Below are 57,025 nucleotides of genomic sequence, written 5' to 3'. Positions count from 1 at the left end.
ATACCCTCGGCGTCTCGCGCGGGACGGTCAAGTCGACCGCCAGCCGGGCCCTGGACGCCCTCGGCAGACAACTGGAGGAGATACCGCGACGAACGACCGTCCCTCTCAGCCGTGCTCGCGTCCATCCCACCCCCGACACCTTGCCGAGAACCGGCGGTGAGCGGCAGCCAGATCGACCACGAGGCGATCGAGGACCGGCTGCGCGAGGCTCTCACCGCCCGGGCACACACCATCGACCTGGGACGCCTGCGGCCCGCTCGCCTTCCGGCCGGTTCCACGCGGTGGCGTCCTCCCCTGCGAAGGACCGCCGTCGCGTTGCTGGGTCTGGCCGCGGTCGCCGCGTGCGCCGTGTTCGCCGTCACGAACGACTCCTCCGACAGCCCGGTCCGGCCGGCCGTCACGCCCCCGCATTCAGTGAGCCCTTCCACGTTCCCGGCACCGGCATCCCCCGCCGGATCGGCTCCGCCTCCTCCGGGGACCACCAGCGGGGACGCACCCGACCCGGCTTCCCCGGCCGTCACGACCGGACCATGACGGGATTTCTCCGCGTACGGTCACGGGCCGGGGAAGGACCCGGCCCGTGGCCGCCGAGCGGCTTCAGGGTGCGATGCCGACACCCTCGATGCGGCTCCACGCCTTTTCCTGGGCGGCGGACATGGTGGGCCAGTGGAGACCACCGGGCCGGGAGCGGACCTGGGTGGCGAACGGGGCGGGGCGGAATGCCGGATCGTAGAAGCAGCCGCCGCCGTAGGTGGAGTCGAACGCGCCGCAGGAACGCGCGATCGAACCGGGCGTGGGTTTCCGGCCGGTGCGCGTCCATGTGGCAAGGGCGGCCAGGGAGTTGGCGTACTCGGCGTCGCTGAGCTCGCTGTGGTCGCTCTCCCTCGTGAAGGTCTGGACGAGGTTCTCAGCGCGGCCGGCGGCCTGGACCGTGGCGCGATAGGCGGCCTCGTGCTCGACGAAGACCTGTGGGTCGTCGATCGCGTGCAGCGTGAGGACCGGGAGTGCGATCCGTCCGGTGAGGTCGCTGTCGTAGGAGAGGTCGCGGCGCGCGCCGGGGTCGGACGAGAAGCGCTCCACACCGGCGTTGAGCGCCTTGTCGTCGTGCGAACCGTCGTAGCGCACCCCGCGGTTGCCGAACGGGTTACGGCCGTCGAGCCGGTCGGACACGATGTCCCGGACGAGGAAGGCCGCGTACTGCATGTTCGTGGCCAGGGACCGTTCCGGGATGCGGGTGACGGCCAGGATGTCGTCGAGGTTGCGCTGCTGCTTGGCGGTCCGGGCGGCCGGGTCGGAGTCGATGCCGGTGCACTCCTGGAGTCGGCCGTGGACCTCCTCGGGAGTCATCGGGGAGTCCGCGGGCAGTCCTTGCCACAGGGGGTACTGCGGCTCGGTGGGGCGGGGCAGGTTGCGGCAGTAGTACTGGTAGACCGCGCGCAGGTCCACACGTGTGTCGTAGCCGCGCGAGCCGCCGGCCAGGAAACCGTTGGTCAGCAGGACTCCGTCGTAAGCGCCGCGCCTGCCGCCGTAGGTCTCGGCGACCTTGGCGGCCACATTGCCGCCCCAGGACTGGCCGTGCAGATACGTGTGGTCCGGGCGGCCGAACCGGCCGACGAACAGCCGGCGTACGTTGTCCGTGTCGGCGGCGGCCATCCGGACCCCGTAACCGCCGCGCCGGTACGAGGAGCCCGCCCAGGCGTAGCCCTCGTCGACCATCACCGCCCAGCGTTCCAGGTCCTCCGTGGTGGTGGACTCGTCGTAGGAGAAGTCGGGGCCGCCGTGGGCGTGGACGACGAGCGAGCCGTTCCAGTGCTCGGGGACGGCCATCGTGTAGTAGGCGCCGTTGGTGTCCCGGCCGGTGTAGCAGTCCGCCTTCTGCGCCAGCCGCCCCGGGCAGGCGGCGGGAGTGGGGCGCGCGGTGTCGGCAGGGGCGGCGGGCGCGCTGCCGAGCGTGCCCACGACCGCGGCCGCGAGCAGTGCCGCCAGCACGGCCGGACGGCGGGCGCGGTGCCGAGGACACGGACCGGGTTCGGGCACGGCAGGTGTGGTCAAGGAACTGCTCCTTCAGGTGCTCGGGGGACATGTGAAGGACCGTGTCCCGCAGGTGAGTTCGAGGGGGGCCGCCGGGCCGGGGTGCGAGCCGGCACCGGCCGTGACCGTCATGGCGCCCGGGTGTCAGGTGGTGGGCAGGGGGAGAACAGCCAGCGGCACGTGGTGCTGACCGGAGTGGACGTCGCGGTCGCGCAGCGACGCCTGGCTGACGGGACGCGGGAAGGAGATCTTGACGACGTTGAGCGACGGGATGCGGAACATCAGTACGTCGGCCTCGTCGAGTCCGTAGAGCCGGGCGACCGTGCCCTCGTTGAGGTATGTCTCGTCGGCGGCGATGCGATAGCCGTCCGCGTCCCGCAGGAACAGCTCCATGGTGACCCAGAACGGCCCGGCGTTCTTGGACCGGACCTCGTGCGCCAGGTCGCCCAGGGTGGTGGGGGCGGTCTCAGCCATGGTGGGCGGGCTCCTCGATCTCGGTACGGAACATGTCGGTGGGGGCGCGGGTGTCGACGACGTGGTTGAGCACGAACTCGTACGCCGGGCCGCGCTCGACCTCGGCCGGTGAGGTGGCGAACGCGAGGCTCGGCAGGTAGTCCATGTCGGCCGTCGGCAGATGGAGCATCAGGGGGTTGGCGATCTTCGCGACGGCGGTCGCGGTGCTCTGGTCCGGCGCGTTGACGAGGAGCATGACTCCCACCTCGCGGGGTGGTCCCGCCGCCGGTTCGAGATCGCCGAGGATGGCGTTGTGCCCGTACAGGCGCAGGTCGAAGGCGTACTTGTCCTCGCCGAGGCCGATCGTCTGCGCCACCCGCTGCCGGATCATCGTCCGCATGAGGTCGGCCCAGTCGTCGATCTTCGCGAGGATGTGCGGGTCGCGGATCGCGCTGAACGACATGGTCTCGTAGCCGGTGATCCGGGCGCCTTCCAGCTTGATGGTGTGCTGGTCGGCGACATGGAACCGCGAGCCCTCGACCCGTACCGTGCGGTCGTCCAGGGCGGTGTAGACGGCCTCGCGGACGTCCAGGGTGCCGTCCGGCTCGCGCATCTGGAACGGGTCCACCGTCTCGTAGAGCATGTGGGCGGCGACCAGGATCGGTGTGCAGGCGGCCGTCGGGTCGAGCGGCTCGATGGTGAAGCCGTCGGCGTCGACGGTGGCCAGGACCCCACCGGAGCGGGGATTGCTGGTGCACTGCCCGCCGCACTCGATGATCTTGGCGGCGTGCCAGGCGGGCCCGGCCGGCATTCCCTTCATCAGCGGATACGCGGCGGCGATGGCGGTGTCCGTGGCCCGGCCGGCGAGCACGACCTGCGCACCGGCCTCCAGCGCGGCGACGATCGGCTCGTGTCCCATCGCGCCCACGATGTGAGCGCAGCTCTGCAACGTCTCCGGCTCCAGTTCGCCGAGCGGGGGCAGGGCATGGATCCGGCCCTCGTCCAGTCGCTCCAGGAGCTCGCCGGCCGACTGCTCGCTGTAGATGCGCGCGACCCGCAGCCGCAGTCCCTCCGCCGCCAGGATGTCGGCGACGATGCCGGCGACCCAGTCGACACCGGAGTCGGTGCCGCTGGTGCCGCAGGAGCCGACGATCAGTGGGATGCCCGCGCTTGCCGCCGCTTTGAGCAGGACCCGCAGGTCCCGGGCGACCGCCGCGCGGGTGGTCTTGGGCTGCGACGCGCCGAGGTAGTAGGGGCCGGAGTCGGTGCTGCCCGCGTCGACGGAGATGACGTCGGCTCCGAGCGCCAGACCGCGTTCGATCGTGGCCTCGGGAAAGCCCGCTCCGAGCATGCCGGTCGGTGCCAGGACCTTGACCTGGTCGACCCGTTCGTTGTCCATGTTCCTCTTTCTTGTCGGTACCGGGCAGGTGGCGGGCGGGTGTCACCCGTCGGCCCGGGCGGTGGGGGTGTGCGGCAGCAGGTGGGCGTTCACCGCGAAGCGGGGGCGGCCCGCGAGGGCGGCCACCACCTCGGCCGCACCTTCGAGGCCGGCGGCGGCACGGGCTTCGGCGGTCTGGCCCGCCAGGTGGGAGAAGACGACGATTCCGTCGACGCCCCGCAGGGGGCTGTCGCCCGGGAGCGGCTCCTCGCTCACCACGTCGAGCGCCGCCGCGGCGATCTGGCCGGTGCGCACGGCGTGGGCGAGGGCGTGTTCGTCGACGACGGCCCCGCGCGCGGTGTTGACCAGCACCGCGGTCGGTTTCATCCGCCGGAAGGCGGAGGCGTCCAGGAGACCGCGTGTGCGGTCGGTCAGGGCGGTGTGCACCGAGACGTAGTCGGATGCCGCCAGCAGCTCGGGGAGCGCGACGAACCGCACCGACGGGTCCGAGCGTTGGTCCTCGGGCACACCCGTAGTGCAGAGCACGTCCATGCCGAAGGCCCGCGCCAGCGGTACCACGGCGCGCGCTGCCGCCCCGTACCCGATCAGGCCCAGCGTGGATCCCCGCAGCTCGTGACCGTCCTCCCTCGGCCACCGTCCGGCGGCGACGCCCGCCGCGCTCTGCACCAGGCGCCGCGCGGCCGCCAGCAGCAGAGCGAGGGTGTACTCGGCCACGGCGTTCGCGTTGATCCCCGGCAGGTTGCTCACCGTGATGCCGAGCCGGCCCGCCGCGCCGACGTCGATCGAGTCGTAGCCGACGCCGGTGCGCACGACGACGCGCAGACGGGGAGCCTCGGAGAGGACCTGGGCGGTCAGCGGATCATGGCCGACGAGCGCCGCGTCGATCCCGTCGAGGGCGGCGACGAGCTGCTCGGGACCTCCTCGGCCGACCAGCGGGGCGTGCACCGTCGTGTGGCCGTGTGCCCGGAGATAGTGATCGACTTCGTCGTCGGGCCGCAGATAGTCCGTGGTGATCAGGATGCGGGGCACGGTTCCTCGTCTCTGGCCGCGTCAGACGCTGGGTGCGCGCCGCGCGGCGGGGATGGGCGGTTACTTGGCGAGGGTCAGGCCGGTGCGCCGCTGGAGCACGCTGATCCTGGCCACGACGATGATCGACAGCGCGGCGACGAGGGCGATGTCGACGAGCATCAGGGGCCAGCCGGTGATGTCGACCATGCCGCCGACCACCGCCGGGCCCAGGAAGCCGCCACCGGCCCAGCCGACGGTGTACATACCGGCGTAGGTTCCGAAGACCCGCGCCGAGGGTGCGAGGTTCCACAGCACGACCACCGCGTTGACCAGGAAGCAGGTCGCGCCGGCCGCCGCGAGGCACAGGGCCACGGTGGTCCCCGTGGAAGTCTGGACGATCGTCCCCAGCAGCATGGCGCCGGCGAAGACCGACATGCCCACGGCCATGACCCGGAGCCGTCCGTACCGTTCGGCGAAGACGGCTGCCGGGTAAGCGGCCAGGATGAAGGCGATGCCGCTGGGCAGGGTGAGCCCGCCGGCGGCTCCCCGTGACATGTCCAGGGCTTCCATCCCGTACGGCGTGATCAGCGACCGGGACGCGGCCCACGCGCTGCTGAAGAGGAGGATCGCGAGGAGCAGCAGCAGCCGGCTGCGGTCGGTGTCCCTGAGGATCTCGACGAAGGTGTCCCGGACCCGTGGTTCGGTGCGCTCGGCACCGTGCTCCTCATCGCCTTCGGCCACCGCCGCCCGGTAGGCCGGGGACCGGTTGTCGCGCACGGTGGACGCGAGCACCCCGATCGAGATCAGCATGATGATCGCGGGAATCGCGAACGCCAGGCTCAGATGGTTGTCGACCAGGAAGATGCTGATGAGCGCGGCGACGATGGCCGTGATGCTGGAGGCGATCTTGACCACCGCGTTGGCCCGGCTCCGCCGCTCGGGTGCGATGAAGTCGGGTACGAGGGCCTCGGCGATCGGCTTGAAGGTGTTGGCGACGAGCGCGTACGAGAACAGCACCACGATCAGCAGCGGCAGGGATCCCGCGCTGTGCGGGATGAGGATGAAGAGGGTGGCCGCGATCGGCATCCCCACCACCAGGTAGGGCATCCGCCGGCCCCAGGAGGTCCGCGTCCGGTCGGACCGGTTGCCGATCCACGGCTGGATGAAGATGCCGAGCAGGTTGTCCATGCCCATCAGCAGGCCCACCACGGCCGTGCTGGTGAGATGCTCTCGCAGGAGCGGCGGAACCTGGGATTCGTAGAAGTTCCAGGTCGACTCCTGTGCGAAGACCGCGAGAGCGACCAGGAACGTGATGCGCCGGGTTCGTGTGCGCTGCCCTACTGACACCGTCGTCATAGGGGTCGTCCCTTCACGCCGCCACCATATCGGGCAGCTACTGGATGGTTTGTCGGTGTTGGCGTGGGGGGAGGCCGTGCCCCGGACCGGTCGCCGAAGGGTTCAGGCCCGGTCGATCTCGACCACGAGGGTCAGGTCGTCGGTCACCCGGATCCGGCAGTCCGGCCCGAAGGAACAGGACGATTCACGCTCCTCGAAGATCGCCGGACCTGCCAGCTCGGTGCCCGGCGTGAGCGCGTAGCGGTCCCACACGGTGGTCTCGAGCGGCCCGTGTCCCGGGAACCAGACCGAACGGACACCGCGGCGCGCCTCGCCCCCTCCCGCACGGCCGCCCTCCGTCGACAGCTCGTGACCGGGCAGCCGCATGGAGAGCCGCCAGTTCACGACCTCCACGGCCCCTTCGAGGGAGCGGCCGAACACGGCCCGGTACGTCGACTCGAAGGAGCTCCGGATGCGTTCGAGACCGTGCGGACCGAAGTCCTGCTCGGGCATGCCGACCTCGATCTCGAAGCCCTGGCCGAGGTAGCGCATGTCGGCCGAGCGGTGCACCCGGACCAGTTCCGGGTCGCCCGGCTGAAGCGTTTCGATGGCCCTGGCCCTCATCTCGTCGTACAGCGCGGCCACCCGGTCCCAGTCGACATCGGCGAGGGGCGAGGGCAGACTGCGGACCTCGTCGACCGTGGGAGCGGCGGCCAGGAGCCCGCAGGCGGACATCACTCCGGCCCGCATCGGCACGATCACCCTGGGGATCTTCAGCGACTTCGCCAGCCCGTAGGCATGGGCGGGTCCCGCTCCGCCGAAGGCCAGCAGGGCGAAGTCGGCGGGGTCCTTGCCCTGTTCGGACAGGTGCATGCGGGCGGCGGCGGCCATGCTTTCGGTGACCACCTCGACGATCCCGGCGGCGGCGTCGACCGTGTCGAGTCCCAGCGGACCCGCCACCTCACGCGTGAGCGCCTTGTGGGCCTCGCGGGGGCGCAGCCTCATCTCCCCGCCGAGGAAGTTGTCCGCGTCGAGACAGCCGAGGATCAGATCGGCGTCCGTCACGGTGGGCCGCTCGCCTCCCCGCCCGTAGGCGACAGGACCGGGCACCGAACCGGCGCTGCGCGGTCCCACCTTGAGCAGCCCGAGCGCGTCGGGTGCCGCGATCGAGCCGCCTCCCGAACCGATCTCGATCATGTCGACGACGGTCAGGCGCACGGGAAGTCCCGAGCCGGGCTTGAACTTGTCGACGCGCCCCGCCTCGAAGTCGTGCTTGAGCCTGGGCCTGCCACCCTGGACCACGGCGATCTTCGCCGTGGTCCCGCCCATGTCGAAGGAGACGACGTCCTGCTCCCCCAGCGTCCGGGCGACCGCGGCGGCGGCGATGGCACCGGCCGCGGGCCCCGACTCCAGCAGTCGTACGGGGAACCGCTTGGCGTCCTCAAGAGTCGTGACACCGCCACCGGAGAGCATGATGCGCAGGGGCGCGTCGATGCCCAGGGCGGTCAGGTCGTCGCGCAGGTCGTCGAGGTAGCGCGCCATCAAGGGCTGCACGTACGCGTTCAGGCAGGCGGTGCCGGCCCGCTCGTACTCGCCGATGACCGGGGCGACGGCGCTGGAGAGCGTGACGGGCAGGTCGGGGTGGGCGCGCGCGACGAGGTCCCGCACCCGGTGCTCGTGCCCGGCGTCGCGGTAGGAGTGCATGAGGGCCACGGCCAGGGCTTCGATGCCCTGGTCCACCAGTTCCCGCACAGCCCCGAGGACGGCACGCTCGTCGAGCGGTTCGAGTTCATCGCCATTGGCGGCGATCCTGCCGGGCACCCCGCGGCGCAGAGGACGCGGCACCAGCGGCCGGGCGGGCCGGGCGTGCAGGTCGGTGGTGTCGAACCTCGTCTCCCGTCCCATTTCCAGGGAGTCGCTGAACCCGCTGGTGGTGAGCAGGCCGACGACCGCTCCGGTGCGTTCCAGCAGGGTGTTCGTCACCAGCGTGGTGCCGTGCACGATGCCGGCGACGTCCGCGGGGGCCGTGGACGTCTCCTCCAGCAGGCGGGCGATCCCCGCGGTGATGGCTTCGTTGGGGGCATGGGGTGTGGTGGGCAGCTTCCCCGGCCGGACCAGTTGCCGGCCCGGGTCGTGCAGCAGCAGGTCGGTGAACGTTCCGCCGACGTCGACGCCGATCCTGACCGTGCGGTTCATCGGCCCGCCTCCTCGTGTGCGCTGCCGACCGCCGTCGGCGCCGTGTGCGGGTTCTGCCGACCGGCCGGGAGGGTGTAGCCGGCGATCTCGTCGGCGAACAGGAGTTCGGGCTCGCGCTCCTCGGGGCGGCCGAACCCGCCGCCGCCGGCGAAGGAGATGACGACCGACGAGCCGGGGGCCAGCCGTGAGATCGACTTCAGGGGGACACGCTCGCCGGAGTCCAGCACGACCTGTGCGGTGGCGCCGGGTTCCCCGCCGGCCAGTCCGAGCGCCGGGTGCCGTTCGCGGTCTCCGAGCAGCACCATCTGCACCGGTCGGCTCGTCGGGTTGCGGACCTCGATGGTCTGGCCCAGGCCTCCGCGGCGACGGCCCCGCCCGCCCGATCCGGCACGCAGCTCCTTGCGGAGGAAGTGCAGCGGCGACGCGGCTTCCAGGGCCTCGATGCCGCCGCCTCCCGAATTGGTCGGGAAGGCGGTGGCGGACAGCCCGTCCGACTCCTGGGACGCGCCCATGCCCGCGTTGGCGAACAGCATCAGGCTGAACGGCCGGCCGGAGTCGTCGACCCCGGCGAAGCGGACCCGCAGGGCGGGGGCACCGCCGCTGTCGGCGATGACGCGGTCGGGCAGCACCGGGGCCAGTGCCTGGTACACCGCACAGGACAGGAGGTGCCCGGTGAGGTGCCGTGCCACGACGGGCGCGGGAAATCTCGGGTTGACGATCGTGCCCTCCGGGGCGGTGACCCGGAGGGACCGGTAGGAGCCCCAGTTGGTCCGCGTGGACGGGTCCAGCAGGATCTTCAGCGGATACATGGAGTAGGCGCGGGTGTAGTTCAGCGTCGAGTTCGTCGCGAAGGGCACCTGGGGGGAGCTGCCGGTGTAGTCGATCTCCACCTCCTCGCCGCGCACGGTCACCGCGCACTCGATGTGCGTGGGGTGGCCTTCGACGCCGTCCGCGTCCAGGGCGGCGCGGTAGACGCCGTCGGGCAGGTCGCGGACGCCCGCCCGCATCGCCTCGTCGGTCACCGCGTGGACCTGGGCCGCGAACGCCTCGAAGTGCGGCTCGCGGAAGTCGTCGAGGAACTCCCGGGCACGTCGGCGGCACACGGCGTGGGCCGCGGCCTGCGCCTCCAGGTCGCCCCACACCTGGTCCGCCAGTCGTACGTTCGCCAGCAGCAGGTCCTTGACCCCCTGCTCGACGCGTCCGGCCCGGAACAGCCGCAGCGGCGGGATCAGGATCCCCTCGGACAGGAGCTCGGTCGCGCCCATCGAGGGGGTGCCGCCGATGTCCGGAGAGTGCGCCACGGTGCCCGCGAACGCGACGAGCCGTCCTCGGTGGAAGACCGGCGAGATCATGGCGATGTCGGGCAGGTGCCCGGTGGCGATCCACGGGTCGTTGGTGATGACGCTGTCGCCGTCCTGCCACTCGTCCGCGGGGAACCGTTCGAGGACCAGCGCGGTCAGCGAGCTCATCAGGGCGGCGAAGGCGGGGATGCCGGCGCGTGACTCGGCCATGGTGCGGCCCGCGCGGTCCATCAGGACGACGGTGTAGTCGTTCGACTCCCGGATGATCGTGGAGAACGCCGTGCGCAGCATCGTGGAGGCCGCCTCGTCGGTGGCGGCGGCGAGCCGGTCCCAGCGCACTTCGAGGCCGACCGGATCGGAGACGGGTCTGGTCATGACGCCGCGACCCCCTCTTCGACCGCGCGGCCGGCGGCGTCTCCGGTCGGCGCTCCGCCGCCGCGCCCGGCGAGTGGACCCGCGGTGATCCGGGCCGCGACGGCCTTGCCGAGCCCGACGGTGGTCCCCGTGCCCCCGAGGTCGGGGGTGACCACATCGGGCTGCTCGTCCAGAACGCTCTCGATCGCGGCCACCACGTGCGCGGCCGCCTCGTGCTCGCCGAGGTGGGTGAGCATCATGGCGCCGCTCCAGATCTGCCCGACGGGGTTGGCGACACCGAGGCCGGCGATGTCCGGCGCCGAGCCGTGCACCGGCTCGAAGAGGCTGGGGAAGGAGCGGTCGGGGTTGATGTTCGCGCTGGGGGCGATGCCGATCGTCCCGGTGCAGGCCGGGCCGAGGTCGGAGAGGATGTCGCCGAACAGGTTGCTGGCGACGACCACGTCGTACCGGTCGGGCTGGAGGACGAACTTCGCGGTCAGGATGTCGATGTGGTCCTTGTCCGCGGTCACGTCGGGGTACCGGGCGGCCATCTCGGTCGCGCGCTCGTCCCAGTAGGGCATGGAGATCGAGATCCCGTTGCTCTTCGTCGCCCACGTCAGGTGCTTGCCCGGCCGGGACGAGGCGAGTTCGAAGGCATAGCGCAGGACACGGTCGACGCCGGTGCGTGTCATGACCGTCTCCTGCACCACCGTCTCGCGGTCGGTGCCCTCGAAGATCCGGCCGCCGATGCTGGAGTACTCGCCCTCGGTGTTCTCCCGCACCACGTAGAAGTCGATGTCGCCCGGCCGGTGGTCACGCAGCGGACTGCGCACACCGCGCAGCAGCCGGACGGGACGCAGATTGACGTACTGGTCGAAGCCCCGACGCAACTGGAGCAGGCTGCCCCACAACGAGACATGGTCCGGGACCACCTCAGGCCATCCGACCGCGCCGAAGAAGATCGCGTCGAACGCTCCGAGGACGTCCCGCCAGTTCTCGGGCAGCATCGTGCCGTGTTTCATCCAGTAGTCGGCGCTGGCGAAGTCGAACTCGGTGACGTCGAGTGCGAACCCGTGCGTCTCGGCAGCGGCCCGCAGGCACCTCAGCCCCTCCGGGACGACCTCGCGGCCGATCCCGTCGCCCGGAATCGCTGCGATGCGATAGCTGTGCGGCACGAATTCACTCCCAGTCCACGGATTGGTGCGCGAGTCCGGTGACGAGCGCTCTGCTCTGCGGCAGGCCGGTCACGGCGCGGCTGGGTCCTACCTTGGCCAGCGGTGAGAGTCGTTACAAGGGCGTTAATGGCAAGGTACGTTTTCCCCCATGGAAAGCCCCCGGCGTTCTGGTCGCCCCTCGTCCAAGAGCCGTTCAGCCGTGGACGACCTGCAGTTCTTCCACGTGGTCGCGTCGAGCGAGACGCTGACCGCCGCGTCGCGAGAGCTCGGCTGCTCCTTGCCCGTGGTCAGCAAACGCCTCAGCGCGCTGGAGCGCCGCCTGGATGTCCGGCTCGTGCAGCGCGGTGCCCGCCGACTCGTGCTCACCTCGGAGGGCGAGCTCTACGCGGCGCGCGTCGAGGCGATCCTGGACCAGGTGCGCGAGCTGGAGGACACGATCACCGACACGGCCGGGGGGCTGCGCGGGTCCGTGGTCGTCGAGGCCACGCTCGGTCTCGGTCGCGCGCACATCGCGCCGCTGCTCGGCGAGTTCGCCGCGGCCCACCCGGACCTGCACGTCCGATTGCAGACGTCCGCGCTGCCGCTGCGGCCCCACCGGCGTGAGTTCGACGTGGCCGTCCATGTGGGCATGCCGCCCGACTCCTCGCTGCGCATGCGGCGGCTCGCCAGGAACCGGCGCGTGCCCTGCGCGGCGCCTTCCTACCTCGCCGAGCACGGCACTCCGGACACCATCGAGGATCTGGCCCGGCACAACTGCATCGTGCTGCGGGAGAACGAGAGCGACTTCGCGCTCTGGCGCTTCGGGGACGCGGACCGCCCCCGGCACGTGCGGGTGCACGGCAGCCTGTCCAGCAACGACGGTGACGTGGTGACCGGCTGGGCCTTGGAGGGCCGTGGTGTGATCATGCGGTCGGAGTGGCACGTCAGGCCGCATCTGGAGCGCGGCGAGCTCGTCCGGGTCCTGCCGCACCTCTCGACACCGGCCGCCGACATCTACGCCCTCCTGGAGGAGGACGGGCACGTCCCGCGACGCGTGAGCGCCCTCATCGACCACCTCGCCGCGCGGCTCCCAGCGCGACTGGATCACGCCGCGGATGAGTCGGCGCTCACCCTCAGCACCGGCCGGCTCCCGTCCGGTCCTCGCAGCGTCTGACGGCACCGGAGCCGAACCGTCAGAAAACCCTCAAGTTCCGCGTTCGGCGGTCGTCAAGTCCCCTCAGAAGGATGTGGCGGGTCGTCTTCCGCACAGTGAGGGAATCTTTGATGGCTACGCTCTTGTACCGGCTGGGCGCGTTCGGCGCCCGCCGTTGGCGCACGATGTTGATCGGGTGGCTCCTGGGCCTCCTCGCGGTGGTGGGCCTGGGGGTTTCCTTCGCCGGCTCCTTCGCCGACAGCAGCTCCATTCCCGGCTCTCCGGCCCAGACGGCGCTGACGAAGATGGAACGGCACTTCCCCGAGCCGGATGCGCAGTCGGCGCGGATCGTGTTCCAGGCGCCGGCCGGCCACAAGGTGACCGAGCCGGATCTGCGGGACTCCCTGAAAGCCACGCTGGAGGCCACGGGCCGAGTCCCGGGAGTGAGCGAGGTCAGTGACCCGGCGCGCGATGACACCGTCTCCGAGGACGGGCGCACCGCGGTGGCCGAGGTCACGTTCACCACCAAGGAGGCCGACGACGTGCCGGAGGGCACGCTGGACGCGGTGAGGGCCGCCGGGGCGTCGGCGGAGCGGGCAGGCCTGCGGACCATCTACGGCGGTGAGCCGTACGAGACCTCGCACCCGCCCGTGGGGCCCGGTGAACTGCTCGGTCTGGGCGTGGCCCTGGTCATCCTGGTGATCACGTTCGGGTCGCTCCTGGCCGCCGGTCTGCCCCTGCTCACCGCGGTTCTGGGCATCGTCGCAACGGTGGCCGCCATGATGGGTCTGGCCACGGTGTTCGACGTCTCCGACAACGCGCCCACCCTCGCGATCATGCTCGGGCTGGCCGTCGGCATCGACTACGCCCTGTTCATCGTCTCCCGCCATCGCACCCAGCTGGGTGCCGGTGTGCCGGTCGGGGAGTCCGTCGCGCGGGCCACCGCCACCGCGGGCAGTGCCGTCGTGTTCGCCGGAGCCACCGTCCTCATCGCGCTCGCCGGTCTGTCGGTGGCCGGCGTGCCGATGCTCACCTCGATGGGACTGGCCTCGGCCGGAGCGGTCGCGCTCGCCGTGCTCACCGCACTGACCCTGCTGCCCGCCCTGATGGGGATGGCCGGCCACCGGCTCACGCCCCGGCCACCCCGGGCAGCTGTCCGGCGCCGCCGGTTCCTGCCCCTGATCGGTCGTAGGCGCGCCATGAGGTCGGCGGAGCACAGCGGCCGGACAGCCACGATGGGCGTGCGCTGGACCGAGGGCGTGCTGCGCCACCCCGTGCGCAACCTCATCCTGGGCACCGCTGTGCTGATCGCCCTGGCCGTCCCCGGCATGGAACTGAAGCTGGCGCTCACCGACGAGGGTTCCGGCGACACGAGCAGTTCCAGCCGCCAGGCCTACGACGTGATCGGTGACGCCTTCGGTCCCGGCGCCAACGGCCCCCTCGTCGTCCTCGTCGAGAACGACGACCCCGCCACCGTCACATCCACGGCCGCCGCCGTCGAGGACGAACTCGGGAAGGTCGACGGGATCGCGGACGTCAGCGGTGTCGACCTGGCCGAGGACGCCACGGCGGCAAGGATCCAGATCATCCCGGAGAGCGGACCTCGGTCCGAGGAGACCAGCGGCCTCGTGGCCCGGCTGCGCACCCAGATGCAGCCCCTGGCGCAGTCCAGCGGCTCCTATGTGGCCGTCACCGGAATGACCGCGGTCAGCATCGACGTCTCCGACAAGCTCAGCGGCGCGCTCGTGCCGTTCGTGATCGTCGTCGTCGGCCTCTCCCTGCTCCTGCTGATGATCGCCTTCCGGTCGATCGCCGTCCCGGTCAAGGCGACCATCGGGTTCCTGCTGTCCGTGGGCGCCGCCTTCGGCGCCACCGTCGCGGTCTTCCAGTGGGGCTGGCTGGCCGGAGCGCTGGGCGTACCCAGCGAGGGCCCGGTGGCCAGCTTCGTGCCCATCGTCGTGATGTCCGTGCTCTTCGGGCTGGCCATGGACTACGAGGTGTTCCTCGTCTCCGCCATGCGCGAGGACTACAACCGCCACCACCACGCCCGCACGGCCATCCTCAACGGAGCCCGCAACTCCGCCCGTGTGGTAACTTCTGCGGCGCTCATCATGATCTCGGTGTTCGTCAGCTTCCTGTTCTCCCACGACGCCGACATCATGCCGATCGCCTTCGCCCTGGCCTTCGGAGTCATGGTGGACGCCTTCCTGGTCCGCATGACCCTCGTGCCGGCGGTGCTGGCGCTCCTCGGGGACCGGGCCTGGTGGCTGCCACGACGCCTCGACCGAGTGCTGCCCCATCTCGACGTCGAGGGCGAGAACTTCCACGCCCCCCGGCCGGCGGCCCCGCACGCCCCCGCCGAGGAAGCAACCCCCGCACACTTGTGACCACGCCATGACCAGCAGCGCCGCTACGGGACACCCGGATCGGCCCCACCGGCGGCAGCGGCCGACCCCGGTCTTCCGCTGCCGCCACCAGGAGCACACATGAACGCCGTCAACACGCCGGCCACCGCCGACCGCGTCCTCGTCGTCGACGACGATCCCGGTATCCGGCGCCTGCTGATCTCGGCACTGGAGTTCGCCGGATTCGACGTCGACACGGCCGGCGACCTGAGCGAGGCCCTCGACCAGGTCGCCCGCCGCCCTCCGGACGTCATCGTCCTCGACGTGATGCTGCCCGGCGCCGACGGCTTCGAGATCCTCCAGCTCCTGCGCTCCCGCGCCATCGACGTCCCCGTTCTCTTCCTCACCGCGCGCGACGCCGTCGAGGACCGCGTGCGAGGGCTGCGCCTGGGCGGCGACGACTACGTCACCAAACCCTTCAGCGTCGTCGAGGTCGGCGCCCGCCTGCAGGCTCTGCTGCGCCGTGCCCGGGGCGGGGCCCCCGCCGCCGAGGAGACCCGCCTGTCCTGCGACGACCTCACGCTCGACGACCTGCGTCACGAAGTCCGCCGGGGCGGACAGCTGGTCGAGCTCTCCCCCACCGAGTACCGGCTGCTGCACTACCTGCTCAGTCACCAGGGGCAGGTCCTCTCCCGCGCCCAGATCCTGGAGGCCGTGTGGCAGTACGACTTCGGCGGGGACTCCGTGGTCGTCGAGCGTTTCGTCTCCAACCTGCGGCGCAAGATCGACCAGGGCCGAGCGCCACTGCTGCGCACCGTGCGCGGCGTCGGCTACACCCTCCGAGAGCAGGACGGCACGTGAGACTGAGCGGCCGTCTTCCCTGGGCCTCCTCCAGCGTCCGCCTGCGCCTGCTCGCCGGCCTGGCGGTCCTCCTCGTCGTCGGCCTCGTCGCCAGCGCCGTGATCAGCGCCTTTCTCCTGGAGGACTTCCTGGACCGACGCAACGAGGACACTCTCAAGGCCAACGCGGCGCGGTTGGCGCGGGTCATCCGCCAGGGACCGCAGACCGCCGACGCCGACCAGCTCGGCGCACTTCTCGGTGCGCCCCTGGGCACGGTGGCCGTCGACCAGGACAACAGGGTCCTGCTGAGCACCGGCTCCGCGTCCGGGGCCGCCGAGGAGGTGGCCGCCTTCAGCGCGACGGCGCCGACGGGAAGCGTGGTCACCGTGGAGGGCGGTGATCTCAGCGCCGTACGCATCCCCAGCCCCGGCCTGGTCATCGACCGCGGGCCCGCTAAAGGCACCGTGGCGCCGGCGGCCGTCATCCTCACCATCGACACATCCGTCGACGACGCCACCACCGACGCGCTCATCGAACGCCAACTGGCATTGATCGGTGGAGCGTTACTGGTGCTGCTCGGGCTGTCCGTCGTCGTTCTGCGGCTGGGCATGCGCCCGCTCGCCCGTATGGCCCGCAGCGCCGACGCCATCGCCGCCGGCTCCCTGACCGAACGGCTGCCCACCCATCGCAACGGCAGCGAGGCCGATCTGCTGGCCAAGGCGGTCAACCGGGCGTTCGACGCGCAGGCCCGCGCGGAGGCGACCGTCCGCTCGCTGGCCGCCGACACCTCCCACGAACTGCGCACTCCCCTGTCCACCATCTCCGGCTGGCTCGACCTGCACCGCCAGGGCGGCCTCTCCGGACCGGGCCTGGAGACCGCGCTCGAACACATCGAGAACGAAGTGGGGCGGATGCGCCTGCTCGTGGAGGATCTCGCACTGCTCGCCCGCCTGGACGCCGGCCGCCCGGTCGAGCAGGACGACGTGGACCTCACCGTCCTGGCCGCCGGCGTCATCGAGGACGCCCAGATCATCTACCCCCAGCGCGACATCGCCATGGCACCCGCGCCGCCCGCCGCCGTCGTCGGCGACGCCGCCCGTCTGCAACAGGTCCTGCGCAACCTCGTCGGCAACGCGGTCCAGCACACTCCGGCTCAGACCGCCGTACGCGTCGAGGTCGCCCTGAGCCGGGAGACCGTGGAACTGAGTGTCGTCGACGACGGCCCTGGAATCCCGGCCGAGGACCTGCCCCGCGTCTTCGAGCGTTTCTGGCGCGCCGAGGCCAGCCGCAGCCGCGCGTACGGCGGTTCCGGTCTCGGCCTGGCCATCGTGGAAGCCATCGTCCACGCCCACCACGGACAGGTGGACGTGCACTCGCAGGTGGGGGTCGGAACCACCGTCACCATCCGGCTCCCGCACGGCCGCACTTGAGGGTCCTCCCACGGCACCCGACAGAGCCTGACGGGGGCTCTTCCCACACCCTGGCTAAGAAGGTGCGCGCAGCGGGGGCGGGAGGAAACTGGTGGGTGTCATGCCCGGCACGATCAGCCCGCTCTCGTAGGCGAAGGCGATCAGGTGTCCGCGTCGGCGGATTCCCAGCTTGCTCAGCATGTTGGCGATGTGGGTCTTCACGGTGAGGGGGCTGAGACCGAGGTCGCGGGCGATGGAGGCACTGTCCTGACCGCTCGACAGCATGGTGAGGATCTCGCGTTCCCGGACGGAGAGGTCCCGGGTGAGTTCGGGCGTGACCCGCGCTTGCGCCCTGTTGACGGCCGGGGCCGTGCCCAGGGCGACGACGAGCCCGCCCCGGCACACGGTCTCCAGCGCGGCGACGAGCTGGGCGGCGCTGACATCCACGCCGAGGACACCTGTGGCGCCGGCACGTACCTGGGCATCGACCTCCTGAGCACTGGGAGCTCCGAAGACGACGGTCCGGGCCGCGGCGCAGGTCTCGGTGACCAGAGTTGTGAAACCGCCCTGTCGCGCGGTGTGGATGGAGCGGTCGAGGAGGACGACGTCAGCGTCGACGCCGGCGTCGAGCAGGTCTGCGAGTTCTTCGCCGCGGGCGGCGGTGCCGACCGCCCGCAGGGTGCCGCTCGCGTCGATCACCCTGGTCAGCGCCGTCCGGACCAGGGACGGCCCGCCTGCGACGATTACCTTGTTCACGGGGCCTTCTTCTCGGTCCGACAGCCCTGCCGTCACCGCCCGTCCGGCCGGGCGCTGAGGCCCTGACCGGATTCCGGGATGTCCTGAACCATCATTCAGACGGCAGTTGACGGTCCGCCCGCTGTGAACCTGAGCGTTCCTTGACGGTTGTCCGGTGGCGGCCTTCGCCTGCCGCCGGGACTCGCTCGGAACTCACATGCCCGCGACCGGTTGACAATTCTGCTGTAGCAAATACCGTACTGCCCATGGCACAGCTTCCGCAGCTCACCGTCTCCGCGACCCTGGGCGACCAGGCGTACACGGCGATCCGTGAGGCGATCGTCTCGGGCGTCCTCGAACGGGGCCAGAAGGTGACCGAGCGGGGGCTGGCCGAATCCCTCGACATCAGCGCGACACCGGTACGTGAGGCGTTGCGCCGGCTGGAGCAGGACCGGCTGGTGGAGAGGACCGGCCCGCGGTCCGTGCGCATCGCGAAGTACGCGGACGAGGAGTTGCGGGAGTTCTCCATGATCGGGGACTCGCTCCGGGCTCTGGCCGCCCGGCTGGCCGCGGAGAAGTCGACCGCGGAGCAGAGAGCGCGGATGCGTGCCGCCCTGGACGAGGCGGACCGTCTGCGCGACCGGGCGTCCGGACTGGCTCCCGGCAGCGAGGAGGAGCGGAAGCTGATCGAGGAGATCCTGCACTGCATGCGGCGGTTCCACAGCCTGGTGGACGAGGCCAGCGGGAACGCCACACTGCTTCAGATGCTGCACATGGTCGACGCCTTCGGCGCGGACGAACGACGCGACAGCGTCCTGTCCGAGGTCAGCGACGAACGGCGCAGCGCCGTGGATGCGCGCTACCACCAGCACCGCGCCATCTACGACGCCATCGCCGCCGGAAACGGCAGGCGGGCGGAGGAGCTGATGACCGCGCACAGCCGGTCGTCGAGTTCCTCCCTGCTCACGGCGCGTTTCTCGCACTGAGCGAACGAACCGCCACCGCACTGGTCCCCTGCTCCCGCTTGAGCTATAGCAAATAGCTGCGCACGAGACGCCTGTACGCAGCTGCCGCATCGGCGATCGACGGACACGCGGGGTGACTCAGAATGAATATGCTATGGCATATGGCAAAGGAGCCGCCATGCCTCACATCGCCCCCCGGCCCGAGCCGCTGGAGGACACCCCCGCGAGCACACCGGCCGAGAACAGACCAGCCACCCCACGGCGGATGAGCGCCACGACGGTCCTGTGGGTGACCCTGGCCGTCTTCGCCCAGGAATCGGTGTGGAACTTCTACGACGCGCAGGTTCCCTCCGAGCTGCGGCACTACATCGCCTCCGCCGGCCTGGTCGGCCTGATCATGGGCTTGGACAACGTTCTGGGGGTCCTGATCCAGCCCTGGACGGGGTTCCTGTCCGACCGTCGCGCACGCGACGGAAAGGGCCGGTGGGCGATCATCCTGACCGGGGCTGTCCTGGCCTCGGTGCCCTTCGCCCTGATCTCGTGGACGCACAGTCTGCCCTTGCTCCTGCTGTGCGTCATCGGCTTCGCGGCCATGGCCAACGCGTTCAAGGGCATCACGGAGACCCTGGTCTCCGACTACGTCGCCCCTTCCCACCGAGGCAAGGCCCAGGGCTTCGTCAAGGCGGGCGTCAGTCTCACGATCGTCGTCTCGTCCCTGATCAGCCTTCTCGTCGTCGACCGCAGCATCACCCTGGCGTTCGCCATCCCGCCCGTCCTCATGCTGCTCCTTCTCACCACGTCCTGGTTCTTCCTGGGCCGCCGGCACCGCACCGCCGAGCCGTCGCCCGCCGATCCGGCTCCCGCCGCCGAACCGCGCCCCCTCGCCGAACCGCCGTCCGACGGCTTCGCCTCACCCTGGGCCGTCGTCAGGGACATGGTGCGCGACCCGTCCCGCGCCCGGGCCCTGCTCATGCTCGGCATCTTCTGCTTCGCCGGCATGTGGTCCGCTCTGCGCGCGCTGCTGACGCCCTACGGCACCGAGTCCCTCGGCCTGTCCCGCGGTTCGGCCGGCGGACTGGCCCTTCCCGGCGCCGTCGCCTTCCTGCTCTGTGTCGTTCCGCTCGCCTACACCTCGTCCCGGCTGGGCCAGGTGCGCGCCATGCGCTACGGCGTCGGCGTGTTCATCGCCGGTCTGCTCATCGGGTTCGGCGTCCCCACGGTTCCCGGCACGGTCGTCTCCATGGTGATCGCCTCCGTGGGCTACGCGTCCTTCGCCGTCAACGCTCTCGTCGCGTTGTGGAACCTCGCCCCCAACAGACATGTCCTGGGCACCTACACCGGTCTGTACACCGTCGCCTCGTCCACCGGCGCGGCGCTCGGCCCCGCGCTGCTCGGCCTCACCGTCGACGCGACCGGATGGCGCTTCATGCTCCTGAACGGCGCGGTGTTCGCCACGGTCACGTTCGCCGTCTTCACCCGCCTGGCCCGCCGCATCGCGCCTTCACCGCACTGAACAACCACCCCTCATGAAGGACACGGACCCCCATGGAACTGCGCATCCTCGCACCGACCGGTGCACTCGGCGCCGGATTCGACGCCGCCGCCTTCCGACACGGCGTCGATGCCCGCCCGCATGTCATCGCCTGTGACGCCGGATCGACCGACTCGGGTCCGGCCGCGCTCGGCTCGGGAAACCCCAAACTCTCCGACCAGGCCGTCGCCCGCGACCTGCGCCTGCTGCTCAAGGCCCGCGACGAGCTGGGCGTGCCGCTGATCATCGGGTCCTGCGGCACCAGCGGCCGTGACACGGGAGTCGATCGCGTGGCCGCCCTGGTGCGCGACATCGCAGCGGCGGAAAACCTGCACTTCAAACTGGCGCTGATCTACTCCGACCAGCCGAGCGAGCGGCTCCGGCACCTCTACGACGCCGGACGGCTCCGCCCGCTGCCGCACGCCCCGGAGATCGACCGCGAGGTGTTCACCCGCAGTCACACCGTCGCCATGATGGGTGTCGAGCCCATTCAGGAGGCCCTGACAGCCGGCTGCGACGTCGTCCTGGCCGGACGCGCCAGCGACACCGCGCTCTTCGCCGCGCTCCCCCACATGCTCGGCGCCGATCCGGGCCTGACCTGGCACATGGCCAAGACCATCGAATGCGGCGCGGCCTGCGCCATACCCCCTTCCGCCAACGGCCTGCTCGTACACCTGCGGGACGACCACTTCGACGTCACCACGCTCGCCGAAGGCAGCCGCCTCACCCCGCGCTCCGTGGCCGCCCACACGCTGTACGAGAACGCCGACCCGTATCGCGTCGCGGAACCCTCGGGCGTCCTCGACACCAGCGAGGCCACCTACGAGGCGGTCGACGAACGCACCGTCCGGGCGCGCGGAGCACGCTTCGTTCCCGCGGACGGCTACACCAACAAGCTCGAAGGGGCCCAACTCGTCGGCTACCAGACCGTCATCGTGGGAGGAGTGCGCGACCAGGTGGTCATCCGGCGCCTGCCCGAGCTGCTCCCCTTCGCCCAGAAGTACTTCGCGGACAAGATCCTCGACGTGTTCGGCGGCTCCGTGGACCCCGACGACGTCGACATCGACTTCCGCCTCTACGGCGACGGGGCCGTACTGGCCGCCGCAGAACCGGAACCGCTGCAACCCCGCGAAATAGGTGTCCTCATCACGGTGACGGCACCCGACCAGGCAACCGCCCACGCGGTCGCCACCTTCGTCGCGCATGCCGCGAGCCACCTGCCGATCCCGGAGTACGACGGGCTGGTCTCCACCCTCGCCTATCCGTACTCGCCGCCCGAGACGGACCGGGGCCCGCTGTACCGGTTCACCCTCAACCACGTCGTCACCGGCGTGAGTCCCACGGAACTGTTCCGCACCACCACCGAGGAGCTGTGACCCATGACCACCCTGCTCGACTACTGCTCCCTCGTGCGCTCCAAGAACGCCGGCCCCTTCACCCTCACCTTCGACTTCATGTGCCACGACCAGGCCGCCTATGACGCCCTCGTCGCCGGCGGCTTCCTCAACAGGCAACTCTTCGCCGACCTCTACGGCGCCGACCCCGCCGACATCCTGCTCGTCAACCACCCGCTGGCTCTCGCCGTAAAGGTTTCCCTCCCCCGCCCGACGGTCCAGGGCGACCTGCGCGACAGCGACTGCTACGCGGGCCAGCAGTACGCCCCTCTGATGGACCTCGCCGTGAGCGACGCGGACAAGGAGCAGCACGCATGACCGCCGAACGCCCTCTCGCTCCCTGGGACCTGCCCGCCGGGCACCCCGGGATCAGGTTCCTCACCGGCTCCACGGCCTTCTTCGCCCTCACCCGCGACCCCCGCTTCTCCTACTGCCTCTACGTCCCCACCGGGCACGCCCTCGACGGCCCGCCCGTCCCGCTGGTGGTCGCCGTCCACGGAACGCGGCGCCGCGCCGAGACACTCCGCGACGCCTTCGCCGACTTCGCCGAACGCCACGGCTGCGTCGTCCTCGCCCCGCTCTTCCCCGCCGGGATCACCGGACCGAACGACGTGGACAGCTACAAGCTCCTCTCCCCCGCCGGATTCCGTCCCGACGAGGTCCTCCTCGCCATGGTCGACGAGGCCGCGGCGCGCTGGCATGTGCGCACCGACCGCTTCCACCTCCACGGCTTCTCCGGCGGCGGCCAGTTCGCCCATCGCTTCGCCTACCTGCACCCGGAACGCCTGGCGAGCCTGTCGGTGGGCGCGCCCGGACGCGTCACCCTCCTCGACCCCACCACGACGTGGTGGCACGGCACGGCCGACATGAAGGAACAGTTCGGGACCGACGCCGACCCGGCAGCCCTGCGCGGCCTGCCCGTGCAGCTCGTCGTCGGCGAGGACGACACCGAAGCGGCCGAACTCGCCCCGGACGACGGGCCTTTGTCCGCGGCCGCCGGGGCGGACCGCGTCGCACGCATCAACGCGCTGCGCGCCAACTGGCGCGACCACGGCATCGACGCACGTCTCGACATCGTGCCCGGCGCCGGCCACAACCACTTCGCGGTCCTCCCCACGGTCCAGCGGTTCCTCGAAACGCAGGTCCGCGCGCCGGAGGTCACCCAGCGGTGACCATCATCGACTCGACGCACAGGTCGCGCGACTGACGGCCGAGCGCGAAGCGGACAGGCGGGCCGGTCCGGGTGTGCCACCGGTACCGGCCCCTGGCCTGGTTGGTTCGCGCGGCACCCGCAGGCCGGGCCCGCGACCTGCTCGACGGCACCGCTCACGCACCGGCGTGGTGAACGCGATATTTGCACAGCCAAGGTTGTACAGCCTGGGCTGTCTATTTACTCTGAGGGCATGATGCCAGCGGACGAAGACGTCTTGACCGAGGCCGCCGTTCAGGCGGCCGGTGACATCTGGGTGGTGGTGGGCCGACTCCGCCGCAAGCTGCGCGCCCTGGAAGCGGCCGAGGAAGCGTCGGGCCGAGACCGGGGCGCCGAGAAGGAACCGTCCCCGCCGCAGAGCTCCGTCCTGCGCCGTCTCGCCAGGAACGGCCCCGCCTCCGCCAGTGATCTCGCCGCCGCCGAGGGCGTCCGCCCCCAGTCGATGGCCAAGACGGTCATCGCCCTTGAAGAGGCCGGGCTCGTGTCGCGCAGCCCGGACCCCGGGGACGGACGCCGGCAACTGGTCTCGCTCACCGCCCGGGGGCACGAACGGCGCAAGGGCGAGCGCCTCGCCCGCCAGGAGTGGCTCGCCCGGGCGCTGCAAGAGCACGGCACCGAGGAGGAGGTCCGGGCGGTCATCACCGCCATGGCGCTGCTCGACAGGGTGGCGCAGGCGTGACGCGTACAGCCGCACGCGGACAACATGGGGCGCAGAGGGGCGGCTTCGACCGCCGCCTGATCGCACCGATGGTCCTGGGTTCGGTCCTCAACCCGGTCAACTCCTCCATGCTCGCGGTCGCGTTGGTGCCCATCGGCCGCGCCTTCGGCGTGCCACCCTCCCAGACGGCATGGCTCGTCTCCGGCCTCTACCTCGCGACCGCCGTCGGCCAGCCGGTGATCGGCCGGCTCGTCGACACCTTCGGTCCGCGTCGGCTCTACCTGCTGGGCACCGCGCTGGCCGGCCTCGCCGGACTGCTCGGCACTCTCGCTCCGAACCTCTGGGTCCTGGTCGCCTCCCGCGTCCTCCTCGGATTCGGCACCTCGGCGGCCTTCCCCGCGTCCATGTCGCTGCTGCGCTCCGAGTCCGAGCGCACCGGCCGGAGGAACCCCAGTGGCGTCCTCGCCGCGCTGTCGATCTCCAACCAGGTCGTCGCGGTCGTCGGCCCGGCCCTCGGTGGCCTGCTGATCGGCACGGGTGGCTGGCACCTCATCTTCGGCATCAACGTGCCGCTGTCCCTCATATGCGTCGTCCTGGGCGCACTGTGGCTGCCACGTTCCACACCCTCGGGTGCGTCGACACGTGTCGACGTGCCGGGCATGCTGTGGTTCGCCGGTTCGCTGACCGCGTTCATGCTCTTCCTGATGGCCCCAGCGGTCGCACACTGGTATCTGCCGGTGCTCGGCCTGACCGCGGGCGCCGTGTTCGTCCGCCGCGAACTCGCCGTCGCCCAGCCGTTCATAGACCTTCGAGTCCTGGGCGGGAACGCACCGCTGCTCGCCACGTTCACCCGGCAGTGCCTCGCCTACACCACGTCGTACGCCTTCTTCTACGGCTACAGCCAGTGGCTACAGGAAGGCCGGGGACTCAGCGCGCCGCAGGCCGGGCTGCTTCTGCTGCCCCTGTCGGCGACGGCCATCGGTGTCACCGCGCTCACCGGGCGCCGTGGCCGGGTGCGGGGCAAACTCGTCGTCGGAGCGCTCTTGCAATGCCTCGGCTGTGCGGCGCTGTTGCTCCTGCGCGGCGACAGTCCGGTGTGGGTGCTCGTCGTGCTCAGCGCGGTCGTCGGCGTCCCGCACGGGCTGATCGGGCTGGCGAACCAGAATGCCCTGTACGCACAGGCCGACCCGGCCCGCATGGGCTCGTCCGCGGGGCTGCTGCGCACGTTCATGTACGTCGGCGCCCTTTTCTCGGCGGCGGCGAGCGCCGTGTTCTTCCGGGACGGCGCCACCGGTTCCGGCCTGCACGCCATGGCCTGGCCACTCATCGGGGTGGCCGCCGTGTTCCTGGTCCTGTGCACGGCCGACCGGTCGTTGGGCCGCGTCGGCTCCACCCCTGTCGACCAGGCAACTCCCCAGTTGACGAGTTGAGTTAACGCCGATAACTTATCGTCCCCGACTCAGATGGGAGCCGCCCGTGCCCACACTCGCAGCGGAAGACGTCTACGCGCTCGCGCCGTACGCCAAGACACTCGGAGTCGTGTTCGACGAGATGACGGCAGACGGCGTTCGCGCCACGCTGGCACACGATCTGTCGCTCTCCACGGTGGGCGGTGGCCTCCACGGGGGCGCGTTGATGGGACTCGCCGATGTGAGCGGTGCCGTGTGCGCCGCGCTGAACGGTCCGGCCGGCGCCGCACCGGCCACCGTGGAGTCGACCACGCACTTCCTTCGGCCGGCCCGCACAGACGTCGTGGCGACGGCTCGGCCCCTGCGGGTGGGCCGCAACACCGTCATCGAGGTCGACGTGCGCGACGCCGAAGGCGAACTGTGCGCCCGGGTGACCCAGGTGGTCACCACCGTCAAACCGAGGACACCCTGATGTCGCTGTTCCCCGCAGGCGTCTTCCTGTGACCGGTTCCCGTGTTCGTGCCGCCAAGGGCCAGGGCGGCCTGCTGCGCGAGCAGTTGCTCGACATCGCCGGCCGACTGCTCGAGGACGGTGGTGTCGACGCCCTGACGATCCGCGCGGTGGCGGCGAGCGCCCGCGTCACCCCGCCGGCCGTCTACCTCCACTTCGCGTCGAAGCAGGAACTCGTCCACGCCACGTGCCTGCGGGTGTGGAGTTCCCTGTTCGTCGAGTTGGAGGCGGTGTCCCGGGAGGTTCCGGACCCGGTGACGGCGCTCCACGAGACCTGCGTCGCCTACGTCGTGTTCGGGCTTCGCCATCCCTCCCAGTACCGGCTGGTGATGGACGGCGAGGCCACCGAGGCCAGCCGCCAGAACGCGGACGCGTGTTTCCGCTACTTCCGGGACAAGGTCGCGGCCTGCGTCGATGCCGGAGTACCGGTGGGGAGTCCCACCGAGACCGCCAGACTGCTGTGCTCCGCCGTGCACGGCGCGGTCAGTCTCCTGATCCATCAGGAGCGGGACGTGTGGCCTGCGGACACCGCCCGCTATGCCGCTCGGGCGGCGTCCTCCGCCGTGCACGGCGTCCTCCTCACCGCATCTCACGCGTCTCCGCCCTCGCTGTCCGACTTCGCGGCCTCGCGGGTGTGAGCGGACACGAGCCGCAGCGCGGTCCGGTCAGTCGGCCCCCGCTTGTCGTCAGCGCCGCGTCCGCACCAGCAGGTACAGGAAGTACGGCGTGCCGATGAGCGCTGTCATCAGCCCGGCGCCGAGCTGGGCCGGCGCGATGACGGTGCGGCCCAACAGGTCGGCCGTGCACACGAGGGTCGCGCCGAGGAGGGTCGCCGTCGGCAGGACGCGGGCGTGTCGGCGGCCGACGAGGGCGCGGGCCGCGTGGGGGGCGATCAGGCCGACGAAGGAGATGGTGCCCGCCGCGGCCACCGCGGTGGCACTGAGCAGTACGGCGGTGGCGAGGAAGCCGAGGCGTGCCGGGCCGGGGCGCAGGCCCAGGAGCGCGGGGGTGGCGTCGTCGAGGGAGACCAGGTCCAGTTCGGTGCGGCGGGCCGTGGCCACGGCGACGCCCAGCAGGAGGGCGCCGGCGACGGGCAGGCTGTCGGGCAGGGTACGTCCGTAGGTCGAACCGGACAGCCAGGTCAGGGCCTTGGTGGCGTTGAAGGGGTCCGTCAGCACGATCAGCAGGCTGATGAGGGCGCTGGTGGCGGCGGACACCCCTACGCCGACGAGGACCAGCCGGTTGTGCCCGAACCCGCCGCGCGCGGCCAGGCCGAAGACGGCGGAGGCGGTGACCGCGGCTCCCGCGAACGCCGCGCCGGCCACGGCCCACGAGCCGGGTGAGGACGCCGAGGTGACGAGCAGGACGGCGCCGAGCGCCGCGCCCCCGGAGACGCCGAGGATGCCCGGTTCGGCGAGCGGGTTGCGGGTGACGGCCTGGACCAGGGTGCCGGACAGGGCCAGGGCGGCACCGGCGAGCAGCGCCGCCAGGACCCGTGGCACGCGGGTGTCCAGTACGAACGAGACGGACGGGACGGCCGTCCCGCGTGCCCAGTTGACGACGTCCCCCAGCAGCAGCTTGGCGTCACCGAGGAGCACTCCCGCGACCGTCACGGCGAGGAGGGCGGCGAGCAGGGCCGCCAGCGTGGCCAGGTAGGCGGTCCGGCCCACGATCCGCATGTGTTCCGGCGCGCTCGCGGTGGCCGTGTCGCGGACCCGTTGGGCCATGCCGACGAGGAAGAGCGCGCCCAGGAGGCTGGTGACGACGCCGGTGGGCACGGCGACCGCGGCATCGGCGGAGACCGTCGCGCGCAGCAGTACGTCCGCACCGAGCACCAGGGCGGCGCCGAGCAGTCCGGCCACGGGCAGCCCCAGCCGGATGCGGACCAGTGGGCGGACCCGTCGCGCGAGCGGTCGTAGGAGTGCGGGGGCGCACAGGCCGACGAATCCGACCGGACCGGCGAGGGTGACGGCCGCGGCGGAGAGCAGCGCGGCGAGGGTCACGACGGCGATCCGGGTGGCCCGGACCGGGACGCCGAGGCCGTGCGCCGCCTGGTCGCCGAGGGCCAGGGCGTCGATGCGCCGTGCCACCAGCAGCAGGCCGAGCAGGGCGAGCGCTGCGACGGGGGTCATCTGTGCGACGCCGTCGAAGCCGTTCTGGCTGATGCTGCCCTGGCTCCACTGGTAGAGGCCGTCGGTCTCCTGCGGGAACAGCAGCAGGAGGCCCTCGGTGAGCGAGGTCAGTCCGAGGGTGAGGGCGCTGCCCGCGAGGACGAGGCGGACGGTGCCCGCGCCCAGACCGGACAGGGACAGGACCACGGCCGCGGCGGCCAGGCCGCCGGCGAACGCCACACCGGAGGACGCGAGCAGCGGCAGGGACACGCCGGTGACGGAGAGCAGCCCCAGCGCCAGGTACGAACCGGCGTTCACGGCCAGGGTGTCGGGCGCCGCGAGGGCGTTGCGGCTGACGGCCTGCAGGGCCGCACCGGCCATGCCGAGCGCGGCGCCCACCAGGAGGCCGGCGGCCGCCCTCGGGAGCCGTGAGGCGATCACGACCGAGGCGTCGCCGGGCTCGGCGCGCCCGGTGAGCGCCTTGACCACCTCGGAGGTGCCGACGGCCGCCGTGCCCTGGGTGATGTCGAGGATCGCGAGCACGGCGACCAGGGCGACGAGCGCGGCCGTCACCGCGCTCGCGCCGGTCCTGGCCGCGACGGTCGGTGAACCGGTGGGGGCGGCGGGTGCGGTGACGGTCATGGCGCTACTTCGTGAGGGCGGCGACCAGGGCGTCCACGTACGCCTCCATGGAGGTGGGTCCGCCGAACATCCAGATTCCGTCGCGGAGTCGGTGCACGTCGCCCTTCTTCACGAACGGCAGGCCCTTCCACACGGCGTTCTTGGCGAGGTCGGTCGTGAACGGGTCGCTCTCGCTGTCGTTGCCGATGTAGGCGAAGGTCACGTCGCCGAGTCCGCTGAGGCCCTCGACGTCGGTGGTGGCGAGCCCGTACTTCGCGTCGCCCTTGACGGTCCAGGCGTTCTTCAGGCCGATCGCCTCGTTGACGTCGCCGATCAACGAGCCGCTGGTGTACGGCCGTATCGAGACCTGGTTGGAGGCGACGTAGGCGTCGGCGAAGGCGATCCCGTGTCCGGCGAGCCCGGCGTCGGCGAGGGCCTTCCTCCCCTCGGTGATCTTGGCGTCGAAGCCCTGCTTCACCTTCGTGGCCTTGTCGGTGGTGCCGGTGGCCTCGGCGATGAGGTCGAGGTTCTGCTTCATCCGGCCGATCTGGTCGGAGGCGTCGGCGGACTGGATCTCCAGGACGGGGGCGATCTTCCGCAGCTGTGTGACGACGGCCGGGGTCAGGTCGGTGGTGGCGACGATGAGGTCCGGGGAGAGCGAGGCGATGGTGTCCGTGCTGGGCTCGCCGCGGGTGCCGATGTCCTTGGGCTTGCCGGTCAGCGGGGCGGAGGCGTCCCAGGCGGTGTAGCCCTTGACGTCGGCGACGCCCACGGGGGCGACACCGAGCGATACGAGGTGCTCGACGACGTCCCACTCGGTGGCGACCACCTTCTCGGCGGGCCCGTCGAGCTTCACCTTGGCGCCCGTGGCGTCGGTGAGGATGATGCTCCGGCTGCTGGGCTTCGTGTCCGTCGCGGCGGGTTCGGTCGTGCCGCAGCCGGCGAGGGCGACGGCGGCGCACGCGGCGGCGAGGGCGATCAGGGGGCGTCTCATGAGGTGGCACTGAGCCTTTCGGTGCGGGCGTGGTGGCGGCCGACCGCGCGGGTGCGCAGCCGGCCCGTGAGGGGGTCGGTGTCCACGTCGACGCGGATGCCGTAGACGTCGCTGAGGCGGTCGGCGGTCAGGACCTCGGCGGGTGTGCCGTCGGCGACGATCCGTCCGGCGTGCAGCAGGGCGACGCGGTCGGCGACTGCGGCCGCCTGGTCGAGGTCGTGCAGGACGACGCCGACGGCGATGCCGTGGCCGTCGGCGAGGTCGCGGATCAGGTCGAGGAGTTCGACCTGATAGCGCAGGTCGAGGTAGGTGGTGGGTTCGTCGAGGAGGAGGACGCCGGTGTCCTGGGCGAGGCAGCTGGCGAGCCACACGCGTTGGAGCTGGCCGCCGGAGAGGTGTTCGGCTCCCCGGTCGGCGAGATCCTCGACGTCGGTCAGGGCCAGCGCGTGCCGTACGGCCGCCGGGCCGTCGGGGTCCGCACGGCCCCAGCGGCCGCGGTAGGGGTAGCGGCCGAACTCCACGATGTCCCGCACCGTCAGCCCGCTCGGCGTGGGCCTGCCCTGGGTCAGCAGTGCCACGCGGCGCGCGAACTCCCGTGCGGTGAGGGCGAGTCCGTCGGCCGGGCCGCCGGCGTCGGTGTCCAGGGTGAGCGTGCCGGTGCGGGCGCGCTGGAGTCGCGCGAGTGTGCGCAGCAGGGTGGACTTGCCGCTGCCGTTGGGGCCGACGAGCGCGGTCACGTCGCCGGGGCGGAGCGTGATCGCCGCGTCGTGGACGACGTCCGTCCCGTCGTAGGCCACGGTCATGCCCCGCGCGCTCAGCTCGGTTGTCTCTTCACCAGAACTCACGAACGAAGGTTAGCCTAACCTTAGTGATGATGTCCCTGGTGGGGTGCTTGCCGTCGGATCGGCCTTCCGGGCGCGGACAGTATGAACACAATCGCGCGACTCGTGGTGCGGCGACGCCCGCGTTCCTAACATCGCACCGCTCGGCGCGACGGTGCGCCACTGATGTTCGGGAGCACTGCTGTGAATCGCTCAGGTCGGACCCGTCTCCTCCCCCGCCTCCTCCGGTCCCGCGCACGACGCTCCGTGACGCTGACGGCGGGCATCGCAGGCCTGGTCGCCGGAACGCTCAGCGGCATCGGCCCGGCGCAGGCGGCCACCGAGCCGGCTCCCGCGCCGGTCACCTGCCCGGCGGATCTGGTGCAGAAGGCCACCTGCTACACCGGCCAGGACACCAACGGCGCCTTCTACGCGATCGCTGTTCCCAAGCGGTGGAACGGTTCGCTCGTCGTGCACGCGCACGGCGGTCCCGACCTCGGCGAAGGCTCCGACCCCGAGCGGAGCCTCGGCGATCTGGAACGCTGGTCGGTGATGGTGGACCAGGGATACGCCTGGGCCGGCTCGTCCTACCGTCGCGGGGGCTACGGAACCCGCATGGCGGCGGCCGACACCGAGAACGTGCGCAGACTCTTCGTCCGCGCGTTCGGCCGTCCCGGCCGTACCTATGTGCACGGCCAGTCCTGGGGCGGGAACGTCGCCGCCAAGGTGGTCGAGGTGTACGGCCGGCACGGCTCCTACGACGGTGCTCTGCTCACGAACGGAGTGCTGGGCGGCGGCTCACGCGGGTACGACTACCGCGTCGACCTCCGCGTGGTCTACCAGTACTACTGCCAGAACCTGCCCCGTCCCACCGAGCCGCAGTACCCGCTGTGGCAGGGACTGCGGCCCACCTCCACCCTGACCACCGCGGGCCTGCGCGCCCGCCTGCAGGAGTGCACCGGCTACGCGTCGGCGCCCCAGGAACGCACCGCTCTTCAGCAACGGAACCTCGACGACATCCTCGCGGTCACACGTGTCCCGGAGCGGACCCTCGAATCACACCTGCGGTTCTCCGTGTTCACCTTCCGCGACATCGTGCACAACCGGCTCGGTGACCGGAACCCCTTCAGCAACGTGGGCGTCCGGTACTCGGGTTCACATGACGACGAGGCCCTGAACGCAGGTGTCGAACGCTTCTCCGCGGACCCCGCAGCCCGGCGTGACCTGTCCTACGACAGCGACCTCACCGGCCGGGTCTCCGTCCCCGTACTCACCCTGCACGCCATCGACGATCCCACCGCCTTCGTCGAGCACGAGGCCGCCTACCGGGCCACCCTGGAAGGCGCGCACCGGGCGAAGAACCTCGTCCAGACCTTCACCACGGAACACGAGCACAGCGAACTGAGCAACGCCGAGTACGCCAACTCCATCGCCGCGCTGGCCACTTGGGTTCGCACGGGCAAGAAGCCCACACCCCGGTCCGTCGCGGCCTCCTGCGCCCGCTACGACCGCGCCTACGGCACCGGATGCCTCTACGACCCGGACTTCCGCCCCCTGCCGTACGCCTCCCGCGTCGCGCCCCGGCCGGGAGGGCTGAACTGGCCGGCCATGACGGCTCAGCAGGAAAGGGCCTGGAGCCGGATCGACGGAGTGGGGATCGCGCCGTAGCGGTACGGGCTTCGCAGTCAGTGACGGAACGGCACGGCCAAGAGCCTTCTCGCGCCGTGCCGTTCGGTCACGGCATGCCCAGGCGCTCCCGGTAGGACGGAAGGGGGCCGGCCTTCGTCAGGACGGCGGCGCAGGCCCTCTGGGTGGTGCAGGCCGGGCCCGGATCGCGAGGAGGGAGCAGGGTGTTGTGGGCGAACGTGAGGCGGTGGGGGTTGCCGCACCCCTCCTCCGGGTTCTCCAGGTCGGCTGGGGGCCAGGCCCCGGGGAAGTCCCGTCGTGCGACCCACGCGGGTACGGTGTCGTCCCAGAAGTTGCCTCGGTAACGCACGTTCTGGACGGGGCGGTTGCCCCACTCCTCGCTGCAACCGCCGATGGAGGCGACGTAGCCGTAGACCGTGTTGCCGTCCACAGTGGCCCAGTTGGTGCTGTCGTCCGTGTAGATGCCGACGTTCCAGTCGCCGTACTTGCTGTCGGTGACCGCGTTGCCACTGATGACGGCGCCGTCGGCGAAGGAGGTGCCCTGTTCGCCGCGCAGGTAGATGCCGCCGCCGTCCTCGAGGAGCCGGTTGGTCGTGATGACGCGGTTGTTCAGGATGCGGTTGCGGTGCATGATGCCGCGCAGGTCGTCGCCGGGCCCGGAGAGGATGCCGGTGTAGGGCACGTCGTTGACCTGGTTGTGCGCGATGGTGGTCTGCTGGGTGGCGGTGTCCCAGATGCCGGAGGCCGCGTGGTACTCCGCGCCGATGTGGTGGATCCAGTTGTCGGTGATCCGGTTTCCGCGGTTGGTTCCCTTCTCGTCGGGCGGGACCACCCCCATCAGGATGCCGCCGTCGGAGACATCGGTGATGACGTTGCCGTCGACGACGTTGTGCGAGCTGTTCCGGGACAACTCCAGTGCCTGGGCGCCCAGGTGGATGAACCTGTTGCCCTCCAGGGTGATCCGCTCGGCGGTGCGGAACGCCACCGTGCCCGGCACCGTGAGCAGCTTCGCGTCCTCCCCCTTTCCGGGCCGCAGGTACATGCTCCATGCGGAGGGAAACCCGGCGGGCCGACTGGGCGCCAGCCAGGTGGCGTACGCGAAGGTGAGGCCGCGCAGGCCGATGTCGTGGAGGGGGCGGCCCGGTCGGCCGGTGCCGGTGAGCAGGGTCTCCAGGACCGGGGCGACCGCCTTGGCGCGGCGCATGTCCTCCCCGGGGCGCGGGAGGTAGAGCAGCGTGTGGTGTCCGGGCCGGGAGCGGTCGAGGTACCAGCTGCCGGGCTTGCGTACGAAGCTTGGAGAGTTCTCCACACTGTGCGGCGCTTCCAGCAACTCCGTGCCGCCGTACAGCGTTCGGGCCAGGTCCCAGCACGGCTGATCCATGGTGACGGTGGTCCGGCGGCCGCTCGCGGAGACGCCCGCCACTCCGCACCGCCCTTCGAGGTAGCCGGACCGGTAGACGAACTCGATGTCGCCGGGACGCTGCCAGGTCCTGGGGACGGTGCTGGTGGTGACGTAACCGGTCCTGGTCGCCTTCAGAGTGCCCGGAAAGCCCGGGCCCTCGCGTGTGAGGCGCGCGGCGCGCCGGTCCTCGACGTAGAGCTGCCGGGTCTCGAGCCCGCCGACGTCCGCGCGCCAGAAACCCTTGTGCCGGTGGTCCGGCCGCCAGTGGAAGATGGGGCGGCCGCCGCTGAGGGTCACCTGTTCCTGGCCCGGTGTCCCGTACCCGTACGCCTGGTAGATCACCCGGTGCCCGCCCCGGCCGGAGTCCCCCGCGGCCTGCGACAGGCGCACCGGCGCCTTGAGGTGGTACGTGCCCGCGCGCAGGTTCACCACCAGGTCCGACGTCATGCGCGGCGCCCGGGCGCGAACGGCCTGTTGCGCACGTGCCGGTGTGGCGAAGGGGCGCTTCAAGGTGCCGGGCCAGGAGTCGTTGCCCCAGGGAGCCACGTACAACTGCGTGGGGGCCGCCGCCATGGGGGGTGAGGCCGCCGCCGGTGAAGTCAGCGCCGCCACCGTGAGCCCGATCGCCACCGTCGCCTGCGCTACCGTGCCCCGCCCGGTCCGGGTAGGGAAGATCGCCATGGTGCCTCCTCGATGGAAGAGGTTCCACCCTGGGACAGCCCGGCGGGGCGCGCAGTCGTCCTGAGGTAGCGGCGTCGTCGACCAAAGTCGCGAGCGGTGGACCCCTTGGTCGTCCGCACCGGTCCGGCTGTCGCGGCTTCTCCCGTTTCGCCTACAACTTCTCAACTCAGCACTGCCTCGGCGGACTTCTCCGGTCACACCCCTTGACGGCTTTGGTGTAGACCTTTAGGTTCACCAGCCAACAGACCTTTCACGCATGCATCCCCTTCACACATATGTGAACCCGCGTGTTCACCTCTCACCGCCCCCACACAGGCGGCGTCCACCCCCACCCCTGGACGAAAGGCCCCCCTCATGCACCGACTGGCCCTTCGCTGTGCCCTCGCCCTCTCGCTCGGCCTCACCGCCGTAAGCACCCTCGCGGCCCCCTCCGCCTCGGCCGCCACCGGCACGATCACCGGCCTGGCCGGCAAGTGCCTCGACGTCGCCGGCGCGAGTTCGGCCGACGGAACGGCCGTACAGATCTACGACTGCAACGGCACCGCCGCCCAGCAGTGGACCGTCGGTTCCGACGGCACCATCCGGGCCCTGGGCAAGTGCCTTGACGTCACCGGCAGTTCGACGGCCAACGGCGCCCAGCTCCAGCTCTGGACCTGCGGCGGCGGCGCCAACCAGAAGTGGACGGTCACGGCCGCACGCGACATCGTCAACCCGGCCGCCGACAAGTGCCTCGACGTCACCGGCAACTCCTCCGCCAACGGCACCCGCACCCAGATCTGGACCTGTACGGGAGCCGCCAACCAGAAGTGGAACGCGCCCGCCGCCGACGGCGGCACGACGCCGCCGAGTTCCGCACCGATGGCCGTGGCGCCCTACCTCTACAACGGCTGGGGCAATCCGCCCAGCCCCACGACTGTCATGAACGCGACGGGCGTGAAGTGGTTCACGCTGGCGTTCGTCCTGAGCAACGGCTACTGCAACCCGCAGTGGGACGGCGGCCGGGCGCTGACCGGCGGAGTCGACCAGCAGACGATCAACACCGTGCGGGCGAACGGCGGCGACGTCGTCCCGTCCTTCGGCGGCTACAGCGGCAACAAACTGGAGAGTTCCTGCTCCAGCGCCGGCGAGCTGGCGGCCGCGTACCAGAAGGTCATCAACGCCTACTCGCTGAAGGCGATCGACATCGACCTCGAGGCCGACGCGTACAGCAACGGCACCGTGCAGCAGCGGACCGTGGACGCGCTCAAGACCGTCAAGGCCAACAACCCGGGCCTCAAGGTGTACGTCACCATCGGCACCGGGCAGAGCGGTCCGGACACGAGCCTGATCAACCGGGCCGCGTCGGCCGGGCTGACCGCGGACGCCTGGACGATCATGCCGTTCGACTTCGGCGGAGCGGGCCAGAACATGGGCACCCTCACCCAGCGGGCGGCCGAGGGGCTGAAGACCGCGCTGAAGAACGCGTACGGCTACAGCGACGACACGGCCTACCGCCACATGGGCATCTCGTCGATGAACGGCATCACCGACGACCACGAGACCGTCACCACCGCCGACTTCCAGACCATCCTCGGCTACGCCCAGGCCCACCACCTGGCACGGCTGACGTTCTGGTCCGCGAACCGTGACCGGCCCTGCCCGGGTGCCTACCCGAACGACGACACCTGCTCGGGCGTGAGCCAGAGCAACTGGCAGTTCACCAGCATCTTCGCCCGCTACACCGGCTGACGTCCGCGCTCCCACCCGCGCCCGAAAGGATCGACCACAGATGACCACTGTCAGATCCGGCCCCGCTCGCGCCCTCGTGCGGGTCCTGCTCCTGCTGGCCACCCTGCTGGGCCTCGCGGCCGTACCGCCCGTCGCGCAGGCCGACACCGCCGCGACCCCGTTCAAGGTCCTCGCCCTCTACAGCGGCACGTACGACGCGGCGCACATCGACTTCGACAAGGAGGCGAACGCCTGGTTCCCGCAGCAGGCGGCCGCCAACGGCTTCACCTACACGGCCAGCACCGACTGGGACCTGCTCGCCAACGGCGGCGTCAACGCCTACCAGGTCGTCCTGTTCCTGGACGACCTGCCGCAGACGTCCGCCCAACGCTCCGGTTTCGAGGCGTACATGAGAGGCGGGGGCGGTTTCATCGGCTTCCACGTCTCGGCGTTCACCACCGACGCGGCAAGCTGGTCGTGGTACCACAACACGTTCCTCGGCTCGGGCAACTTCGCGTCCAACACGTGGGGCCCGACCGCGGTGACCCTGAAGGTGGAGGACCGCACGAGCCCGGCCACCGTGAACCTGCCGGCGACGTTCACCTCGTCGGTCAGCGAGTGGTACAGCTGGTCCAGGGACCTGCGGCAGAACCCGGACATCAAGATCCTGGCGTCGATCGACCCCAGCAGCTTCCCGGTCGGCACGGACCCCAACCAGTCCTGGTACAGCGGCTATTACCCGATCCTGTGGACCAACACGAAGTACAGGATGCTGTACGCGAACTTCGGCCACAACGCGATGAACTACACGACCAACACCCGCCTCTCGTCCACGTTCGCGAGCGCGACCCAGAACCGGTTCCTGCTGGACGGACTCAAGTGGCTCGGCTCAGGCGGCACCACGACCCCGCCGACCGGCGACCAGATCTCCGAGACCGCCTGGTACACCCTGCGGAACGACGGCAACGGCACGTGCGTGGACGCCCGTTCGGCAGCCACCGCGAACGGGACGGCGATCCAGCAGTACACCTGCAACGGCACGACGGCCCAGCAGTACCAGTTCCGCAGCACCGACAGCGGTTACATGCGGATCACCGCCCGCGCCAACCCCGCGCAGGTGATCGACGTGACCGACCGCTCCACGGCGGACAACGCCCCGTTGCAGCTCTGGGCCTGGTCCGGCGGCACGAATCAGCAGTGGCAGCCGGTGCGTTCGACGAGCGGGCGCTACCACTTCGTCGCCCGGCACAGTGGCAGGTGCCTGACGGCCGCCGCGGCGGCGACGAACAGTGTCCAGCTCACCCAGCGGGCCTGCGACGGTTCGGCCGCGCAGGACTTCCAGCTCGCCGCGCAGTCCTGAGCCACTGCGCGGCGGCACACGGACGCGGTGCGTCCGGCCGTGCTCCGCGGTCGAAGCGGCGGGTGCGTTCCGCGCATCCGCCGCCGTCGGGGCTCCGGCCCGGCCGGTGCCGGATGGCTACGGCCGCACCCCCTTCCATTCCTCGTCCGTGAGAGCGAGGAGTCGGTCGATGGCGGAACGCGGTGGAAGGGGGCCGTGGTCTCCCGTCACGCTCAGGGCGGACGCCGCCGTGAGGTGCCCGAGGCGCAGAGAGCGCCCCACGGGCTCCCCCCGCACCAGACCGGCCAGGAAACCCGCCGCGAAGGCGTCGCCCGCACCGACCGGCTCGACCACCGCGACCCGCGGAGCGGGGACCGTCGCGGCGCCCGAGGCGGTGAACGCAGTCGCTTCGCGCGAGCCGTCCTTGACCACCACGACGCGCGGTGCGGGCAGCAGTTCGCGTACGGCTGCGGCGGTCAGGTGGGCGCCCCACAGATCCTGGGCCTCGTCCAGTCCGACGAAGACGACGTCGGCCCGGCCCGCGAGGTCGCGCAGCACGTCCGGGGCGGTGCCGTCGGGCCACAGCGGGGCGCGGTGGTTGACGTCGAAGCTGATGGCGCAAGGGCGTTCGGCGGCAGGGACGGCGAGAGCCCGGGTGACCAGCGCACGGCAGGACGCGGACAGGGCCGGCGTGATGCCCGTGAAGTGCACGAGGGCGGCCGTGCGCATCACCTCGTGTTCGAGGAGGCCGGGGCCGAGAGCGGACGCGGCCGAGCCCGTGCGGTAGTAGTGGACCCGAGTGCCCGCGGGTGACGGGTTCTTCAGCATCAGGCCCGTCGGCCGGTCCGGGTCGGTGCGCACGTGGGTGACGTCGACCCCGGCCGCGGCCACGGCCGCTCGCACCCGGGTCCCCAGCGGGTCGTCGCCCAGTGCCGAGACCCAGGCCGCCGGGATGCCGTGGTCGGCGAGGTACATCGCGACGTTGGACTCGGCCCCGGCGACCGACAGGCTGAGGCGGTCGGCGTCGGCGAGCGGTCCCGAGGGGTCGGGGGCCAGCGCCGCCATGGTTTCGCCGACGCAGACCACACGTCCGCGCGGGGGGCGCCACGAGGCGGTCACAGGAGGGCTCCCGTGATCGGTGCCGAGGGGTCGAGCCGGAATGCGGGCGTCGGCGTGCCGGGCACGTCGACGGGAAGGGTGAACACCGCCCCGTCGTACGGGCCGGGTGCTGCCAGGCCGACCGTGGCGGTGGTGACGTGCAGCAGCGTGCCTTCGAGACAGACGCCGGCGGGCTGTCGGGCGGGAATGCGGAGCACCCGGTCGAGGCCGCCGTGCGGAAGGTACCGGCGGACGGTGCCGGTGCCCCAGACCGCGCACCACACGGCTCCCTCGGCATCGACGGTCATGCCGTCCGGGCTGCCCTCGTCCACCGTGAAGAAGTCCTCGGGGGTGCCGATGTGGCCGGTGCCGGGGTCGACCGGGTAGCGGCGGACGATCCCGTGAGCGCTGTCGGCCAGGTACATCGTGCGTCCGTCCGCGGTGAAGGCGGGCCCGTTGGGGATGGTGAGGCCTTCGACGGCCGCGGTGAGGGTGCCGTCGTGGTCGACGCGGTACAGGGTGCCGGCGCCCGGGGTGCCGTCGTAGGCCATGCTGCCCGCCCAGAAGCGGCCGGAGGGGTCGGCCACCCCGTCGTTCATGCGCATGTCCGGTCCGGGGTGGTCCTCGGGTGTGGCCAGCCATCGGGGGGCGCCGTCGGGCAGGAGGAGGCACACGCCGGTGCCGGCGGCGGCGATCCATGTGCCGGGTTGGCCGGCGACGGGCGCCACCGCGCCCAGCGGGACGGGGAGCCGGAGGAGCTCGCGAAGGGGCCCGCCGCGGTCGTCGGCGGCGGCGAGCAGGCGTCCTTCGAGGATGTCCACCAGGACGACGCCGTCGCCCGTCCAGCGGATCCCCTCGCCCAGTTCGAGACGATCGGGGCCGGATGCCGGAGCGTGCTGCCCTGTCATCCGGCAGCCTCCTCGACGACGGCGAGGAAGGCGCGGGCGCGCTCGCGCAAGGCGCTCAGGCTGCCGCCGTCGGCGGCGTCGGCGACGAGCGGGGAGCCGACGCCGACGGCGGTGGCCCCGGCTGCGAGGTAGGCGCGGGCGGCGTCCAGGTCCACGCCGCCGACGGGCACGAAAGCGGCGTCGGGGAAGGGGGCGCGCAGGGCCTTGAGGTAGGGGGGTCCGCCGGCCTGGGCGGCGGGGAACAGCTTCAGCGCGTCGGCGCCCTGCGCCAGGGCCGTGTTGATCTCGGTGGGGGTCATGACGCCGGCGAGGACGGGCAGGCCCAGCTCCCGGGCGGTGTCGGCGCCCGCTCCCAGACCGGGAGTGACGGCGAAGGCGGCTCCGGCATCGCGTGCGGCACGCGCGTCGTCGGCGGTCAGGACGGTACCCGCGCCGATCGGCCGGCCGGGCCCGAGTTCCCCGACGCAGCGGGTGATGACACCGAGCGCGTCGGCACCGCTGAGGGAGACCTCGACCAGGTCGATGCCCTCCTGGACCAGGGCCAGGACGGTACGCAGCGCGGCGTCGGGGTCGCCTCCACGGACGATGGCGACGAGACGACGGTCGGCCAGGGCGGCTCGTAGGTCCACGGAACGGAACTCCTCGTGTGTCGGATCTACTTCTCTGCGGGGGCGGCGCGCTCGTTGCCGCATCGCGGTCCGTCAGGGGTCACAGGCAGCGGCAGCCCGCGGTCAGGGTGAGCCGCCAGCGCACCTCCCCGGAACCGGGGACGCGTGCCGCGTCCCCCGGACCCGCTTCCGCGAGGTCGAAGGTGCGGCCGAGCATGGGCTCGACACCGATGCTGCGGTAGGGGGCCGCCGCGGGGAAGCCGCCCAGGTTGCGCCACAGGGCGACCGACACCGGCTGTCCCTCGGCCTCCACGGCGAGGGCGAGCCGGTCGGATCCGTCGTGGACGCAGACCCGGCGGTCCGCGAGGACGGCACCGACGGCTGTGCCGTCCTCGGGACCGAACCGGTCGAGACGCAGCCCGCACGGTGCCGGCCAGTCGCCCTCCACCCAGGCCGCTCCGTCCGGCCAGGGCGCGTCGAGGAGGCCGGACGCCTCCGGGAAGATCCGTGTGGACACGCCTGTTCCGGCGCGGAGTTCGGCTCTCTCGGAGAGGTCGAGGAGCGCGTGGGCGGCCCACACGAAGCGGTAACCGGGGTCGGCCCGGAGCGTGTAGTCCACCTCGACGCCGTCGGCGGTGGCCCGCGCGGTACGGGCGAGAGTGAACGCGTCGCAGTCCACGCGCTCGGTGTCACCTTCGCGTGCCCATGGCCGGGACCAGGCCTCCCCGTGGTCGGGGGCGCCCCGCACGGTGGGCACGCACTCCTCCAGACCACCCGCGTCCACGAAGGCGTCGCCGGGTACGACACCGTGCCGCGCGGGGTCCGGGCGGTGCCACAGCCATTCGCGGTCCCCGTCGCGCAGCGAGGTCCAGCGTCCGCCGTGCGCGGGGTCGGTGGTGAACGCCAGGGGCATGGTCACCACTCCGTGAACGAGCCGTCGGGGTGCCGCCACACGGGGTTGCGCCAGGTGTGCCCGACACGGTCGGCGGCGCGTACGGCGTTCTCGTCGACGGTGACGCCGAGACCGGGTGCGGCGCCCCGGTTGGCCTGTCCGGCGGTGAACCGGAACGGTTCGGGGTCGACCACGTAGGAGAGCAGGTCGGCGTCCTTGTTGTAGTGGATGCCCCGGCTCTGCTCCTGGATCAGGAAGTTCGGTGTGGCGAAGGCGACTTGGAGGCTGGCCGCCAGGGCGATCGGGCCGAGCGGGCAGTGCGGGGCGAGCTGCGCGCCGAAGGTGTCGGCGAGGGAGGCGATGCGGTGGACCTCGGAGATGCCACCCGCGTGCGACAGGTCGGGCTGGGCGACGGCGACGCCGGCGGTGAGCACGGGCAGGAACTCGGCGCGGGAGAAGAGGCGTTCGCCGGTCGCCAGGGGTATCGAGCTGGCCGTCACCAGTGCGCCCAGGAGGTGGCCGTGTTCGGGCACGACGGGTTCCTCGACGAACAGCGGGTGCAGGGGGGCGAGTTCGGTGAGCGTGCGGCGGGCGCCGGCGGCCGTGAAACGGCCGTGGAAGTCGACGGCCACGTCGCGGTCGGGGCCCAGGACCTCGCGGACGGCGGCCACCCGGTCGACGACGGCCGCGGTCTCGGCGGCGGAGGCGATCGGTGAGGTCGGGCCCGCCGCGTTCATCTTGACCGCGGTGAAACCGGCCTCGACCTGCTCGATGACCTGCTCGGTGAGCTGGGCGGGTTCGTCGCCGCCGACCCAGGCGTAGACGCGCACGCTGTCGCGGACGGGCCCGCCGAGCAGGGCGTGCACGGGGGCGTCGTACGTCTTGCCGGCGATGTCCCACAGGGCCTGGTCGAGGCCGGCGACGGCGCTCGACAGGATGGGGCCGCCCCGGTAGAAGCCGCCCTTGGTGAGCACCTGCCAGTGGTCCTCGATGCGCAGCGGGTCCTGCCCGACGAGGTACTCGGCCAGTACGTCCACGGCGGCCCGGACGACCTCGGCCCGTCCCTCGACGACGGGTTCGCCCCAGCCGACCACACCGTCGTCGGTCTCGACACGGCAGAACAGCCAGCGCGGCGGGACCAGGAAGGTCTCGATACGGGTGATCTTCACTGCGTGCCGGTGCCTTCCGCCTCGTCGGTGGCGCCGATGCGGTCGAGGTCGCGGCCGGCCTGTTCGAGCAGGGCGCGCATGGCGGCCTCGGCGGCCAGGGGGTCCTGGTCGCGTACGGCGTCCAGGACGGCGCGGTGGGCCGGGATGGGGTCCTCGCTGTGCGGGGAGGAGTGCACGATCCGGTCACGGTGGGCGAGGCCGGACTCGATCACCATCTCCATGCGTTCGAGGAGTTCGTTGTGGGTGGCGGCGAGCAGCGCGCGGTGGAAGGCGAGGTCGGCGTCGGTGGCGTGCGCGGGGTCCGACCCGGTGTGCCCCATCGCGGTGAGCGCGTCCTCCAGCGCGGTGAGGTCGGCGTCGGTGCGGCGCTCGGCGGCCAGGCGGACGGCGGCGGGCTCGATGATGGAGCGGACCTCGGCCAGGTTCCGCAGCAGGGCCTGGTCGGCCTCGCCGGTGCGGCCGCCCTCGAACTGCCAACGCAGCACGTCGGCGTCGAGGAGGTTCCAGTCGGCCCGGGCCCGCACGAACGTGCCGCGCTTCTGGCGGGCGTCGACCATGCCCTTGGCGGCGAGCACCTTCAGCGACTCGCGCAGCGCGGTCAGGCTCACGTCCAGCTCGCTCTGGAGCGCCACCAGGTCGAGGGTGGCGCCCTCGGGGATCTGACCGCCCAGGATGCGACGGGCGAGGGCCTCCACCGTTTGGCCGTGCACGCCGCGGCGGGCGTAGGGCGTCATGTCGTCGGGCCTTTCTGCTTCGTGTGCTTCACGGGGGACTCCGTCTGCCGCACAGGGGGGCGCGGTCATGCGGATGCCTTCACGACGCTCCAGCCGCCGTCCACGACGAGGCTGGTGCCGGTGATGTAGGACGCCTCGTCGGCGGCGAGGAAGGCGATGGCCGCGGCCACCTCCTCGGGGGTGCCGAAGCGCCGGGCGGCGGTCTCGGCGACACTGCGCTCGCGCTCGTCCTCGGACACCCGGTCCCAGGCCGCGGTCAGGATCGGCCCCGGTACGACGGCGTTCACGCGCACCTCGGGCCCGTACTCGACGGCGAGCTGGCCGCACAGGGAGAGCAGGGCCCCCTTCGCGGCGGCGTAGGCGGGGTGACCGGGAATGCCTCGGTGTGCGTGGACGGATGAGATCAACACTACCGCGCCGCCTCCGGCCCGCAGATCGGGCAGGACCGCGCGCACGCCGAGGAAGCCGCCGGTGAGGTTGACGTCGAGCTGGCGCTGCCAGGAGGGCACGGTCATCTCGTGGGCGGGTCTGACGTCGACCGTGAACGCGTTGCTGACCAGGACGTCCACCGGTCCGAAGGTGTGGGCGGCGGAGACGACGCGGGCCCAGTCCTCCTCGGCCGCCACGTCCGCGGTGACGAAGCGGGCCTGCCCGCCGTCCTTGGTGATCCGCTCCGCCGCGGCCCGGCCGGGCTCCTCGGCGATGTCGGTGAGGACGACGGCGGCTCCCTCCTCGGCGAGACGTGCGGCGGTGGCGGCTCCGATGCCGGAGGCCGCTCCGGTGACCACGGCCGTGCGGCCCGCGAAGCGGGCGCCGTGCCGTCGTACGGGCTGGTCCATCGTGGGGTTCGGCTCCTCAGTGGGGGGATGCGGTCATCGGCGGGCCAGGACGACGAGGTCGGCGTCGTGGCCCGTACTCCAGGTGAACGGAAGACCGTAGTGCAGCAGGTGGGCCCCGCTGTACTCGGTGCCGGTCTCCTCATCCGTGTATACGGCGGCCGGGTCCGTTCCGCGCAGTCGCAGCCGGGCGGGGCGGCCGGGCACCAGCGGGGCCCCGTCCAGGCGGCCGGTGCTGAAGGCGGCGACCACGACACGTGGTCCGCCGGCCTCGGTGTACTGCACGCCGCAGGTCGCATCGTCGGGAGTGCCGAGCAGCCGGGCCGGGCCGTGGTGGACGACGTCGCGGACCTGCTTGTAGCGGGCGATCCAGTGGGCGGCCTCGGCACGCCGGTCGGCGTCCCAGGAGCGCAGGTCGGCTCCCACGCCCAGCACGCCGCACATCGCCAGCACGAAGCGGAAGGCGAGCGAGCGGGGGCGCGGGTCGAAGACGCCGGGGGCGTCGGTGACCCAGGAGCTCATGACGTGCGGGGCGTGGGCGTGCAGGAAGCCGTACTGGACGCGGAGCCGGTCCAGCGGGGCGGTGTTGTCGCTGGGCCAGACGACGTCGGTGCGGGCCAGTGTGGCGTGCTCCACGCGTCCGCCGCCGCCGGCGCAGCCCTCGACGGTGACGTGCGGGTGGGCGGCACGCAGGTGGTCCAGGACGCGCAGGTATCCGGCGACGTGCTCGGCGTCCAGGTCGAGCCGGTCGGCGGGTCCGGCGCCGGGCCGGCCCCGCTCGGTGGGTGGCCGGTTCATGTCCCACTTGAGGTACTCGATGGGGTGGTCCCCCAGCAGCCGGTCGAGTGTGCCGATCACGAAGTCCTGCACGTCGGCGCGGCCGAGGTCGAGCAGGAGCTGGTTGCGCACCAGCCGGCCGGGGCGGCCGTCCACGCGGTAGACCCAGTCGGGGTGCTCGCCGTGCAGACGGCTGCCGGGACTCACGGCCTCCGGTTCCACCCACAGGCCGAAGCCGAGTCCCAGTGCGCGCACGTCCTCGACGAACCGGCCGAAGCCCTTTGGGAACTTCGCCGGGTCGGGGTACCAGTCGCCCAGGCCTCCGGTGTCGTCGGCACGCCCGGTGAACCAGCCGTCGTCGACGACGAACAGTTCGGCGCCGATGCCGGCCGCCGCCCTGGCGAGTTCGAGCTGGCCTTCGGCGTCGACGTCGAAGCCGGTGGCCTCCCAGGAGTTGTAGAGGACCTTGCGTGTGCGGTGCAGCCGTTCGCCGGCGAGGTGGCGCTCGTAGCGGTGCCAGACCCTGGACAGCCCGTCGAGTCCTTCCGCGCTGAAGGCGCAGGCGAGGCGGGGGGTGGTCAGGGTGTCGCCGGGAGCGAGGAGCACGGCGCCCTCGTGCGGCAGCCGCCCGGCGCGGACGCGGACGGCTCCCCCGGGCTCGGCCTCGGCGGTGATGTGCCAGTTGCCGGGCCACTCCAGGGCGATGCCGTAGGTGGGGGTCGTGTCGTCGTCGGGCAGGGCCGCGTCCTGGACGGCGATCCACGGGGCGTAGGCGTGGCCGGGGACCGCCTGGGTGCTGCCCATGGTGAACGTCCCGCGTGGCAGGTGGAGTTGGGTGCGGGTGAACTCCTGCGACCACTGCCCGGTCAGGTAGGTGAGGCGGGCCCCGTCGGTGACGGGCACGTTGACGGCGGCCGAGTCGGCGCGTTCCAGGCGCAGTTCGTGCTCGCCGGTGCAGGTGAGTTCGGTCCAGCGCAGGATGACGTCCGTGTCGGGCACGGGGGCGTAGCACAGGGTGACGTGCGCGCCGGCGATGTCGTCGGTGAACGCCAGCCGCAGTCCTCGCGCGTCCTGCGTGGCACCGGTGAACTGCCACCACAGTCCGCGCTCGCCGCCCGAGTGGCCGACGACGAGGTCGGCGCCGGTGAACGCGCGCAGGCCCTGCGGGAGGTACTCGGCGGGGGCCGCGTCAGCCGGGGTGATGAAGTGGGTGCGCCGGGACCAGTCGAGCGCCGACGGTCCGTGCTCGACGCCGTGCGGTCCCCAGGCGGCGAGTTCGGCCCAGGGGCCGTCCGGGGAGAGCCGGACGGTGTAGCTGGTGTGCCGGGTGTGCAGGGTCCAGCGGTCGTCAGGGGTCCTGTGGTCGTCCGGAGCCCTGCGGTCGTCAGGGGTCCTGCGGTCGTCCGGAGCCCTGTGGTCGTACCGGGTGGTCATTTCACCGCTCCCAGGTTGAGGCCGGCCACGAAGTGCCGCTGGAAGCGCAGAAAGACGGCGACGGTGGGGGCGGCGGCGATCACGGAACCGGCGGCGATGACGTTCCACATCGACACGTACTGCCCTTGCAGGCCGATGAGGGCGGCGGTGATCGGCATCTTGGTGTCGCTGCGCAGCACGGTGATCGCCCACAGCAGGTCGTTGAAGATCCAGGTGAAGGACAGGGCGCTGAGCGCGGCGAGGGCGGGGCGGGTCAGGGGGAGGATGATCCGCCAGAAGATCTGCCAGGGGCCTGCGCCGTCGACGACGGCGGCCTGCTGGATCTCGTCGGGGATGGCCCGCATGAAGCCGTGCAGCACGAAGACGTAGAAACCGACACCGAAGCCGATCTGCACCCCGACGAGGGCGGGCAGCGTGTCGTAGACGCCGATCATCTCGCTGAGTTTCGCGACGGGGATGAGCAGGATCTGCGGAGGCAGCAGGTTGCCGCCGAGCATCAGCAGCAACAGCGTCCTGCGCAGGGGAACGGCGTAGCGGCTCAGGGCGAACGCGGCCATCGCGGCGAGCGCCAGGGTGAGCAGGACGCACGGGACGGTGACGAGCAGGCTGTTGATCAGGGCGCGCTGCTGGCCGCCGTCGACCCAGGCCAGGCGGAAGTTGTCGAGGGTGAAGGAGTGCGGGAGGCTGCCGAGGCCGTGCGCGGCGATGTCGTCGAACGAACGCAGGCTGGTGACCAGCACCAGGGCGATGGGAAGCAGCCACAGCACGGACAGTGTTCCGGCCCCCAGGTGGAAGCCCGCGGTGGCGGCTCGCCTGCGCTTCACGGCGGTCGAGTGGGCGGACATCAGTCGGCCTCCCGGAAGGCACGCACGAGGTAGGAGCAGATGACGCCGAAGGCCAGCACGAAGATGACCACGGCGAGCGCGGAGCCGTAGCCCAGGCGCAGGGACTGGAAGGCGGTCGAGTACATGTAGGTGCTCAGCAGCTCGGACGAGTGGTAGGGGCCGCCCCGCGTGAGTGACCACACGACGTCGAAGGAGCGCAGCGAGTCGATGACGATGACGGACAGGACGACCGCGTTGACGCTGCGCAGTTGGGGCAGGGTGACGTGACGGAAGCGCTGCCAGGCGCTTGCGCCGTCGACCTTGGCGGCCTCGTACAGGGCCGGGTCGATGCCCTTGAGGCCGGCGAGGTAGAGCACCATGACGTAGCCGATCTGCCGCCACAGGGCCGGCACGATGACCGCGTACAGCGCGGTGTCCTGGTCGGCGAGCCAGGCGTGCCGCAGGCTCTCCAGTCCGACGGCGCCGAGGAGTTGGTTGAGGACGCCGTCCGGCTGGTAGATGGCCTGCCACACCAGGGCGGTGGCGACCAGGGAGAACACCACGGGCAGGAAGAGGGCGGCCCGGTAGAAGCCGACGCCGCGCCGCTCCTGCTGGAGGAGCAGGGCGGTGGCGAGGCCCAGCAGGGCGGACAGCCCGCCGAACAGGACCAGCCACAGGACGGTGTCGATCGCCGCGGTCCTGAAGACCTCGTCGCCCGCCATCTCCCGGAAGTTGCCGAGGCCGACGAACCGCGGTGCGGAGACGCCGTCCCAGGAGGTCAGGGCGAGGTAGAAGCCCTGGAGGGCGGGCCAGAAGACCCACACCGCCTCGGCGAGCAACGGCACCAGGACGAAGGCGAGCACGAGCGGCGGGACCCGGCGGACGGGCCCCCGGCCGCGTCCGCCGGTGGGCGTGACGGCCGGGGCCGGGCGTGCGGGGGTGAGCACGGCCACCTCAGGCGCTCCAGATCTTCTGGGCGTCGCGCTGCCAGTCGGTGAGGATCGACCCGATCGACTTGGGCTTGGCGATGAACTTGGTCAGCGCGGTGTCGGCGGTGGGCTGAAGGGCGTCGCTGGAGTCCCGGTTGAAGAACTGGGTGATCTCGACCGCCTCGTCGATGTGGGCGCGGCCCTTCTTCACCAGTGCCGTCCCGGCGTCCTTGGCCTCGGGGTTGCAGGGCAGGACCGTGCCGGAGGAGCCCTTGATGTAGATCTCCTGCGCCTGTGCGGTGGCGAGATAGCCCATCAGCTCGGTGACCCGCTCGGCACGACCGGTGCGTGCGCTGGCGAAGTAGCCGTCCACGGGGGCTTCCTCGGCGAGCGGCACCTTGGGGTCGATGACCGGGAAGCGGAAGAAGTCGATGTCGTCGAGGGCGTCCTTGGGAGCCGCGTCGGCGAAGAAGGTGCCGATCAGCATCATGCCGGTGCGTCCGTTGAGCAGCGCGGTCGTGGCGTCCTGGAAGGCGAGGGCGGTGCCGTCGGGGTCGAAGTACGGCAGGAGTTCCGTCCAGCGGTCGAAGACCTTGCGGACCTCGGGGTCGTCGAACCGGTGCTTGCCCGCGAGGAGTTCACGGTGGTAGGGGGCACCGTTGATACGTATGTCGAGGTAGTCGAACCAGGCGGAGGCCACCCAGGGTGTGTTGCCGCCGGCGCCGAGCCCGATCGGCGCCACCCCCTTGGACTTGAGCTTGTCGCACAGGTCGAGGAAGTCGTCCCAGGTCCTGGGCTCGCTCACGCCCCACTTGGCGAAGTTCGACTTCCGGTAGAACATGCCCCACCAGTAGTAGGTGGAGGGCACGAACACCTTCTTGCCGGAGCTCGCGGTGCACAGCGTGTTGAGCGCCTTGGAGTAGCGCTTGAGGTCCGGCGAGGAGGCCCACAGGTCGTCGAGGCCGAGCAGCAGGTCCTTCTTGGCGTAGGCGTCCGCCACCGAGCCGGGGTACCAGGTGTAGACGTCCGGCGGGTTGGCGGAGGTCAGGTAGGTCGGCAGCTGCGTGCGGAACGTCTCCGCGGCGACCGTGTTGAGGGTGACGCGTCCGCTGTTCTTCTTGCCGTAGGCCGCGACGAGGTCCTCCATCGCCGCCTTGGCCTGCGGCGCGGACAGGTTGGACTGGAGACTGACCGCGCCCGAGGACGAGGACTTCGAGGACGAGGTCGAGGTGACGCAGCCGCTGAGCAGCGCCGCCGTGCCGGTGGCGCCGAGCCCGGCGAGGAAGCGCCTGCGGCTGGTGTGTGGGTTCGGCATGGATGGTTCTCCCTGAGGGTTCACGCGGCGGCACCGGGGGCGTTGGGGGCCTGGGCGGGGCCGGCGCGGCCCACCAAGACTCGCGTGGCGGTGCAGCCACGTCAAGATTAATTCCTAATTTATTGGCTCTATGGTGAGGGGCGGGCGGGGGTGCGGTTCCAGACCCTCGGCAGCTCGGGTCGTGGGGTGTTCGGGGTTCAGATGGGGGATCGCCAGGTTCGGGATCGCCGGGGTTCGGGGTCGGGATCGCCGGCCGTCGCGGCGCCGGTCGCGGATCGTGATCATCGGCCTGCGGCGCAGCCGTCGCGACTGCAAGTCCTGCGCCACTCCCCCGCGTCGGAGGTCCGAACGAGGGGCGCGGACCGCGCCGGAGCGGCCCCGGGGCGGCGCGGCGACGACTCTGGCAGCCTGCCGGAACCCTGTCAATATTTATTCCTAATTATTGTTGGCCCGCCTCGCCCGCCTCGCCGAGGCAGGCGCGAGGCAGGCGCGACCCGGTCGCCGACGGTCGGATCGAGCTGGAAAACTTAATTTAGTAATTAATCTTGACGCGGTTCGACGCCCCCTGGAAGATCCTCGCAACCACCCGCAGGCGAGCAGACACACGACCGGGACGGTCCTGCATGCCTGATCGGACGACGAAGGATCCGACGTGAAACGACATCTCACCGTCCTCCTGGCCCTCCTGACCACGCTGCTGGTCGCGCAGGCCCCCGCCCACGCCACTCCCCCGCCCGACGACCCAACCGTCACCACGTCGGCATCCGAACAACTCCTGAGCCCGACCCCGTACATGGGCTGGAACACCTACTACGCACTGGGCGGTGACCCCACCGCGGCGGAGATCGAGTCGACCGCCGACTTCCTGGTCAGCAGCGGTCTGCGCGACGCGGGCTACAAGTACGTCTGGATCGACGGCAACTGGGCCGCCCCCACCCCACGCAGCGCGGCCGGGGACCTTGTGCCCAACCCCGCCCAGTTCCCGGACGGGTTGAAGCCGCTCGTCGACTACATCCACTCCAAGGGCCTCAAGGCCGGCATCTACACCGACGCCGGCCCCTACATCCCCGGCAAGTGCGGACTGGGCAGCCACGGCTACTACCAGCGCGACGCCGACCAGTTCGCCGCCTGGGAGTTCGACGCCGTCAAGGTGGACTTCCTCTGCGGCATCGCCGCCGACCTCGACCCGAAGACGGTCTACACCCAGTTCGCCGACGCGCTGCGCCACAACGCCGGCGGGCGCCCCATGGTCTTCAACCTCTGCAACCCCGTCACCTCCCCGGACTGGGGCGACTACCCCGAGACCCAGCAGTCGACGTACTCCTGGTCCTACGCGCCGGCCATCGCCCAGTCCTGGCGCACGTACACGGACGTCGGATTCGTGGGCGAGATCAAGTTCAAGGACGTGCTGCGCAACTACGACGCGAACGCGCGGCACCCCGAGGCGGCCGGCCCGGGACACTTCAACGACCCGGACTACCTGGGGCCCGAACTCGGCATGAGCGACGAGGAGTTCCGGACCCAGATGACGCTCTGGTCGGTCGCGGCCGCACCGCTGGTGATCGGCAGCGACATCCGCAAGCTGAGCAAGACCTCGCTCGGCATCCTCGCGGACCGCGACGTCCTCGCCATCGACCAGGACAGCGCCGCAGTCCAGGCCGTCCGCGTCGGCCCGGCCGGCACGACGGAGACCTGGGTCAAGCGGCTCGCGAACGGCGACCGGGCCGTGGTGCTGCTCAACCGCGGCGACAGCCCGGCGACCCTGACCACCAAGGCGTCCTCCGTCGGCCTGAGCGGAAGCCGGTTCACCCTGAAGAACGCCTGGACCGACCGGGTCACCGAGAGCGCGGGCACGATCAGCGCCGCCGTCCCGGCTCACGGCGCGGCCCTCTTCCGTGTCGCCCGGGCCACGGGCAAGCCCGGCCTTCCGCACGTCGTCGCCGGGCTGCCGCAGGTCACGAAGGTCGGCGACGACACGGTGCCGGCCGGTGTCGCACCGGTGGTCGCCGGCGGTGACCGGGCGCAGGTCGAGGTCGACGTCCGCAACGACAGCCCGCGGCCCGTCCTCGCCCCCCGCGTCGCACTGGCCGTACCCACCGGCTGGACCGCTCGCCCGGCCGGCACCGCTCCGAGAGTGCTGACGCCCGGCCGCTCCGCGACCTTCACCTTCACGGTCACCCTGCCGGACACAGCCGCTCCGGGCAGCGCGACCCTGGCCGCCACCACCGCCTACGAGACGATCGACAAGAAGCGGCTGCGGCAGGAGACTGCCACGCCACTCGTGGTGGCACCCGCGCCGCCGCACGGCGACGTCGCCCTGTCCCACCACGACTGGATCAGCGCCACCAGCGGCTGGATGTCCCCGACCGTCGACCGGAGCGTCGGCGGCTGGACGCCGATCAGCCTGCTGGGCCAGGAGCACCCGACCGGGCTCGGCGTCGCCTCCCCCTCCACCGTCCGCTACTACCTCGGCGACCGCTGCACCCGGCTGACCACCACCGTCGGCATCGACGACGCGGTACGCAACGTCGGCCCGGAAGGCGGCACCTCCACCTTCCAGGTGCTCGGTGACGGCAAGGTGCTGTTCGACAGCGGGGTCGTCGACCGTGACAGCACCCGCCAGGCCGACGTCGACCTCACCGGCGTCCGCGTCCTCGACCTGGTGGTCGGCGACGCCGGGGACGGTGGCTACAACGACCGCGCCGACTGGGCCGGCCTGAACGCCACCTGCTGATCCGACCGGGCAGGGCCGCCCCGCGGGAGAGATCACGTGGGGCGGGTCCCGCACTGTGTCCGGTGATGTGTGGGCAAGGCCGGCCGGCCGTTGCGGGGTGGGCCAGCCACGCCACGGGTCAGACGCCGTCGGTGATGTCCGTCAGCGCCGCCGTGTCGCGCTGGGCCTCGATCTCGGCCAGCCGCTCGGACAGCGCCGCCCGGAGGAACCGGTAGGAGTCGCTGCCCAGCACCAGTCGCAGCGGGGCGGGGGTCTGCTCCACGCTGTCGATGATGCGGCCGGCCATCAGGGCCGGGTCACCGAGGGAGGGCCGGCTGCGGTCCTGCGCCCCGCGGGTCATGGCGGCCGGGGTGTCGTCGTACTCCGGCAACGGGGTCGCCATCCGGAGGCTGCCGTAGCGGAACTCGGTGCGTGCGCCGCCGGGCTCGACGATGGTGACGCCGATGCCGAAGGGGGCGACGTCCTTGGCGGTGGACTCCATGAAGCCCTCGATGCCCCACTTACCGGCGTGGTACATGCAGGCGCCGGGATGGGTGGCCTGGCCACCGTACGTGGACATCTGGAGGATGCGTCCCCCGCCCTGCGCCCGCAGATACGGCAGTGCGGCCCGGGTGACCTGGATCGAACCGACCAGATTGGTGTCGAGGACACGCAGGAGCTGCTCGTCCGTGACCTCCTCGGCGGCACCGAACAGGCCGTACCCGGCGTTGTTGACGATGACGTCGATCCGCCCCAGCTCGGCGAAGGCCCGCCCGACGACCTCCCTGACGGCGGGGGTGTCGGTGACGTCGAGGGACGCCACCCGGAACCGGTCGCCGTACTCCGCGACGAGATCGTCCACGGATCCGGGCCGGCGAATCGTGCCGGCCACCTTGTCGCCTCTCTCGAGCAGTTGCTCGGTCATGTGCCGGCCGAAGCCGCTGTTGACGCCGGTGATGAACCAGGTACGACGTGTCATGACGTGCTCCCAGGTGAGGGGATTTCCTGTGCGCCGCGGTGTTCCCGGGGCCGCGTTCTCGATCCTGGGCCGGTGTCGCGCGGTCAGGCAGTGCCCCCCTGTTCCAGGTAGTGACAGGGCCCCCTCGGGCAGAGGAGCGGCGCGTTACCGTCGGAGCATGGACACAGCAGACGGCCGCAATGCCCTGGGCGCGTTCCTACGGGCCCGTCGCGGGCTCGTCCGCCCCGAGGAAGTGGGACTTCCTGCCGCGGGGATCCGACGGGTGCCGGGGCTGCGCCGTGAGGAGGTCGCGATGCTCGCGGGCATCAGCGCCGACTACTACCTGCGACTGGAACGCGGCCGGGACCGCAACCCGTCGGTCCAGGTGCTCGACGCGCTCGCGGAGGTGCTGCGGCTCGACGCCGACAGCGCCGCTCATCTCGCCGAGCTCGCCCGGCCCAGGTCGCGCCGCGGACAGCCGCTCCCCCGCACCGAACGCGTCCCCGACGGCATCGCGATGCTGCTGGACACACTCGCCGTGCCCGCGTTCGTGCAGAACCGGTGCATGGACGTGCTCGCCGCCAACCGGCTGGCCGTCGCCCTGTCGCCGCACATGGCACCGGGCGTCAACCGCCTGCGGGCCCTGTTCACCGATCCCCTCGCACGGGAGCTGCACATGGACTGGGAGCGGGGCACGGCCGGTGTGGTCGCGCAGCTCCGCGCCGCGGCCGGAGCCGACACGGACGACCCGCGCCTGACGCAGCTCATCGGCGAGCTGAGCCTCAAGAGCGAGCGGTTCCGTCTGCTCTGGGCGCGGCACGATGTCCGCCGCTGGGAAGGAGCCCTCACCCGCTTGCGGCACCCGCAGGTCGGTGAACTGCATCTGCGCCGCGAGAAGCTGGCCGTCACCGGATCCGACGGACTGCTCCTCGTCGTACACCACGCCGAGCCCGGTACTCCTTCGGCCGCCGCACTCGCACTGCTGGGTTCCCTGTCCGCCGCGGAGCGGGAGGCCACCGAGGCGGCCCGCGTCGACGACGGGACGAAACAGCGACAGGAGCATTGAGCACGCAAGCAAGAGAGATCACCCTGGGACTTTCCGACAGAGCGGGCCGACGCGTTGTCCCGCGTGAAATGGCCGAGGGGAACCGGCGTGCTGTCGCGGACATCGCTCCGCTGGACGAGCAGCGCCGATACGTACCCGGCTTGGCAGGTCGCTACCAGCTCCTGTCATCGCGGGAAGGCGTCTGGCACTCGCCGGCTGTCTGCGTTGCCGGTCTGTCCGTGCGCGACGGTCGTCCGCAGCACCTGAAGTCGGCCTGATCACAGAGCTCCTGACCGGCCTCCAGGCCGGCCACGACGAAGCCACCGGGCCACCAGGGTCTTTCGTCGGCAACGCACCTTTCGACCCTCCTCGAATTGATGGCTGACGCCCGGGGCGCGGGCTTAGCGTGCCGAACGGGCCGCGGTCACGGCGGCCGGGCCCGAAACGGGTGACCGACCGGCCGAGTTCGGGGCGACCACACCGGTTCGGTCCGGGCTGAGAGGGAAGTGACTCAATGACCAAGCACCACGTCTTTGCGGGCGGCGGGCGGTGGCGGCTTCTCGTCGCGCTCACGGGCACCCTGTTCGCGGTGATGGGCACCACGACCGCCAACAGCGCCACCACGTCCACCGACACCAGCCATGATTTCGCCGCACAGGCGAGGGCGATCCATCTGACCGGCGAACAGACCGCCGCACTGAATGCCGAAGTCGAACGTGTCCAGGCCGAGATGGGCGGAACGCGCGTCAACCTCAACACGATCTCCCTCGGCGGCAGGAACAGCGTGCACGTGGCCGTGCCGGGAGAAGCCACACCGCGGGACCTGAGTTCCGTCCCCGGCGCTGATGCCGCCTCTTACGACCCGTGCACCGGCGGGGCCGACTACGGCTGGTTCTGCGCCTACGACGAGCCGAACTTCAGGGGCGGCTACATCGAGATGTACGACTGTGCCGACTACTACATGCCGTGGGGAGTCACCGGATCGTGGGACAACAACCAGACGACCGGCACGCGAGCCCGGATGTACGACGGCAATGGGAGTCTCGGCTACACGACACCGGGTGCCCACAGCTCCGACGACGTCGCCTCATGGGCCTGGGTCTACTGGATCAGGAACTGCTAGCCCGCGCCGAACCGGCGTGGTGACAGCGGCTGCCGGAAGCTGACCGAACGAGCAGTGGGTGTCGATCGAGCCGATGTTCACGGCCTGCCGGCCTGATCCACGGCGCGGTCGGGGACAGCAACGAGAATTCGCCCCGACGCCGGTCGCGCATCCGGCGATCCCGGGCACGCCGTCGTCCGGCGCGGATTCATTCACATCCGACAGTTCTCAATATCAGAACCAACAGCTGTTGGATTTCCGGATCGGCCATTTCTAGAGTGAGCATGCGACGTCCCACTGCGCCGCACATTCGCCAAGGCGTCCAGGAGGAGGACACTCATACGGCATCGCCCCCGCGGCGACCGGGATGTGTGCGCGATCCACCCGGGCCTCCCGGCTCGGCGTTCACGCGAACGGCCCCCGAGGGTGCCGTCATGACGGTCGGTGTAACCCGTTCTCCCTGAAACGCTCCAGCCCCGTTGAAAGAGTCGCATGAAAACCTTCACCCTGCCCGGCACCGACGTGGTGGTCCCGAACGTCGTCCTCGGACTGATGCGCATCCAGGACATGACCGACGAGGCGGTGCGCACGCTCGTGAACACCGCGCGCGACGCCGGCATCACGTTCCTCGATCACGCCGACGTCTACGGCTCGGACGACCACGGCTGCGAGCGCCGGTTCGCCGAAGCCATGAAACTCAGCTCCTCGGAGCGCGAGCAATTCGTCATCCAGACGAAGGCCGGCATCGTCAAGGACGGGCCGTACTTCGACTTCTCCTACGACCACATCATCGAGTCCGTGAACGGTTCGCTCCAGGCACTGGACACGGACTACCTCGACATCCTGCTGCTGCACCGTCCCGACGCCCTCGTCGAGCCGGAGGAGGTGGCCCGCGCCTTCGACGACCTGTCGGCGGCAGGCAAGGTACGTGCCTTCGGCGTCTCCAACCAGACCCCCCGACAGCTCGACCTGCTGCGCAAGCACGTGACGCAGCCGATCGTGGCGAACCAGCTGCAGCTGTCGATCACCCACGCGCCGATGATCGCGCAGGGCGTCGCCGCGAACATGCAGGGCCTCGATCAGTCGGTCGTACGCGACGACGGCATCGTCGACTACTGCCGCCTGCACGACATCACCATCCAGGCGTGGTCGCCGTTCCAGGCCGGATTCTTCGACGGCCCGTTCCTCGGCTCCGACCGCTTCCCCGAGCTCAACGCGGTGGTCGACCGGTTGAGCGAGAAGTACGGGGTGCCCGCCGAGGCGATCGCGGTCGCGTGGATCACCCGCCACCCCGCGCAGATGCAGGTCGTGCTCGGTACGACCACGCCGGAACGCGTCACGGCCGCCGCGCTCGGTTCCGACATCCCGCTCACCCGGTCCGAGTGGTACGAACTGTTCCGCGCCGCGGGATACACGGTGCCGTAGCCTCGCCCCTTCCAGAACGGCAGCCGGCCCGGAGCGTCTCCTCCGGGCCGGTCCCACTTGCCCCGGATCAACAAACCCTCCGGGTCCTACTCGGTGGACGGAACGACCTGCCGTCCGGAACCGCCCCCGGGTTTCACCAGACCGGTCTCGTACGCGATCACCACCGCCTGGGCCCGGCTGTCCAGGTCAAGCTTGCTCATCGTGCGGTTGAGGTGCGTCTTGACGGTGGCCTCGCTGATGTAGAGGCGGTCGGCGATCTCCAGATTGGACAGCCCACCGGCGGTCAGCTTCAGAACCTCCACCTCGCGCGAGGTCAGCACGTCCAGGTCGGGCGGGCTCTCCATCCCCTCCGCAACACCATGCTGCCGGGCGAAGGCCTCCACCAGGCGGCGGGTGACGCTGGGCGCGAACAGCGCGTCGCCGACCTCCACGACGCGTACGGCGATCAGCAGCCGCTCGGGCCCGGATCCTTCAGCAGGAACCCGGAAGCCCCGGCGCGCAACGCCCCGTAGACGTACTCGTCGAGATCGAACGTGGTCAGGATCAGGATGCGCGGGCCGGACCCGTCAGCCTGGGCGAGGATGCGCTCGGTGGCCTCGATGCCGTTGATGCCGGGCATCCGGATGTCCATGAGGATCACGTCGGGCCGGGTCTCGGCGGCCAGTCGCACCGCCTCCTCCCCGTCCCCGGCCTCCCCCACGACCTCGAAGCCGGGCGCGGCGTCGAGCAACCCGACGAGCGCTCGGGCGTGTGGTGGTAGACGCCCCTCGCACCTGCCGAGGGTGACAGCAGCGGGTCCGCGCTGTTGGGGGGAAGGAGTCGCTGACAGCGACTTCCAGGGTCGGACCCGTATGACGTCGGCCTCCAAGCCTGATCGTGGCCTTGGAGGCCGACGTTGCTGTACCTGCCGTCACAGCCGTATGCGGAGCCGCGGAAAAACACGCGGTACATCAGGCGCGTGCACGTCGTAGGTGCTCGTCTGTGCAACCTCCCGTCGGTTCAGTGGTCTTACTCGCCGGGGTGCACATGACGGCAGAACACCAGATCGCCTTCTTCCTCAGGGAACTGGAGACGGGCGACACCTGGCGGCGGGCGGCAGCGGCCAAGGGGCTCGGCAGACTCGGCACGGCCGCGCATGCCGCGGTGCTCGTACGGGCGGCCGCCGACCCCTCACCCGAGGTGCGGGAAGGCGCGGCGGTGGGCCTGGGCAGGCTGGGGGTCGCCGCGGGCATGGCGGAGACCCTGTGCACGCTGATGGACGACGACGATCCCTGGGTGCGCAGGCAGGCCTCTCTGGCGTCCCGCCGGCTCGGGCTGCGCGATCGCGAGGTCGTGGACGCCTATGCGCGTCTGCTCAGCGATCCGGACTATCACCTGCGGATCAACGCGTTGGACGCGTTGCGGGAGTTGGGCGTGCCCGGTGACGTTCCCGCGCTCGTCCGGCTGCTGGGTGACCCGGCCTATTCCGTCTGGGGCCGGGCGCGGGCCATGATCTGGGAGTTCAGGAATGACCCGGACATCGAGGCGGAGCTGGTCCGTACGGCT

At 71.3% G+C, this 57,025-nt stretch carries 48 protein-coding genes and 2 pseudogenes (2 of these 50 only partly in view); 24 read left to right on the top strand and 26 right to left on the bottom strand.

Annotated elements, in window-relative coordinates; genetic code table 11:
* Positions 1-77: pseudogene (locus ACIQJT_RS33490) on the top strand (sigma factor-like helix-turn-helix DNA-binding protein) (its annotated part extends 25 nt beyond the left edge of the window); the annotation flags it as partial.
* 79 nt (positions 78-156) lie between these two features.
* Complete coding sequence (locus ACIQJT_RS33485; RefSeq protein WP_402649562.1) at positions 157-534, top strand: hypothetical protein; 378 nt, start codon at positions 157-159, stop codon at positions 532-534.
* A 63-nt stretch (positions 535-597) separates the two neighbouring features.
* Here the strand turns inward: ACIQJT_RS33485 and ACIQJT_RS33480 are convergent, their stop codons facing one another.
* The 8 genes from ACIQJT_RS33480 to ACIQJT_RS33445 all read right to left on the bottom strand — a co-directional run bounded on the left by ACIQJT_RS33480 (position 598) and on the right by ACIQJT_RS33445 (position 11,252).
* Positions 598-2,052 carry a DUF6351 family protein gene (locus ACIQJT_RS33480; RefSeq protein ID WP_402649561.1) on the bottom strand — a complete coding sequence of 485 codons (1,455 nt, stop codon included), beginning with the start codon at positions 2,050-2,052 and terminating at the stop codon, positions 598-600.
* A gap of 123 nt (positions 2,053-2,175) precedes the next feature.
* A complete protein-coding gene (locus ACIQJT_RS33475; protein ID WP_053846515.1) occupies positions 2,176-2,505 on the bottom strand; it encodes a DUF4387 domain-containing protein in 330 nt (109 codons plus the stop codon).
* Positions 2,498-3,883 (bottom strand): acyclic terpene utilization AtuA family protein, encoded by a 1,386-nt coding sequence (locus tag ACIQJT_RS33470; RefSeq protein WP_402649560.1) that lies wholly within the window; start codon positions 3,881-3,883, stop codon positions 2,498-2,500. The genes ACIQJT_RS33475 and ACIQJT_RS33470 overlap by 8 nt, the downstream gene beginning before the upstream one ends.
* A gap of 42 nt (positions 3,884-3,925) precedes the next feature.
* Positions 3,926-4,912, bottom strand: a complete 987-nt coding sequence (locus ACIQJT_RS33465) for an NAD(P)-dependent oxidoreductase (protein WP_402649559.1) — start codon at positions 4,910-4,912, stop codon at positions 3,926-3,928.
* Between the two features lie 60 nt (positions 4,913-4,972).
* Positions 4,973-6,247, bottom strand: coding sequence for an MFS transporter (locus ACIQJT_RS33460; RefSeq protein ID WP_365459930.1), 1,275 nt, complete (start codon positions 6,245-6,247; stop codon positions 4,973-4,975).
* Positions 6,248-6,349: 102 nt separating this feature from the next.
* Complete coding sequence (locus ACIQJT_RS33455; protein WP_402649558.1) at positions 6,350-8,422, bottom strand: hydantoinase/oxoprolinase family protein; 2,073 nt, start codon at positions 8,420-8,422, stop codon at positions 6,350-6,352.
* On the bottom strand, positions 8,419-10,098 hold the full coding sequence (locus ACIQJT_RS33450; protein ID WP_402649557.1) for a hydantoinase B/oxoprolinase family protein: 1,680 nt from the start codon (positions 10,096-10,098) through the stop codon (positions 8,419-8,421). Before ACIQJT_RS33450 ends, ACIQJT_RS33455 begins: the two co-directional genes overlap by 4 nt.
* On the bottom strand, positions 10,095-11,252 hold the full coding sequence (locus tag ACIQJT_RS33445; RefSeq protein ID WP_402649556.1) for a tartrate dehydrogenase: 1,158 nt from the start codon (positions 11,250-11,252) through the stop codon (positions 10,095-10,097). Before ACIQJT_RS33445 ends, ACIQJT_RS33450 begins: the two co-directional genes overlap by 4 nt.
* Positions 11,253-11,451: 199 nt before the next feature.
* On the opposite strand from ACIQJT_RS33445, the gene ACIQJT_RS33440 reads away from it, so the two are divergent.
* The 4 genes from ACIQJT_RS33440 (at position 11,452) to ACIQJT_RS33425 (ending at position 16,999) form a co-directional block, all read left to right on the top strand.
* The gene (locus ACIQJT_RS33440) at positions 11,452-12,405 is read left to right on the top strand and encodes a LysR family transcriptional regulator (RefSeq protein ID WP_402649555.1); all 954 of its coding nucleotides are present in this window, start codon (positions 11,452-11,454) and stop codon (positions 12,403-12,405) included.
* 110 nt (positions 12,406-12,515) lie between these two features.
* Positions 12,516-14,771 (top strand): MMPL family transporter, encoded by a 2,256-nt coding sequence (locus ACIQJT_RS33435; protein WP_402649554.1) that lies wholly within the window; start codon positions 12,516-12,518, stop codon positions 14,769-14,771.
* Between the two features lie 99 nt (positions 14,772-14,870).
* Positions 14,871-15,590, top strand: a complete 720-nt coding sequence (locus tag ACIQJT_RS33430; RefSeq protein ID WP_365459948.1) for a response regulator transcription factor — start codon at positions 14,871-14,873, stop codon at positions 15,588-15,590.
* Positions 15,587-16,999, top strand: a complete 1,413-nt coding sequence (locus tag ACIQJT_RS33425) for an ATP-binding protein (RefSeq protein ID WP_402649553.1) — start codon at positions 15,587-15,589, stop codon at positions 16,997-16,999. Before ACIQJT_RS33430 ends, ACIQJT_RS33425 begins: the two co-directional genes overlap by 4 nt.
* A 54-nt stretch (positions 17,000-17,053) precedes the next feature.
* On the opposite strand, the gene ACIQJT_RS33420 is transcribed toward ACIQJT_RS33425, so the two are convergent.
* Complete coding sequence (locus ACIQJT_RS33420) at positions 17,054-17,734, bottom strand: LuxR C-terminal-related transcriptional regulator (protein ID WP_402649552.1); 681 nt, start codon at positions 17,732-17,734, stop codon at positions 17,054-17,056.
* A 245-nt stretch (positions 17,735-17,979) separates the two neighbouring features.
* Here ACIQJT_RS33420 and ACIQJT_RS33415 point away from each other — a divergent pair, with 245 nt between their 5' ends.
* The 9 genes from ACIQJT_RS33415 to ACIQJT_RS33375 all read left to right on the top strand — a co-directional run bounded on the left by ACIQJT_RS33415 (position 17,980) and on the right by ACIQJT_RS33375 (position 26,028).
* Entirely contained in the window at positions 17,980-18,699 is a 720-nt protein-coding gene (locus ACIQJT_RS33415) for a GntR family transcriptional regulator (RefSeq protein ID WP_365459957.1), read from the top strand.
* A 157-nt stretch (positions 18,700-18,856) separates the two neighbouring features.
* A complete protein-coding gene (locus ACIQJT_RS33410) occupies positions 18,857-20,191 on the top strand; it encodes an MFS transporter (RefSeq protein ID WP_402649551.1) in 1,335 nt (444 codons plus the stop codon).
* A gap of 32 nt (positions 20,192-20,223) precedes the next feature.
* On the top strand, positions 20,224-21,585 hold the full coding sequence (locus ACIQJT_RS33405) for an acyclic terpene utilization AtuA family protein (protein WP_402649550.1): 1,362 nt from the start codon (positions 20,224-20,226) through the stop codon (positions 21,583-21,585).
* Positions 21,586-21,588: 3 nt separating this feature from the next.
* Positions 21,589-21,921, top strand: a complete 333-nt coding sequence (locus tag ACIQJT_RS33400; RefSeq protein ID WP_053846502.1) for a DUF4387 domain-containing protein — start codon at positions 21,589-21,591, stop codon at positions 21,919-21,921.
* Positions 21,918-22,775: a poly(aspartic acid) hydrolase gene (locus ACIQJT_RS33395; RefSeq protein WP_402649549.1), complete on the top strand. Its 858-nt coding sequence runs from the start codon at positions 21,918-21,920 to the stop codon at positions 22,773-22,775. Before ACIQJT_RS33400 ends, ACIQJT_RS33395 begins: the two co-directional genes overlap by 4 nt.
* A gap of 231 nt (positions 22,776-23,006) precedes the next feature.
* Complete coding sequence (locus ACIQJT_RS33390) at positions 23,007-23,492, top strand: MarR family winged helix-turn-helix transcriptional regulator (protein WP_402649548.1); 486 nt, start codon at positions 23,007-23,009, stop codon at positions 23,490-23,492.
* A 68-nt stretch (positions 23,493-23,560) separates the two neighbouring features.
* Positions 23,561-24,901, top strand: a complete 1,341-nt coding sequence (locus ACIQJT_RS33385) for an MFS transporter (protein WP_402649693.1) — start codon at positions 23,561-23,563, stop codon at positions 24,899-24,901.
* Positions 24,902-24,947: 46 nt separating this feature from the next.
* Positions 24,948-25,352 carry a PaaI family thioesterase gene (locus ACIQJT_RS33380; protein WP_365459978.1) on the top strand — a complete coding sequence of 135 codons (405 nt, stop codon included), beginning with the start codon at positions 24,948-24,950 and terminating at the stop codon, positions 25,350-25,352.
* 28 nt (positions 25,353-25,380) lie between these two features.
* Entirely contained in the window at positions 25,381-26,028 is a 648-nt protein-coding gene (locus ACIQJT_RS33375; RefSeq protein ID WP_402649547.1) for a TetR/AcrR family transcriptional regulator, read from the top strand.
* 48 nt (positions 26,029-26,076) lie between these two features.
* Here the strand turns inward: ACIQJT_RS33375 and ACIQJT_RS33370 are convergent, their stop codons facing one another.
* From ACIQJT_RS33370 to ACIQJT_RS33360, 3 genes are read right to left on the bottom strand one after another with little or no spacing between them, the layout of a single operon-like run.
* A complete protein-coding gene (locus ACIQJT_RS33370; protein ID WP_402649546.1) occupies positions 26,077-28,143 on the bottom strand; it encodes an iron ABC transporter permease in 2,067 nt (688 codons plus the stop codon).
* Between the two features lie 4 nt (positions 28,144-28,147).
* Positions 28,148-29,116, bottom strand: coding sequence for an ABC transporter substrate-binding protein (locus tag ACIQJT_RS33365; RefSeq protein ID WP_402649545.1), 969 nt, complete (start codon positions 29,114-29,116; stop codon positions 28,148-28,150).
* Complete coding sequence (locus ACIQJT_RS33360; protein WP_402649692.1) at positions 29,113-29,919, bottom strand: ABC transporter ATP-binding protein; 807 nt, start codon at positions 29,917-29,919, stop codon at positions 29,113-29,115. The genes ACIQJT_RS33365 and ACIQJT_RS33360 overlap by 4 nt, the downstream gene beginning before the upstream one ends.
* Positions 29,920-30,123: 204 nt before the next feature.
* Between ACIQJT_RS33360 and ACIQJT_RS33355 the strand changes: the two genes are divergently transcribed.
* The gene (locus ACIQJT_RS33355) at positions 30,124-31,605 is read left to right on the top strand and encodes a hypothetical protein (protein ID WP_402649544.1); all 1,482 of its coding nucleotides are present in this window, start codon (positions 30,124-30,126) and stop codon (positions 31,603-31,605) included.
* Positions 31,606-31,672: 67 nt separating this feature from the next.
* On the opposite strand, the gene ACIQJT_RS33350 is transcribed toward ACIQJT_RS33355, so the two are convergent.
* On the bottom strand, positions 31,673-33,667 hold the full coding sequence (locus ACIQJT_RS33350) for a right-handed parallel beta-helix repeat-containing protein (RefSeq protein ID WP_402649543.1): 1,995 nt from the start codon (positions 33,665-33,667) through the stop codon (positions 31,673-31,675).
* A gap of 354 nt (positions 33,668-34,021) precedes the next feature.
* On the opposite strand from ACIQJT_RS33350, the gene ACIQJT_RS33345 reads away from it, so the two are divergent.
* Positions 34,022-35,395: a ricin-type beta-trefoil lectin domain protein gene (locus tag ACIQJT_RS33345; protein WP_402649542.1), complete on the top strand. Its 1,374-nt coding sequence runs from the start codon at positions 34,022-34,024 to the stop codon at positions 35,393-35,395.
* Positions 35,396-35,435: 40 nt separating this feature from the next.
* A complete protein-coding gene (locus ACIQJT_RS33340) occupies positions 35,436-36,734 on the top strand; it encodes a ThuA domain-containing protein (protein WP_402649541.1) in 1,299 nt (432 codons plus the stop codon).
* 117 nt (positions 36,735-36,851) lie between these two features.
* Here the strand turns inward: ACIQJT_RS33340 and ACIQJT_RS33335 are convergent, their stop codons facing one another.
* From ACIQJT_RS33335 to ACIQJT_RS33285, 11 genes are all read right to left on the bottom strand, one after another.
* On the bottom strand, positions 36,852-37,832 hold the full coding sequence (locus ACIQJT_RS33335) for a sugar kinase (protein WP_402649540.1): 981 nt from the start codon (positions 37,830-37,832) through the stop codon (positions 36,852-36,854).
* Positions 37,829-38,719, bottom strand: a complete 891-nt coding sequence (locus ACIQJT_RS33330; protein ID WP_402649539.1) for an SMP-30/gluconolactonase/LRE family protein — start codon at positions 38,717-38,719, stop codon at positions 37,829-37,831. The genes ACIQJT_RS33335 and ACIQJT_RS33330 overlap by 4 nt, the downstream gene beginning before the upstream one ends.
* Positions 38,716-39,348, bottom strand: a complete 633-nt coding sequence (locus ACIQJT_RS33325) for a bifunctional 4-hydroxy-2-oxoglutarate aldolase/2-dehydro-3-deoxy-phosphogluconate aldolase (protein WP_402649538.1) — start codon at positions 39,346-39,348, stop codon at positions 38,716-38,718. Before ACIQJT_RS33325 ends, ACIQJT_RS33330 begins: the two co-directional genes overlap by 4 nt.
* Positions 39,349-39,427: 79 nt before the next feature.
* The gene (locus ACIQJT_RS33320; RefSeq protein WP_402649537.1) at positions 39,428-40,240 is read right to left on the bottom strand and encodes a hypothetical protein; all 813 of its coding nucleotides are present in this window, start codon (positions 40,238-40,240) and stop codon (positions 39,428-39,430) included.
* A gap of 2 nt (positions 40,241-40,242) precedes the next feature.
* Positions 40,243-41,388 carry a galactonate dehydratase gene (gene dgoD / locus ACIQJT_RS33315; RefSeq protein ID WP_365460014.1) on the bottom strand — a complete coding sequence of 382 codons (1,146 nt, stop codon included), beginning with the start codon at positions 41,386-41,388 and terminating at the stop codon, positions 40,243-40,245.
* Positions 41,385-42,122, bottom strand: coding sequence for a FadR/GntR family transcriptional regulator (locus ACIQJT_RS33310; RefSeq protein ID WP_402649536.1), 738 nt, complete (start codon positions 42,120-42,122; stop codon positions 41,385-41,387). Before ACIQJT_RS33310 ends, dgoD begins: the two co-directional genes overlap by 4 nt.
* A 65-nt stretch (positions 42,123-42,187) precedes the next feature.
* Positions 42,188-42,961: an SDR family NAD(P)-dependent oxidoreductase gene (locus ACIQJT_RS33305; RefSeq protein WP_402649535.1), complete on the bottom strand. Its 774-nt coding sequence runs from the start codon at positions 42,959-42,961 to the stop codon at positions 42,188-42,190.
* A gap of 33 nt (positions 42,962-42,994) precedes the next feature.
* Positions 42,995-45,169: an alpha-galactosidase gene (locus ACIQJT_RS33300; protein ID WP_402649534.1), complete on the bottom strand. Its 2,175-nt coding sequence runs from the start codon at positions 45,167-45,169 to the stop codon at positions 42,995-42,997.
* Positions 45,166-46,014, bottom strand: coding sequence for a carbohydrate ABC transporter permease (locus ACIQJT_RS33295; RefSeq protein ID WP_402649533.1), 849 nt, complete (start codon positions 46,012-46,014; stop codon positions 45,166-45,168). The genes ACIQJT_RS33300 and ACIQJT_RS33295 overlap by 4 nt, the downstream gene beginning before the upstream one ends.
* Complete coding sequence (locus ACIQJT_RS33290; RefSeq protein WP_365460029.1) at positions 46,014-46,946, bottom strand: sugar ABC transporter permease; 933 nt, start codon at positions 46,944-46,946, stop codon at positions 46,014-46,016. The genes ACIQJT_RS33295 and ACIQJT_RS33290 overlap by 1 nt, the downstream gene beginning before the upstream one ends.
* Position 46,947: 1 nt before the next feature.
* Entirely contained in the window at positions 46,948-48,237 is a 1,290-nt protein-coding gene (locus tag ACIQJT_RS33285) for an ABC transporter substrate-binding protein (protein WP_402649532.1), read from the bottom strand.
* Between the two features lie 652 nt (positions 48,238-48,889).
* Between ACIQJT_RS33285 and ACIQJT_RS33280 the strand changes: the two genes are divergently transcribed.
* Positions 48,890-50,971 (top strand): NPCBM/NEW2 domain-containing protein, encoded by a 2,082-nt coding sequence (locus ACIQJT_RS33280; protein ID WP_402649531.1) that lies wholly within the window; start codon positions 48,890-48,892, stop codon positions 50,969-50,971.
* A 118-nt stretch (positions 50,972-51,089) separates the two neighbouring features.
* Here ACIQJT_RS33280 and ACIQJT_RS33275 read toward each other — a convergent pair whose 3' ends face one another.
* Positions 51,090-51,929 carry an SDR family oxidoreductase gene (locus ACIQJT_RS33275; protein WP_402649530.1) on the bottom strand — a complete coding sequence of 280 codons (840 nt, stop codon included), beginning with the start codon at positions 51,927-51,929 and terminating at the stop codon, positions 51,090-51,092.
* A 157-nt stretch (positions 51,930-52,086) separates the two neighbouring features.
* Between ACIQJT_RS33275 and ACIQJT_RS33270 the strand changes: the two genes are divergently transcribed.
* The 4 genes from ACIQJT_RS33270 to ACIQJT_RS33255 all read left to right on the top strand — a co-directional run bounded on the left by ACIQJT_RS33270 (position 52,087) and on the right by ACIQJT_RS33255 (position 55,480).
* A complete protein-coding gene (locus ACIQJT_RS33270) occupies positions 52,087-52,974 on the top strand; it encodes a helix-turn-helix domain-containing protein (protein WP_402649529.1) in 888 nt (295 codons plus the stop codon).
* Positions 52,975-53,467: 493 nt separating this feature from the next.
* The gene (locus ACIQJT_RS33265) at positions 53,468-54,076 is read left to right on the top strand and encodes a hypothetical protein (RefSeq protein ID WP_365460044.1); all 609 of its coding nucleotides are present in this window, start codon (positions 53,468-53,470) and stop codon (positions 54,074-54,076) included.
* Positions 54,077-54,134: 58 nt separating this feature from the next.
* Positions 54,135-54,332: a hypothetical protein gene (locus ACIQJT_RS33260; protein WP_402649528.1), complete on the top strand. Its 198-nt coding sequence runs from the start codon at positions 54,135-54,137 to the stop codon at positions 54,330-54,332.
* Positions 54,333-54,547: 215 nt separating this feature from the next.
* Positions 54,548-55,480 carry an aldo/keto reductase family oxidoreductase gene (locus tag ACIQJT_RS33255; protein ID WP_402649527.1) on the top strand — a complete coding sequence of 311 codons (933 nt, stop codon included), beginning with the start codon at positions 54,548-54,550 and terminating at the stop codon, positions 55,478-55,480.
* Positions 55,481-55,566: 86 nt separating this feature from the next.
* Here ACIQJT_RS33255 and ACIQJT_RS33250 read toward each other — a convergent pair.
* A pseudogene (locus ACIQJT_RS33250) lies at positions 55,567-56,210 on the bottom strand (response regulator).
* A gap of 296 nt (positions 56,211-56,506) precedes the next feature.
* On the opposite strand from ACIQJT_RS33250, the gene ACIQJT_RS33245 reads away from it, so the two are divergent.
* A protein-coding gene (locus ACIQJT_RS33245) for a HEAT repeat domain-containing protein (protein ID WP_402649526.1) crosses the window boundary here: on the top strand, positions 56,507-57,025 show its start. It continues 978 nt past the right edge of the window; only the first 519 of its 1,497 coding nucleotides appear in the window; the start codon lies at positions 56,507-56,509; the stop codon falls past the right edge of the window.

This window comes from Streptomyces sp. NPDC091972 (assembly GCF_044756385.1).
Taxonomy (GTDB): Bacteria; Actinomycetota; Actinomycetes; order Streptomycetales; family Streptomycetaceae; genus Streptomyces.
Note: the sequence above shows the minus strand (reverse complement) of the source record. Positions and strands in the feature narration are given on the sequence as shown.

Excerpts from the sequence above, each read along its gene's own strand:
- ACIQJT_RS33475 (WP_053846515.1), bottom strand. The coding sequence starts at position 2,505 with ATGGCTGAGACCGCCCCCACCACCCTGGGCGACCTGGCGCACGAGGTC.
- ACIQJT_RS33470 (WP_402649560.1), bottom strand. The coding sequence starts at position 3,883 with ATGGACAACGAACGGGTCGACCAGGTCAAGGTCCTGGCACCGACCGGC.
- ACIQJT_RS33460 (WP_365459930.1), bottom strand. The coding sequence starts at position 6,247 with ATGACGACGGTGTCAGTAGGGCAGCGCACACGAACCCGGCGCATCACG.
- ACIQJT_RS33455 (WP_402649558.1), bottom strand. The coding sequence starts at position 8,422 with ATGAACCGCACGGTCAGGATCGGCGTCGACGTCGGCGGAACGTTCACC.
- ACIQJT_RS33450 (WP_402649557.1), bottom strand. The coding sequence starts at position 10,098 with ATGACCAGACCCGTCTCCGATCCGGTCGGCCTCGAAGTGCGCTGGGAC.
- ACIQJT_RS33435 (WP_402649554.1), top strand. The coding sequence starts at position 12,516 with ATGGCTACGCTCTTGTACCGGCTGGGCGCGTTCGGCGCCCGCCGTTGG.
- ACIQJT_RS33430 (WP_365459948.1), top strand. The coding sequence starts at position 14,871 with ATGAACGCCGTCAACACGCCGGCCACCGCCGACCGCGTCCTCGTCGTC.
- ACIQJT_RS33415 (WP_365459957.1), top strand. The coding sequence starts at position 17,980 with ATGGCACAGCTTCCGCAGCTCACCGTCTCCGCGACCCTGGGCGACCAG.
- ACIQJT_RS33410 (WP_402649551.1), top strand. The coding sequence starts at position 18,857 with ATGCCTCACATCGCCCCCCGGCCCGAGCCGCTGGAGGACACCCCCGCG.
- ACIQJT_RS33405 (WP_402649550.1), top strand. The coding sequence starts at position 20,224 with ATGGAACTGCGCATCCTCGCACCGACCGGTGCACTCGGCGCCGGATTC.
- ACIQJT_RS33400 (WP_053846502.1), top strand. The coding sequence starts at position 21,589 with ATGACCACCCTGCTCGACTACTGCTCCCTCGTGCGCTCCAAGAACGCC.
- ACIQJT_RS33395 (WP_402649549.1), top strand. The coding sequence starts at position 21,918 with ATGACCGCCGAACGCCCTCTCGCTCCCTGGGACCTGCCCGCCGGGCAC.
- ACIQJT_RS33390 (WP_402649548.1), top strand. The coding sequence starts at position 23,007 with ATGATGCCAGCGGACGAAGACGTCTTGACCGAGGCCGCCGTTCAGGCG.
- ACIQJT_RS33385 (WP_402649693.1), top strand. The coding sequence starts at position 23,561 with ATGGTCCTGGGTTCGGTCCTCAACCCGGTCAACTCCTCCATGCTCGCG.
- ACIQJT_RS33370 (WP_402649546.1), bottom strand. The coding sequence starts at position 28,143 with ATGACCGTCACCGCACCCGCCGCCCCCACCGGTTCACCGACCGTCGCG.
- ACIQJT_RS33365 (WP_402649545.1), bottom strand. The coding sequence starts at position 29,116 with ATGAGACGCCCCCTGATCGCCCTCGCCGCCGCGTGCGCCGCCGTCGCC.
- ACIQJT_RS33360 (WP_402649692.1), bottom strand. The coding sequence starts at position 29,919 with ATGACCGTGGCCTACGACGGGACGGACGTCGTCCACGACGCGGCGATC.
- ACIQJT_RS33355 (WP_402649544.1), top strand. The coding sequence starts at position 30,124 with ATGTTCGGGAGCACTGCTGTGAATCGCTCAGGTCGGACCCGTCTCCTC.
- ACIQJT_RS33350 (WP_402649543.1), bottom strand. The coding sequence starts at position 33,667 with ATGGCGATCTTCCCTACCCGGACCGGGCGGGGCACGGTAGCGCAGGCG.
- ACIQJT_RS33345 (WP_402649542.1), top strand. The coding sequence starts at position 34,022 with ATGCACCGACTGGCCCTTCGCTGTGCCCTCGCCCTCTCGCTCGGCCTC.
- ACIQJT_RS33340 (WP_402649541.1), top strand. The coding sequence starts at position 35,436 with ATGACCACTGTCAGATCCGGCCCCGCTCGCGCCCTCGTGCGGGTCCTG.
- ACIQJT_RS33330 (WP_402649539.1), bottom strand. The coding sequence starts at position 38,719 with ATGACAGGGCAGCACGCTCCGGCATCCGGCCCCGATCGTCTCGAACTG.
- ACIQJT_RS33320 (WP_402649537.1), bottom strand. The coding sequence starts at position 40,240 with ATGCCCCTGGCGTTCACCACCGACCCCGCGCACGGCGGACGCTGGACC.
- ACIQJT_RS33310 (WP_402649536.1), bottom strand. The coding sequence starts at position 42,122 with ATGACGCCCTACGCCCGCCGCGGCGTGCACGGCCAAACGGTGGAGGCC.
- ACIQJT_RS33305 (WP_402649535.1), bottom strand. The coding sequence starts at position 42,961 with ATGGACCAGCCCGTACGACGGCACGGCGCCCGCTTCGCGGGCCGCACG.
- ACIQJT_RS33300 (WP_402649534.1), bottom strand. The coding sequence starts at position 45,169 with ATGACCACCCGGTACGACCACAGGGCTCCGGACGACCGCAGGACCCCT.
- ACIQJT_RS33295 (WP_402649533.1), bottom strand. The coding sequence starts at position 46,014 with ATGTCCGCCCACTCGACCGCCGTGAAGCGCAGGCGAGCCGCCACCGCG.
- ACIQJT_RS33285 (WP_402649532.1), bottom strand. The coding sequence starts at position 48,237 with ATGCCGAACCCACACACCAGCCGCAGGCGCTTCCTCGCCGGGCTCGGC.
- ACIQJT_RS33275 (WP_402649530.1), bottom strand. The coding sequence starts at position 51,929 with ATGACACGTCGTACCTGGTTCATCACCGGCGTCAACAGCGGCTTCGGC.
- ACIQJT_RS33270 (WP_402649529.1), top strand. The coding sequence starts at position 52,087 with ATGGACACAGCAGACGGCCGCAATGCCCTGGGCGCGTTCCTACGGGCC.
- ACIQJT_RS33265 (WP_365460044.1), top strand. The coding sequence starts at position 53,468 with ATGACCAAGCACCACGTCTTTGCGGGCGGCGGGCGGTGGCGGCTTCTC.
- ACIQJT_RS33255 (WP_402649527.1), top strand. The coding sequence starts at position 54,548 with ATGAAAACCTTCACCCTGCCCGGCACCGACGTGGTGGTCCCGAACGTC.